The 57,503-nt window shown below is 68.5% G+C and carries 53 protein-coding genes (1 of these 53 running past the window's edge); 26 read left to right on the top strand and 27 right to left on the bottom strand.

The annotated features are described in order from the left end of the window. The 10 genes from IIE03_RS07170 to IIE03_RS07125 form a co-directional block, all read right to left on the bottom strand. Positions 1 to 378: the 5' portion of an ATP-binding protein gene (locus IIE03_RS07170; RefSeq protein WP_192862058.1), read on the bottom strand. 3,069 nt of this gene lie to the left of the window's left edge; the window shows 378 of its 3,447 coding nt (coding positions 1-378); the start codon lies at positions 376 to 378; its stop codon lies beyond the left edge, outside the window. Continuing rightward, positions 375 to 1,244, bottom strand: coding sequence for a DUF4194 domain-containing protein (locus IIE03_RS07165; protein ID WP_192862057.1), 870 nt, complete (start codon positions 1,242 to 1,244; stop codon positions 375 to 377). Before IIE03_RS07165 ends, IIE03_RS07170 begins: the two co-directional genes overlap by 4 nt. Continuing rightward, complete coding sequence (locus IIE03_RS07160; protein WP_318842849.1) at positions 1,237 to 2,727, bottom strand: DUF3375 domain-containing protein; 1,491 nt, start codon at positions 2,725 to 2,727, stop codon at positions 1,237 to 1,239. The genes IIE03_RS07165 and IIE03_RS07160 overlap by 8 nt, the downstream gene beginning before the upstream one ends. A gap of 166 nt (positions 2,728 to 2,893) precedes the next feature. Further along, a complete protein-coding gene (locus tag IIE03_RS07155) occupies positions 2,894 to 4,399 on the bottom strand; it encodes a family 43 glycosylhydrolase (protein ID WP_192862056.1) in 1,506 nt (501 codons plus the stop codon). A 223-nt stretch (positions 4,400 to 4,622) separates the two neighbouring features. Next, entirely contained in the window at positions 4,623 to 5,213 is a 591-nt protein-coding gene (locus IIE03_RS07150) for a hypothetical protein (RefSeq protein WP_192862055.1), read from the bottom strand. Between the two features lie 134 nt (positions 5,214 to 5,347). Further along, positions 5,348 to 5,599 carry a hypothetical protein gene (locus tag IIE03_RS07145; RefSeq protein WP_192862054.1) on the bottom strand — a complete coding sequence of 84 codons (252 nt, stop codon included), beginning with the start codon at positions 5,597 to 5,599 and terminating at the stop codon, positions 5,348 to 5,350. Between the two features lie 66 nt (positions 5,600 to 5,665). After that, on the bottom strand, positions 5,666 to 8,764 hold the full coding sequence (locus IIE03_RS07140; RefSeq protein ID WP_192862053.1) for an NACHT domain-containing protein: 3,099 nt from the start codon (positions 8,762 to 8,764) through the stop codon (positions 5,666 to 5,668). 603 nt (positions 8,765 to 9,367) lie between these two features. After that, positions 9,368 to 9,844 (bottom strand): lamin tail domain-containing protein, encoded by a 477-nt coding sequence (locus IIE03_RS07135; protein WP_192862052.1) that lies wholly within the window; start codon positions 9,842 to 9,844, stop codon positions 9,368 to 9,370. A 372-nt stretch (positions 9,845 to 10,216) separates the two neighbouring features. After that, on the bottom strand, positions 10,217 to 10,864 hold the full coding sequence (locus IIE03_RS26665; protein WP_192862051.1) for a response regulator: 648 nt from the start codon (positions 10,862 to 10,864) through the stop codon (positions 10,217 to 10,219). A gap of 56 nt (positions 10,865 to 10,920) precedes the next feature. Next, complete coding sequence (locus IIE03_RS07125; RefSeq protein ID WP_192862050.1) at positions 10,921 to 12,264, bottom strand: sensor histidine kinase; 1,344 nt, start codon at positions 12,262 to 12,264, stop codon at positions 10,921 to 10,923. Here IIE03_RS07125 and IIE03_RS07120 point away from each other — a divergent pair. Beyond that, positions 12,191 to 13,300 (top strand): Ltp family lipoprotein, encoded by a 1,110-nt coding sequence (locus IIE03_RS07120; protein WP_318842848.1) that lies wholly within the window; start codon positions 12,191 to 12,193, stop codon positions 13,298 to 13,300. The genes IIE03_RS07125 and IIE03_RS07120 overlap by 74 nt on opposite strands. Positions 13,301 to 13,369: 69 nt before the next feature. On the opposite strand, the gene IIE03_RS07115 is transcribed toward IIE03_RS07120, so the two are convergent. Next, positions 13,370 to 13,996 (bottom strand): DUF2306 domain-containing protein, encoded by a 627-nt coding sequence (locus tag IIE03_RS07115; RefSeq protein ID WP_225997409.1) that lies wholly within the window; start codon positions 13,994 to 13,996, stop codon positions 13,370 to 13,372. Between the two features lie 263 nt (positions 13,997 to 14,259). Here IIE03_RS07115 and IIE03_RS07110 point away from each other — a divergent pair, with 263 nt between their 5' ends. The 8 genes from IIE03_RS07110 to IIE03_RS07075 all read left to right on the top strand — a co-directional run bounded on the left by IIE03_RS07110 (position 14,260) and on the right by IIE03_RS07075 (position 22,033). Further along, positions 14,260 to 15,435, top strand: a complete 1,176-nt coding sequence (locus tag IIE03_RS07110) for a sensor histidine kinase (protein WP_192862047.1) — start codon at positions 14,260 to 14,262, stop codon at positions 15,433 to 15,435. Then, positions 15,432 to 16,112, top strand: coding sequence for a response regulator (locus tag IIE03_RS07105; protein ID WP_192862046.1), 681 nt, complete (start codon positions 15,432 to 15,434; stop codon positions 16,110 to 16,112). The genes IIE03_RS07110 and IIE03_RS07105 overlap by 4 nt, the downstream gene beginning before the upstream one ends. Before the next feature lie 56 nt (positions 16,113 to 16,168). After that, positions 16,169 to 16,813 (top strand): TetR family transcriptional regulator, encoded by a 645-nt coding sequence (locus IIE03_RS07100; protein ID WP_192862045.1) that lies wholly within the window; start codon positions 16,169 to 16,171, stop codon positions 16,811 to 16,813. Then, on the top strand, positions 16,806 to 17,807 hold the full coding sequence (locus IIE03_RS07095; protein ID WP_192862044.1) for a hypothetical protein: 1,002 nt from the start codon (positions 16,806 to 16,808) through the stop codon (positions 17,805 to 17,807). Before IIE03_RS07100 ends, IIE03_RS07095 begins: the two co-directional genes overlap by 8 nt. Then, entirely contained in the window at positions 17,804 to 18,640 is an 837-nt protein-coding gene (locus IIE03_RS07090) for a CPBP family intramembrane glutamic endopeptidase (protein WP_192862043.1), read from the top strand. The genes IIE03_RS07095 and IIE03_RS07090 overlap by 4 nt, the downstream gene beginning before the upstream one ends. A 108-nt stretch (positions 18,641 to 18,748) precedes the next feature. Continuing rightward, a complete protein-coding gene (locus IIE03_RS07085) occupies positions 18,749 to 19,924 on the top strand; it encodes a sensor histidine kinase (protein ID WP_192862042.1) in 1,176 nt (391 codons plus the stop codon). Then, on the top strand, positions 19,921 to 20,565 hold the full coding sequence (locus IIE03_RS07080; protein WP_192862041.1) for a response regulator: 645 nt from the start codon (positions 19,921 to 19,923) through the stop codon (positions 20,563 to 20,565). Before IIE03_RS07085 ends, IIE03_RS07080 begins: the two co-directional genes overlap by 4 nt. A 304-nt stretch (positions 20,566 to 20,869) precedes the next feature. Further along, entirely contained in the window at positions 20,870 to 22,033 is a 1,164-nt protein-coding gene (locus IIE03_RS07075) for an amidohydrolase family protein (RefSeq protein WP_192862040.1), read from the top strand. Positions 22,034 to 22,037: 4 nt separating this feature from the next. On the opposite strand, the gene IIE03_RS07070 is transcribed toward IIE03_RS07075, so the two are convergent. Both IIE03_RS07070 and IIE03_RS07065 read right to left on the bottom strand, forming a co-directional pair. Then, positions 22,038 to 23,168 carry an SMP-30/gluconolactonase/LRE family protein gene (locus IIE03_RS07070; RefSeq protein ID WP_192862039.1) on the bottom strand — a complete coding sequence of 377 codons (1,131 nt, stop codon included), beginning with the start codon at positions 23,166 to 23,168 and terminating at the stop codon, positions 22,038 to 22,040. Next, positions 23,165 to 23,590: a hypothetical protein gene (locus IIE03_RS07065; RefSeq protein ID WP_192862038.1), complete on the bottom strand. Its 426-nt coding sequence runs from the start codon at positions 23,588 to 23,590 to the stop codon at positions 23,165 to 23,167. Before IIE03_RS07065 ends, IIE03_RS07070 begins: the two co-directional genes overlap by 4 nt. 94 nt (positions 23,591 to 23,684) lie before the next feature. Here IIE03_RS07065 and IIE03_RS07060 point away from each other — a divergent pair, with 94 nt between their 5' ends. Next, positions 23,685 to 24,326, top strand: a complete 642-nt coding sequence (locus tag IIE03_RS07060) for a MerR family transcriptional regulator (protein ID WP_192862037.1) — start codon at positions 23,685 to 23,687, stop codon at positions 24,324 to 24,326. A gap of 28 nt (positions 24,327 to 24,354) precedes the next feature. On the opposite strand, the gene IIE03_RS07055 is transcribed toward IIE03_RS07060, so the two are convergent. The 5 genes from IIE03_RS07055 to IIE03_RS07035 all read right to left on the bottom strand — a co-directional run bounded on the left by IIE03_RS07055 (position 24,355) and on the right by IIE03_RS07035 (position 30,238). Beyond that, entirely contained in the window at positions 24,355 to 25,065 is a 711-nt protein-coding gene (locus IIE03_RS07055; protein ID WP_225997408.1) for a GNAT family N-acetyltransferase, read from the bottom strand. Positions 25,066 to 25,215: 150 nt separating this feature from the next. Next, complete coding sequence (locus tag IIE03_RS07050; protein ID WP_192862036.1) at positions 25,216 to 25,947, bottom strand: AAA family ATPase; 732 nt, start codon at positions 25,945 to 25,947, stop codon at positions 25,216 to 25,218. Between the two features lie 90 nt (positions 25,948 to 26,037). Beyond that, complete coding sequence (locus IIE03_RS26660; RefSeq protein WP_318842847.1) at positions 26,038 to 26,520, bottom strand: GNAT family N-acetyltransferase; 483 nt, start codon at positions 26,518 to 26,520, stop codon at positions 26,038 to 26,040. Between the two features lie 748 nt (positions 26,521 to 27,268). Next, the gene (locus IIE03_RS07040; RefSeq protein ID WP_192862034.1) at positions 27,269 to 28,975 is read right to left on the bottom strand and encodes a hypothetical protein; all 1,707 of its coding nucleotides are present in this window, start codon (positions 28,973 to 28,975) and stop codon (positions 27,269 to 27,271) included. Between the two features lie 729 nt (positions 28,976 to 29,704). Then, positions 29,705 to 30,238 (bottom strand): HAD family hydrolase, encoded by a 534-nt coding sequence (locus IIE03_RS07035; RefSeq protein WP_192862033.1) that lies wholly within the window; start codon positions 30,236 to 30,238, stop codon positions 29,705 to 29,707. A 433-nt stretch (positions 30,239 to 30,671) separates the two neighbouring features. Between IIE03_RS07035 and IIE03_RS07030 the strand changes: the two genes are divergently transcribed. The 7 genes from IIE03_RS07030 to IIE03_RS07000 all read left to right on the top strand — a co-directional run bounded on the left by IIE03_RS07030 (position 30,672) and on the right by IIE03_RS07000 (position 37,165). Then, positions 30,672 to 31,253, top strand: coding sequence for a PadR family transcriptional regulator (locus tag IIE03_RS07030; protein WP_192862032.1), 582 nt, complete (start codon positions 30,672 to 30,674; stop codon positions 31,251 to 31,253). Between the two features lie 105 nt (positions 31,254 to 31,358). Continuing rightward, positions 31,359 to 32,324, top strand: a complete 966-nt coding sequence (locus IIE03_RS07025) for an ATP-binding cassette domain-containing protein (protein WP_192862031.1) — start codon at positions 31,359 to 31,361, stop codon at positions 32,322 to 32,324. Further along, the gene (locus IIE03_RS07020; protein ID WP_192862030.1) at positions 32,321 to 33,166 is read left to right on the top strand and encodes an ABC transporter permease; all 846 of its coding nucleotides are present in this window, start codon (positions 32,321 to 32,323) and stop codon (positions 33,164 to 33,166) included. Before IIE03_RS07025 ends, IIE03_RS07020 begins: the two co-directional genes overlap by 4 nt. A 103-nt stretch (positions 33,167 to 33,269) precedes the next feature. Beyond that, on the top strand, positions 33,270 to 33,692 hold the full coding sequence (locus IIE03_RS07015) for a DoxX family protein (protein ID WP_106247755.1): 423 nt from the start codon (positions 33,270 to 33,272) through the stop codon (positions 33,690 to 33,692). Positions 33,693 to 33,719: 27 nt separating this feature from the next. Then, positions 33,720 to 34,553, top strand: coding sequence for an alpha/beta fold hydrolase (locus IIE03_RS07010; RefSeq protein WP_192862029.1), 834 nt, complete (start codon positions 33,720 to 33,722; stop codon positions 34,551 to 34,553). Positions 34,554 to 34,974: 421 nt separating this feature from the next. Then, positions 34,975 to 35,445 (top strand): hypothetical protein, encoded by a 471-nt coding sequence (locus IIE03_RS07005; RefSeq protein WP_225997406.1) that lies wholly within the window; start codon positions 34,975 to 34,977, stop codon positions 35,443 to 35,445. A gap of 511 nt (positions 35,446 to 35,956) precedes the next feature. Further along, a complete protein-coding gene (locus tag IIE03_RS07000) occupies positions 35,957 to 37,165 on the top strand; it encodes a tetratricopeptide repeat protein (RefSeq protein ID WP_193107580.1) in 1,209 nt (402 codons plus the stop codon). Between the two features lie 31 nt (positions 37,166 to 37,196). Here the strand turns inward: IIE03_RS07000 and IIE03_RS06995 are convergent, their stop codons facing one another. Further along, complete coding sequence (locus IIE03_RS06995; RefSeq protein WP_225997405.1) at positions 37,197 to 40,232, bottom strand: glycine--tRNA ligase; 3,036 nt, start codon at positions 40,230 to 40,232, stop codon at positions 37,197 to 37,199. 619 nt (positions 40,233 to 40,851) lie between these two features. Here IIE03_RS06995 and IIE03_RS25685 point away from each other — a divergent pair. Both IIE03_RS25685 and IIE03_RS06985 read left to right on the top strand, forming a co-directional pair. Further along, a complete protein-coding gene (locus IIE03_RS25685) occupies positions 40,852 to 41,157 on the top strand; it encodes an NUDIX hydrolase (RefSeq protein ID WP_318842846.1) in 306 nt (101 codons plus the stop codon). A gap of 78 nt (positions 41,158 to 41,235) precedes the next feature. Further along, complete coding sequence (locus IIE03_RS06985) at positions 41,236 to 41,922, top strand: GNAT family N-acetyltransferase (RefSeq protein ID WP_225997404.1); 687 nt, start codon at positions 41,236 to 41,238, stop codon at positions 41,920 to 41,922. A 32-nt stretch (positions 41,923 to 41,954) separates the two neighbouring features. Here IIE03_RS06985 and IIE03_RS06980 read toward each other — a convergent pair whose 3' ends face one another. Next, positions 41,955 to 43,262 carry an FAD/NAD(P)-binding protein gene (locus IIE03_RS06980; protein WP_225997403.1) on the bottom strand — a complete coding sequence of 436 codons (1,308 nt, stop codon included), beginning with the start codon at positions 43,260 to 43,262 and terminating at the stop codon, positions 41,955 to 41,957. A 531-nt stretch (positions 43,263 to 43,793) separates the two neighbouring features. On the opposite strand from IIE03_RS06980, the gene IIE03_RS06975 reads away from it, so the two are divergent. Beyond that, positions 43,794 to 44,696: a DUF1963 domain-containing protein gene (locus IIE03_RS06975; RefSeq protein ID WP_192862025.1), complete on the top strand. Its 903-nt coding sequence runs from the start codon at positions 43,794 to 43,796 to the stop codon at positions 44,694 to 44,696. Positions 44,697 to 45,224: 528 nt separating this feature from the next. Continuing rightward, entirely contained in the window at positions 45,225 to 46,430 is a 1,206-nt protein-coding gene (locus tag IIE03_RS06970; RefSeq protein WP_192862024.1) for a thermonuclease family protein, read from the top strand. A gap of 148 nt (positions 46,431 to 46,578) precedes the next feature. Here IIE03_RS06970 and IIE03_RS06965 read toward each other — a convergent pair whose 3' ends face one another. From IIE03_RS06965 to IIE03_RS06955, 3 genes are all read right to left on the bottom strand, one after another. Further along, positions 46,579 to 47,553 (bottom strand): phosphotransferase family protein, encoded by a 975-nt coding sequence (locus tag IIE03_RS06965; protein WP_192862023.1) that lies wholly within the window; start codon positions 47,551 to 47,553, stop codon positions 46,579 to 46,581. A gap of 127 nt (positions 47,554 to 47,680) precedes the next feature. Continuing rightward, positions 47,681 to 48,013: an antibiotic biosynthesis monooxygenase gene (locus tag IIE03_RS06960; RefSeq protein ID WP_192862022.1), complete on the bottom strand. Its 333-nt coding sequence runs from the start codon at positions 48,011 to 48,013 to the stop codon at positions 47,681 to 47,683. Between the two features lie 178 nt (positions 48,014 to 48,191). After that, entirely contained in the window at positions 48,192 to 48,755 is a 564-nt protein-coding gene (locus IIE03_RS06955) for a hypothetical protein (RefSeq protein WP_192862021.1), read from the bottom strand. A gap of 216 nt (positions 48,756 to 48,971) precedes the next feature. Here IIE03_RS06955 and IIE03_RS06950 point away from each other — a divergent pair, with 216 nt between their 5' ends. Both IIE03_RS06950 and IIE03_RS06945 read left to right on the top strand, forming a co-directional pair. Next, complete coding sequence (locus IIE03_RS06950) at positions 48,972 to 49,829, top strand: hypothetical protein (protein WP_192862020.1); 858 nt, start codon at positions 48,972 to 48,974, stop codon at positions 49,827 to 49,829. Positions 49,830 to 49,901: 72 nt separating this feature from the next. Beyond that, a complete protein-coding gene (locus IIE03_RS06945; protein WP_192862019.1) occupies positions 49,902 to 50,471 on the top strand; it encodes a Uma2 family endonuclease in 570 nt (189 codons plus the stop codon). A gap of 69 nt (positions 50,472 to 50,540) precedes the next feature. Here the strand turns inward: IIE03_RS06945 and aspS are convergent, their stop codons facing one another. Further along, positions 50,541 to 51,860 carry an aspartate--tRNA(Asn) ligase gene (gene aspS / locus IIE03_RS06940; RefSeq protein WP_192862018.1) on the bottom strand — a complete coding sequence of 440 codons (1,320 nt, stop codon included), beginning with the start codon at positions 51,858 to 51,860 and terminating at the stop codon, positions 50,541 to 50,543. 289 nt (positions 51,861 to 52,149) lie between these two features. Here aspS and IIE03_RS06935 point away from each other — a divergent pair, with 289 nt between their 5' ends. Both IIE03_RS06935 and IIE03_RS06930 read left to right on the top strand, forming a co-directional pair. Next, entirely contained in the window at positions 52,150 to 52,851 is a 702-nt protein-coding gene (locus IIE03_RS06935) for a Pr6Pr family membrane protein (RefSeq protein ID WP_318842845.1), read from the top strand. A 109-nt stretch (positions 52,852 to 52,960) separates the two neighbouring features. Beyond that, positions 52,961 to 53,350 (top strand): YchJ family protein, encoded by a 390-nt coding sequence (locus IIE03_RS06930; protein WP_192862016.1) that lies wholly within the window; start codon positions 52,961 to 52,963, stop codon positions 53,348 to 53,350. Between the two features lie 141 nt (positions 53,351 to 53,491). Here IIE03_RS06930 and IIE03_RS06925 read toward each other — a convergent pair whose 3' ends face one another. Then, positions 53,492 to 54,160, bottom strand: coding sequence for a DinB family protein (locus IIE03_RS06925; RefSeq protein ID WP_192862015.1), 669 nt, complete (start codon positions 54,158 to 54,160; stop codon positions 53,492 to 53,494). Between the two features lie 78 nt (positions 54,161 to 54,238). Continuing rightward, on the bottom strand, positions 54,239 to 54,748 hold the full coding sequence (locus IIE03_RS06920) for a hypothetical protein (protein WP_192862014.1): 510 nt from the start codon (positions 54,746 to 54,748) through the stop codon (positions 54,239 to 54,241). A 248-nt stretch (positions 54,749 to 54,996) separates the two neighbouring features. Between IIE03_RS06920 and IIE03_RS06915 the strand changes: the two genes are divergently transcribed. Beyond that, positions 54,997 to 56,202 carry an MFS transporter gene (locus IIE03_RS06915; RefSeq protein WP_192862013.1) on the top strand — a complete coding sequence of 402 codons (1,206 nt, stop codon included), beginning with the start codon at positions 54,997 to 54,999 and terminating at the stop codon, positions 56,200 to 56,202. A gap of 16 nt (positions 56,203 to 56,218) precedes the next feature. Here IIE03_RS06915 and IIE03_RS06910 read toward each other — a convergent pair whose 3' ends face one another. Beyond that, the gene (locus IIE03_RS06910) at positions 56,219 to 57,448 is read right to left on the bottom strand and encodes a sulfotransferase family protein (RefSeq protein ID WP_192862012.1); all 1,230 of its coding nucleotides are present in this window, start codon (positions 57,446 to 57,448) and stop codon (positions 56,219 to 56,221) included. Between the last annotated feature and the right edge of the window lie 55 nt (positions 57,449 to 57,503).

Genomic DNA, 57,503 nt, shown 5'->3' with positions numbered 1-57,503 from the left:
CGCCGACCAGGTGTCGCGCGTGTCGCCGCGGAGCACGCGCTGGCGGGTGCCGTCGTCGGTGCGGGACTCGTCGAGCTTGCCGCGCGCGTAGGACAGGACGTTGCGCTGGTCCTTGCCGCGCGGCCGGCCGACGACGCCGCCGTTGGACGCGCCGTTGAACGGCGTCGTGTGCGGCATGAGCAGGGCGATGTAGGCGTCCATCAGGGTGGACTTGCCGGAGCCCGAGCCGCCGGAGAGGAGCGTCGCCGTGGGGGCGAGGCGGATGCGGTGGTGGCCGTCGTAGCCTCCCCAGTTGACGAGCTGGAGGTCGCGGGCGACCCACTGCTGGCCGGTCGAGGCCTGCGGGATGAGGCCGAAGAGGGTGTCGATCATGGTCATCGGGCGGCCTCCTCGGGTTCGGGCTGAGCGTCGTGCTCGACGTCGGATCCGACGTTGGCGTCGGCGTCGGCGAGGGCGTGGCCGGCATCGTCGACGACGGCGGTGGCTGCGTCCACGGCGTGACCGGCGTCGGCCGGGGCGCGGTCGACGTCGGCCGCCGGGGCGGTGCCGTTCTGCTCTGCGAGCCACGTACGCAGCTCGACCAGGCGTTCGTTGCTGAGCACGATCTCGACCAGCGGCGTCACGCGGTAGCGGCCCTCCGACTCCAGCTGGATGACGCCCTCCTTGGCGAGCCGGCGCACCGCCCCGCGGATCTCGTTCTGCCGCGTGGCCAAGCTGGAGTCGTCGACGTCGTAGTACGTCAGCACCGTCTGCTCGATCTCCTCGATGTCCACGCGGGCCGACGTCTCCCCCGCGCCCCGCTCCCGCTGGAAAATCGTGCGCAGGTGGACCAGCACCAGGGTCTCGGCGCGGTTGTAGGCGTCGTCCTTGAGGAGGATCGGCACGTCCAGCTCGGCGGAGCGGACCTGGTTCTTGTAGGCGATGCCGCGGTCGTGGTCGACGACGAGCTGCACGAACAGGTCGTGCAGGCGGGACTCGAGGGTCTGCTGGTTCTCCAGGAGGACGCGCCACTGGGCCGGGTTCCGGTCGGCGACCAGGAACCGGCGCTGCAGGAGGCGGACCAGGACGCGGCGGACCTCCGGGTCGGGGATACCGCCGGAGTCGCCGGGGAAGAGCTCGTGCGGGTCCTCCTCCATGGGGACGGTGTCGATGAACCCGGAGTCGGGGACGACGTCGGCGTCCGCCTCGGCCGCGCCCGCGGGCGTTCCGTCGTCGTACCGCGACGCCTCGTCGGTCTCAGTCATCGGTGGCTTCCTTCATGCGTACCGTCACGCCGCCGAAGGCGAACCGGCGGCGGGAGCCGTCCGGGCGGATCGCCTCGACGTACGCGACCTCGTCGGTCTCGGTCATGTCGTGCTGGTCGGCGATCTCCAGCAGGCCGAGCAGGTCGACCGGGCGCCGGTACTCCTCGGGCGCGGAGGAGAAGGCGGCGGCGAGGTCCGCGCCGTCGCCGGCCGCGAGGGCGTGCAGGTGTTCCGTGAGCGGGCCGTAGTGCGGGCCGCCCCACTCGCGGGAGCCGTCGTCGGGGGCGGGTCCGGCGTCGTCGTCCCACTCGGTGAGCGGGGCGGGCGGCTGGGGCGGGCGCAGGTCGTGCGTGGAGCGGCGCAGGTTGCCGATGTCGGGGACGGGCAGGCGGCGCAGCGGCGTCACGTCCTGCCCGGGCCGCGTGTCGGGAACCCACATCTGGAGGGCGGTCATGACCTCGCGGAGGAGCTCGTCGACCTGGCGGTCGCGCAGCGGGTCGTGGTTGCGCACCTGCGTGGTGATCACGGTGGACGCCTGCCGCTGCGTCCGGTTCACCTCGTCGACGCCCTGCGCGATGCGGCGCCCGATGTCGCGCAGCTCGGCCCGCTGCGTGGCGGGCAGGCGCTCGGTGAACCGGTGCCGCAGCACGACGTCGAGATGCTCGGACAGTTCGTCCATCCGCTCCGGATCGCCCAGCAGCCGCAGCGCCCCCGCGAAGGCGCGGCCCTCCGGCGTCGACTCGCTCACGTGCTCGGCCCGCTCCAGGTACTCGCGCAGCACCTCCTGCGACGGGCGCTCGTCCTGCCGCAGGCCCGTGATGACGCTGCGCTGCATCGCCTTGATCGACTCGGCGACCCGCGCGAAGTCCGCCGGCAGCTCGCGCACCAGGTGCAGGACGTTCTCCGCCTCCTCCAGCAGGACCTCGTCGGGGACGTCCTCGATCAGGCCCGTGCGCTGGATCTGGTCGAGCTCCGCCTGCAGCCGCCGGATCTGGGAGTCGAGGCGCGCCATGCGGGCCAGCACGTCCGGGTCGGCGTCCTGGGCGAGGCGTTCGACGGCGTCCAGCAGCGTGCGGACGCGCGACTCCGAGACCCGGGCGCGCGTGCCGCCTGCCCGGCCGGCCACCTCCAGCGCGCCGACGGCGTGGGCCGAGAGCTGGTAGACCTCGACGTCGTCGTCCGCGATGCGGCGGATCAGCCAGCCGACGTCGGCCCACTGCCGGCACAGGTCGCGCGCGCTGCCCTCCGGGATGGCGCGGGCGCCGTCGTCCCGGAACTCGTAGCCCTGGGCGCGGAGCTGGTCGAGGGCGTCGCCGATCTCGGTGTGGGCGTCGGCGACCGGGACGGTGGGGCGCTCCGGGGTGAAGACGAGAGAGAGGAGGGAGACGACGAGGGGCGCGTACTTGCGGTGGAGCAGGTCCAGCATGGGCTCCTGGAAGGCGCGGAGGGCGCCCTCGTACGCACCTTGGGCGCGGGTGATCACGCGCGGGGCTCCTCGGTCGCGGCGGCGCGGTTCCGGGCACGGCGGTGGAGGTGGAGGGCGGGTGGGATCACCCGGAGAGTCTACGAGGCGGAGGGTGGGTGCGCCGGGGACCGGCGCCGCATCGCGCGGGCAGGCTGACCTGCCCGCGCGATCCGTGCGGTGGGGGTTAGTCGACGATCCGGAACGTGGCGTCCTGACGGCCCAGGTCGGTGCTGATGGGGTCGATGCGGAGGTTGTAGTCGTAGTGGCGGAGGTACCGGTCGGGGAAGTTGTACGACCGGAACGAGGACCACGAGGCGTCGGCGAGCCCTGCGACCCGCCGGAAGGTGGCGTCCTGAGCGAAGGTCGCCGACCCGTCGTTCGGTTCGAGCCGCAGCACGTAGTCGTAGTGCCGCAGGTAGTGGCCCGGATAGTTCTCCGACTCGAAGGAGACGTACTCCGAGCCGTCGTCGGCCAGGCCCTGCACGACGCGGAACTGGCCGTCGAGCGCCGGGCTCACGTTCGGGTCGATCCGCACTCCGAAATCAGCGTGCCGCACGTAGCGGTCCGGGAAGTTGTAGGACTGCAGCCGCCGCACCGGCACCGCGCCGGGGTTGCCGTTCTCCCCGGACGGGCCGGCCAGGACGGTCGACGTCGAGACCGGGACGCCCAGGTTCGGCGTGCCGTCCGGGTTCCAGGAGATCCGCTGCGCCCGGCTGGTGCGCGTCGTACCGCACCCCTGGGAGGACGAGGAGTTGGCGTGGTAGACGATCCAGTCCTCGGTCCTGTCCGGGGACGTGAAGAATGAGTGGTGGGCCGGCCCGTACACGCCGTTGGCATCGCTGCGCTGGAACAGCGGGGTGGACTTCTTCGTCCACGAGCTCCGGCTCAGCGGGTTGGGCCCGGTCAGCTCCAGCATGCCGATCTTGTAGTCCGGCGTGCCGCAGTAGCTGGCCGAGTAGGTCAGGAACGTGCGCCCGTCGCGCTGCAGCACGTAGGGGCCCTCATTGACGGGATTGCCCTGCGTCTCCCACGAGTACTCGGGCTCCGAGATCAGCGTCCCGGGCGACGCCGCGGTCCACGGGTTGGTCAGCCGCGTGATGTAGAGGCTCTGCTTCTCCCCGCTCTCGAAGCTGCCGTTGTTCGGGAAGGCGGAATACACGAAGTAGTTGACGCCGCCGACCGTCATGACGCTGCCGTCGATGGCCCAGCCGTCGTCGGGCATGAGTTCGAGCTTGCCCTTGTAGGTGTAGGGGCCCATCGGGTCGGACCCCGCGCTCTCCAGCACGTGCTGGCGCTGACCGCCGCAGCAGGAGCTCGGCCCGGCGGAGTAGTACAGGTACCAGCGCCCGTTCAGCTGGTGCAGGCTCGGGGCCCACATGTTCGACGTCGCGTTCGGCTGCGACATCTGGAACACCCGCGTCTCGGCCGCGCTGCTCAGGCCCGCGAGCGTGGGGGCGCGGCGGATGTAGATGTTCCCGGTCCACGTGGTGGCGGCGTAGTAGTAGTTGCCCTCGTGGTAGCCCAGCCACGGGTCGGCGCTGTTGGGCGGACCGACGATCGGGTTCCGGAAGTCCGAGCCCGGAGCAGCCGTGGCGGCCGGGCCGGGCATCGTGAGAGGAAGCAGGACCATCGCTGCGAGGGCGGCGATCAGCAGGGAGATCGTTCTCCGCTGCCGGTGTTGGTGGGTCATGTGTGCGCTCTCCTTGGTGGGTGGCCTGGATCGGAGGGCAGGCCGCGCGCACGACGGAGGGGTGGGCGCGACGCTGCACCCGCTCACACGAGGGGCCTCGACGGCGAGGGCCGATGTGAGCGCTAACATGCGAAGTATGTACCGGACTGTGAGCGGGGTCAAGGAATGGCGGTGCGGTGCACCGGGCACGCCGGTCCGCGTCCTCGTCTGGGAACAGCGGCTGTTATCTGAGCTCGGCGCAGACCTCGTCGAGCGCGGCCTCCAGGCGATCCCCGTCGAACCTGCTGCCGCTCATCCAGATCGGGTGGTAGAGCTCGATCTCCGTCTCCTGCGCCACGCCCAGCGACGACACCATCACCGGCGCGGTCGAGATGCCCACGAAGGAACCCGGCTCCATCGGCGCATCCGGGAACGGATCCGCGATCCACATCGTCACCTCACGACCCGGCGGGATCACCACCCGATCGGAGGTCTCCCCGTCGTCCGGAGCGCCGTCCCGCGGGTCCGGAAACATCAGGTCGTCCCGCTGGTGCTCTGCCAGTCTCCCGAAGCGGAACTTCTCGGGTTCCCTGCTGGCCACCTCGACCGGCCATCGACCGCGGTTGCGCACCATCTGCACGGCCAGGATGTCCTCGTCGCGGTCGTACACGACGCTGTCCTCGGCGCTCGGACCACAGCCGCTCAGATCCACCCCGTGACCGAAGTGCGCGCCAGAGCCCGACGTGACGGCCTGCCGGGTCTCCACCAGCCACGTGGCCACCAGGGCGACCACCACGGCCGTCGCGAGCACGACCAGGATGCTCCGGTAGCTCACGCGGAGTTCGACGTACCTGCCCCCCTAGTCCCATGAACGCGAGGGTATGCGGATGCCACCTGCGCGGGAAGGAAAGTCGACGAATGGGCCGGTGGTCACCCAGCCGGTACAAGCCACTCGTCAGCACCGAGCCCTCAGTCGGTCGTTGACGTCCACGGTTCCACCCGTGCCGTCGCGCCGTGGAGCAGGTCGATGCCGTCCACGATCCAGTCGACGTCGGTGACCGGTAGACGTTCGGGCTCGTCGTCGCCAGGGAGCCTGAGAAGCACGGCGGTGGTGAGGACGACGCCGCCCGCAGTGGCCCCCGCGTCCCACTGGATCACGGAATCGGCCGAATCCCCCGGCTCGAGGACCACGGGCTCGTCTGCCTCGCCGACCGGCTCCACCAGGATGTCCTAGCCAAACTCGACCGAACTGGCAGCACCCGCGCCATAGATCCAACCCTCCTGCACTCACATCGGCAGGCCAAGCATGGACAAGGTCCGAGATCTCACCCGCTCGTCCGAGATCCACTCTTCGGCCGCCAGTAGCGCCTCATTTACCTCGCCGGGATACTTCAAGACACCTACAATGTCGCGGAGGTATCGCAGCGGTGAAGCATCGGCCGATCTTATTGCCTCAAGAGGCTTTCCATCGTCGATCAACATCAGCAGCGAGACGAGCACCACCAGGCCACCCTTCGCTTTCTCACTGAGTACCTGAAGATCAGTACGAGAAAGGTTATATGGATCCCATTCATCCAGTGCCTCGACAATATCTCCGACCTCAATTAGCAACTTTCCTGACCGAATCACACCGCTCAGCTCATCGAATACCGTTTCAAGCACCGGCAAGCAACTTGCATCTCGCCGAGCTAGCCTGAGGCACACATCATCGTACAGGAAATGCAATGCCGTGCCTGAACGGCGGCCATTCGGAAGGACTGAATACGGCCATCTTCCAACGAGAAGCGCGCGCGCTCCCCGGCGCCCCACAAACTCCTCGACTGACACAATTCTGGACCGAATCAGGTATAGATCGAGCCAGAAATCCATACCGAACAGGTCACCGACTGCTGCATCTGGACTTGTCGCCGCCCGCCATACATCGTCCGACCAATCAAAGAACCGCTCACGCAAGTATTCAGGCAAATTCCACCACCCTTCTAGGCATGGAAATACCCGGAGCTCAGAGGCCATACGGAGCCACTGCAGCCTCCGCAATCTACTTGACTCGGTTGCGACTTTGTTCTCGATGCAAGATTGGATGGCGTCGGATATGGACGGCCACGACTCCCCCGCTGTACGAGTCAGTGACAGGAGCGGAGACATAGCGGACGAGAATGTGAGCTCAAGGTCCGGCCCATCGGCAGTAAACTCGGCCGAGGCGCGTAGCTCTTCGACAGAAGATCTGGTAATTTTCGGCGCAGGGTCAACGACGACGGCGGCACTACCCCGATCATCTGCATCACTCCGCAGTGCCAATACGTCGAAGTTGAGATCATACTCGTGGGGAAGACCGTCCTTGAGTACGACGAGCGAGCTCAACACCTCGATAACTGAATACGCTAGGCGCTTCTTAGTCTCGGGCTGGATCTTGAGCAGCGGCAGTGCATCCGAAATAAATGCCACCAAGTTCCATCGTTCCTGCGCATCGAGGTTCGAAAGCTCGCCAATCAAGAGTTCGCCCAGTCGATCGCCTGATCCCCTTCGGTGCCGCGAATGAAGTTGAACGGCGAGTAGGCAGTACACGGTACCGGCACGGGCAATGACGAGCCCACGGATATCACCCCACAGGCCGTCGGCGGTCACACTATTGAACGCCATCCGCTGCGCTGCAAAGTACTCCATGAACGTGCGATGAGAGAACTTATAGTACTCCCTCCCGTCGCGCACGCCAGCTAGCACCAGGAGCCACTTCCTACCCTTCCAAAGGTCAATTACACTCTCAGCGAACCGTATTGCGCGGCCAAAGTTGTCATCTTGCTCAGATCGATAGAAATCGACCAGCTCCCCTTCAAGCCAATCACGAGAAACCTCCTCCTGCCCGTCCAGAAAGACCCTTAGCGCAATCGCCGATATGGCATCCTCGGCCGTGCTCGCCTCCGCGAAGTCAATCCGTATTCCACGGCGTGAATCCCACTGCGTGAACAACAGGCGGGCACAGTCACTATATAGCTCTGCGAGGTTTTTAGGTATTGTGCGGCCTGCCTCGTATAGGAGGCAGAGAAGGCCCAGCATAAGCGGATTTGTGCGAAGGTCCCGCACTGCTGAGCTATCGTGGAGAAATTCCTGTGCTAGCTGTTCACTATCATCCCCAGCGCCTGAGCCTTGAAGGAAGAATCTGTGTACAAACTTCTGGATTCGCGAATCGTCCATTTCTCGTATGCGAATTCTCTGGTACACAGAGGGCAGCGGTGCTTCGTCATACCCAATGGTTCTGGATGTGACCACCGTCGTGGACGCTTCATAGGTGTGGGCAAAGATCTCGATCGCGTCCCGGATATCCGACCGGTCAGCGAGCTCTAGAACCTCATCCAGGCCGTCGAAGAAGACCACGACCTGCCCGGTAGCGCAGAGATATCTTAATACGTCCTTGGTAAAATCCGCGAGACCTAGTGTAGTCAGGTGATTGGCGAGGAATCCAAGTATGCTTGAGTCCGCCAACTCGCCACGCCGGCGGGAGAAAGCGGCGAGGGGAATCAGGAACGGAACTCGGCCACTGTCCCCTGAGGCCCTCTTGGTGGCCATTCTATTGATCGTTGCACGGAGTAGCGTCGATTTTCCGCCGCCTGGATTGCCGAGGATTACGGAGCGACTTCTCGATAGGATCAGAGACTGAGGATCAGCTGACCGCGCCGACGCCGCGCTTCGCTGATCCTCAACAGAAAGGGCTGGTTCCACATATATTGACGAAATAGGCACGCGGCGCTCCGAGTCCAAGCTCGGGATCGAGATGATTGATGTGTACTCAGCGAGCCTAGTCGAATAGCTTGCGATGTCTGCAGCTAGAACGACCGGGGACCGATTGGCCAGATCCCATAGTTCATTTGTCGAAATCTGCATTTCGCGGAAGATGCCCGACTGGTATTCAGAAGGAGCCGTATCAAACATTCGGCTAGCAAGGGCGGGGTTGGCCTGCTTGACCTTTCGATAGAACTTAACTGCCTGCCCCCGGAGTATCGCGGTCAGTTCTGCTGCATACTGTCTCGGGAGTTCGCTAGTGTCTGGATTTAAGGCCATGAGAGCTCTTGCCTGTTCAATTATGGCATCGGTCGCCTTGGAACGGCCGTCGTAAACTTCATCGATTGCCACATAGCGAGCCAGCAGCTTACCCTCGGCCGATGCCAAGAACTTCAACAGCGCGTCAGCAACTCTTGCGTCCGGCTCCCTCGCAAGCACCTGGATTGCTGTGCCTTGACTTGCTACCTGACCGGTGATTTCTTTCCATGATGGAGCGCGCTCCGACCTGTGCTCCTGTCTCTTGCTTTGCGCCCTTCGCGTGAAGCTCCCTGCGAGCTGAAGCACTGCGCGCGCTGCTGCCGACGTCACGGCAGCGGTCACGGATGTCATGCACGTTCTCCAGCCATGCGATCCGATAGGTACGGTGGCGCCGGTCTACGGCCGTCGATCGCAGGCACCGAGGAGGTCGCCTGGCCGCCACCCGCCGCGTCGGTAGAGAAGCGTCGTTTCTTCATACCAGTGAACTGTACGACAGAGCTCGCATCGATCGTGGGGCCGGCCCCAAGCAGGTCACGGCCATAGTCGAGCTGAGGTAGCACCTTGCGCACGTGACGGTTGAGTGCCTGTGGCAGATTCGGGGGCGGCCAACACCCCGATCGCGAGAATGGTCACGTACACGGGTCTCAGTGTGTGTCGGTGCCCATTCCCTTGCGTAGTCCGCCGAAGCGACGTCGGCTCGCGGCATATGTCCCCGGCATCCACCCCGAACCCCATAAGCTCGTAGCGTGGGTCCGTCCGGCAGACGGCAGGCCCGCGATGATAGCCACTAGATCGACCAGGCCTGGCCGCGTGCCTGCTCGACACAGTCGACATCCCGCTGGTGACCTTCGCCCGCAACCCGAACTCACAGGAGACGCCGACCCCGTCGTCGCCCGCACGACGACGGCCGGAGCCCGGGTGGCGGCCTCCGCCCGAGGCGGCCGCCTGTACTGCCTAGCAGGTCACGCTCACCCCGCCACCGCTCCACCTGCACCGGTCGATCAAGATCCCACCAGACGACTTGAGCCGCGCCGTGTCGCCGGTGTTGTTCCAGACGGCGGTGTTCCAGCGGGCGTACAGGTGCCCGCTGCCGTTGGTCCCGGAACCGGAGTGCACGATCACCGTCCTGCCGGAGCCCAGCGTGTAGGACGGCAGCCTGTACCTGTGCCCGGCAGGGTCGGACAGCACCACTCCCCGCAGATTCTTGCTCCTGGCCGACACGTTCTTGATGTAGACCTTCTCCCGGTTCGGGGTGTACCGCTCGTCCCCGCTGGGGTTGTAGACCACCTTCGTGATCTTGATGCCGCCCGTGATGGACGACGGCGCGATCTGCGAGTCGGCGGCCGACGCCGTCGGCGCGACGAACAGCACGGCCAGCAGGCCGCCCACCAGCGCCAGCGCGGACAGGCGCCGGGAGTTCGTGAGAGTCATGGTGCGATTCCTTCGAGACTGGAAGCGAATGAGGAAGATCGACGCACGCCACGCGCGCCGTGCGGTAGTGACGTGCGGTGGTTCCACGGCCTCACCGAGGTCTTCGGGCACGGCCGTACGACCGAGCGTTCCTCGCACACGGGTGGCCGCACCAGGGACGAAAGACCCGAGACCTCGGGCCGGAATCCCCCGGACGCTCGAGACCGAGGCAGGCTCAGGAGACCGCGCGACACCCCTCTTACCAGGCACGACGCGGACCTCGCCGGAAGCGTACTGCGCGCCACCGCGGCCGACGACGCCCCCGGCGAAAGATCACCCACTCCGACCGCGAAGTGCGCCGCCCACGCCCTCGTGGCAATACGGGCCCAGGTCTCAACCGCCAGATGTACTCCGGCCGATCCCGGCCCTGTCCGCCACCACCGCGAGCTGTGTCCGGTCACTCAGCCCGAGCTTCCGCAGCGCGCTCGTGATGTGCCGCTTCACGGTGTTCTCCGAGATGTACAGGCGGCGCCCGATCTCCTGGTTCGTGCCAGACCTGATCAGCTCCGCCGCCACTTCGCGCTCCTTCTCCGTCAGCAGTGCGAGCTGTTCCCGGGCCCGGGCCGTGTACTGGTCGCTCTGACTCGCCGTCGCGCGACGGAGCAGCACCGCGGCCGCTGCCCCGCCGAACGCGCCGCCATGCTCGACGACATCGCGGATCGGGCCGACGATCCCGTCTGGTCCGGCATCCTTGTAGAGAAACCCGGCTGCGCCGGCGTCGATGGCGGCGTTGACCTCTTCGTCAGAACCGAACGATGTCAGCGCGACGAAGTGCGGGGCATTTGGAGCGGTCGTGTTCTGTCGGATGGCCTCGATGCCAGACACGCGACGCATACGTAGATCGATGAGAACGACATCGGGCCGGTGCCGGGCTATGGCATCCGACACCTGATCGCCGTCGTCGGCCTCACCGACCACGTCGAGGCCCTTGCTGGTCAGGACGCTGCTGATCGCCGAACGCGCGAGGGCGTCGTCGTCCACGATGAGCACTCTGGTCACAGGTCACACCGTAGACGAGGCATGGAGCGTTCCCACGGTCAGGAGTCCGCGGTTCTCCAGGGCAAGCGCGCGGTCACAATCCACGTGCCGTCCCCTTCCCCGGCGGTGAGGGTTCCGCCGAGCACGGTGGCACGCTCACCCATTCCCGCGACGCCGTGACCAGGTCCGTCGGTGACCGTCAGGGCTCCGACCGCGTGAGCATCGGCAGCCTGGATCCGGGACACCGCACTGTCTTGCCCAGCGGTCGGCTGCTGCACCGGATTCCGCACCGTGATGACAATGCCGGTGGCCGGGCTGGCGCTCAGGCTGATCGTCACCGGTAGCCCTGGTGCGTGCTTCAGCGCATTCGTCAACGACTCCTGGACTATGCGGTAGCAGGCGCGTGTCAGCCCTGCCGCGGCGGTGTGCCCTTCGGACACGAAAACGGTGCTGGTGATCATCGCACCATGCTGTTGCGCTTCCGCCAGGAGGGCGCCGAGATCGTCGAAGGAGACAGCGGTGATTCCCTCGGCTCCCGTGCGCAACACGTTGAGCACACCACGCAGCTCGGTTCCCGCTTGCCGGGCCGCGGCCCGGATACGGATGGCGGCTTCGCGGGCCTCCGGTGTGGCGTTCGGATCGACCTCCAGCGCCGATGCCTGGAGAGCGATCTGGCTGAGGGAGTGTCCGATCGTGTCGTGGACTTCGCGAGCGATGTCCTCGCGCTCGTACTGGCGGGTGATGCGGTCCTCGAGGACTGCGGTGCGCGTCGCATGTTGTTCGGTCAAGGTCGTGACCTGACGCCGAGCGATGGCCGCACGGCGCCAGAAGCCCACACCGACCGCCACGGCGAGGTACGTGAGGCCGAGAATCACGTAGCCCGCCACGGGCAGGACGGCGAGTTCACCAGTGTCCGGGTTAGGGGATATGAAGATCCGGTACTCGGGAAGCATCGACACTTCCCTGATCGTGGCCGCTGCGATCGCGACGGCGGTAGCGGCTGTGCACATCACGATCCAGCGGGCGGAACGGAACGCGTAGACCGCCGGGAGCACGACCAGTGGAGTCAGCGCATCGTATGGGAGCAGCACGGGCAAAGCGCTGGTGGTGAGACAGAGCGTCACCGGTGCGATGTCGCGTAGGAACACGAGCCAGGGCACGATGAACGCCAGGAGGAACGCGGGGAGCGTGATCAGCTGAGGGGTGACGGCCCCGATCTGGAGCCCCGCCGGGCGTCCCGCCATGTCGAAGAAGCTCACTGCGACGCCAGAGCTGAAGAAGCACACGAACACCAGCAGCAGGCTCCTCACCAGATGCCACTTGGTCGGCATGACGGGCGCCAGCGCGTCCGGGAGCCACGAGAAGGCCCGCGACCGCGGCGCTCGTGCCGGTGGTTCGTGCATGTGTCGAAGCGTATTTCGCATGGCGACCCTCGCGGGAGATCCAGCTGGGCGAACTTCACCCACCGCGAGGTACCGGATCGGGCCATACTGGCAGGCCAGTTCGGGTGATGTGGGCGGCACCCCGGGACAGCAACGATCGAAGCACACGAGTCGCAGCTTCTGTGAGGAGAGAGTCATGTCCAGTCAGCACCCCGGACCGCAGTTCCAGCCGCCGGGATCGCCCGCCCAAGGCACGCCGCCGGCGTCGGGCATGCCCCCTGCAGGTATGCCGCCTGCAGGTATGCCTCCGTATGGCCCTGGCTCCGCAGCGCCAGCCACAAACGGCTTCGCTACGGCATCCCTCGTGCTGGGCATCGTGTCGCTGGTGACAAGCCTGCTGTTCCTGCCTGCGATCGTGGGCGTGGTCCTCGGGTTCGTGGGCCTCAATCGTGCCGGACGGACGAATCCGCCGGTCGGGAAGGGCAAGGCGATCACCGGGATCGCACTGTCCGCGGCCGGGCTCCTGCTCGGGATCGGACTGGTCAACCTGTTCGGCGCAATGTCCGATGATGTCGGCGAGCCCGCACAGGACGCCGTCGTACAGGAGGAACCGGCGCCGGAAGGCGACGAGCCGGCAGAAGACGGCGCGGAGGCGAACACAGGCGGCGACAGCCAGAACGAGAAGGAAGCCGAGCCTGCCGACGATGGTCCGGAGTCGGCACCGGACGAAGAAAAGGATGAGAAGCCGGCTGAGGAAGCGTCAAACGAGACCGTTTCCCAGGCGAACGCCCGCGAAACCGCTGAGAACTATCTCAACTACACGGCTTTCTCCAAGCCGGGTCTCATCGAGCAGCTGGAGTTCGAGGGCTTCTCGAAGGCCGACGCCAAGTACGCCGTCGAGAACATCGAGGTCGACTGGATGGAGCAGGCCGCGAAGGCCGCCGAGAACTACATGGACTACTCCTCGTTCTCGCGCTCCGGGCTCATCGACCAGCTCGAGTTCGAGGGCTTCACGCCCGAGCAGGCGGCGCACGGCGCCGACTCGGTCGGGCTCTGACGCACGCACAGGACATGGCGCGGCAGGCCCGGATCCACTCCGGGCCTGCTCATGTCCGGCGACCAGAGCCTACGCGACACCCCCATTCCCCCGCCGCCGCAGATACCACTCCGCCACCACCAGATTCGGCACCCAGCACAAAAACGGCACGATCGCATAGGCCCGCTCGAACGCGACCCCGTCAGGAACCCCGGCCAAACCCTGAGCCCCCATCAGCACCCCCAACCACAGCCGCAACATCACCGCCGCATAGGTGAGCGCGAACCCCCGCACCATCCACCGCCGGTGCGTCGCCACATCCCCACGCCGGATCGCCAGGAACCCCAGCACGGGAAACACCACCCACAGCGCCCCCAGCAGCCCGAACCCGGCCGTCCCCACGGCCCCGGCCGCATTGACGGTGGCCAGCACCATCCCCGACAACCCGCCCACGACCATGGCCAGGATCACGACCCGCCCCACGACCCGGTGCAGCCGTGGCACCCGCGCCCGCACCCGCGCGATGAGTTGGAGCGGCGACAGTCCGAGCGCGATCCCGCCCGCCACCATGTGGACGTAGAGCGCCGCCTGGATCCCCGCCGGCCGCGAGACATAGTTCCCGGCCAGCCCGCCACCCTCCCCCGCAAGCGAGGACAGCGAGTTCGTGAGATACGGCAACGGCGCGAACACCGCGATCGCGACGGACGTCAGGGCCAACCAGACCCACCACCCGCGAGCCCGGCGGGCAGACCGTCGGGCAGATCGGGAACGTACGAGGTCAACGGACATGAGACAGCTCCAGGAGGACGACGGGAACGACGCCTCACACGCTAGGAGCGCCATGCCGTCGGGCGCGCCCTCCGGCCGGGTCGACCGTGCGCCCTCGTGCGAGGGAGCGCCCCTACCCCACGCGGGGGATATCCGGCCGCCGAACCGCCCCGACCCTGGCGGCCACAGCCCGGCGTGTCGCAGGATGCACCATGCGCCCCGGCCGCGACGACCCGCCCCTCGCAGAGAACCAGCCGACCCTCCCACGACGTCCCACCTGGATCGTCGCGGCCTTCGCCCTCGCCGTGGTCATCATCCTCACCGGACTCAGCCCCCTCGCCCCCGACGACGCGCCCTTCCGGGAGCCCGACGCGCTCGGCGTGACCTTCGTCGTCGCCTCCGTGCTGGCGCTCGCCGGCCTGCGCCGGGCGCCGCTCGCGGTCCTCACGTTCGCGGCCACGATCGTCGTACTCAACGCGGTCGCCGGCTACACCGTGGCCGCCGTGCAGTGGCCGGTCTGGATCGCGCTCTACGCCTGCTTCGCCGCCCCGAGGCGCGGGCTGCGCGTCCCCGCGGTCGTCGTCACCGGGCTCGGCGTCGCCGGCTACGCGGCGTTCTCCCGCGGCCAGGTGGGGGTGCACGACGCGGCGAGCATCGCCATCTGCGTGCTGTTCGCCACGGTCGCCGGTGAGGTGGTGCACGCACGCCGCGTCTGGGCGGAGGCCGTCGAGGCGCGGCTGGACAGCGAGCGCCGCGAGCGTGCCGCGCAGGCGGAGCGTGCGGTGGAGGCGGAGCGTGCCCGGTGGGCGCGGGACCTGCACGACGCGCTGGGGCACGCGGTCAACGTGATGGTGCTGCAGGCGGGGGTCGCGCGCCGGGTGTTCGACGACAACCCGGCCTTCGCGCAGGAGGCGCTGGGTCACGTGGAGACGGTGGGACGGGAGGCCCTGCAGCGTCTCGACCTGCTGCTGCGCGCTGACCCGGACGCCACCGGCGACGACGCCGACGACGATCTGCCGTCCCTCGTGGAGCGGGTCCGCGCCACCGGCCGGGAGGTCGGGCTCGACCTGCCTCTGCTCGACCTCGATCCCGGCACCTCGCGCACCCTCTACCTGATCGTGCAGGAGGCGCTGACGAACGCGCTCAAGCACGCCACGGGCCCGATCGAGGTCACCGTCGCCGAGGACGACGGCCGGGTGGTCGCCGAGGTGCGCAGCGCGAGCGCCCGTCCCGCACCGCCGGGCCATGTGCCCGGGCACGGCCTGGCGAACATGCGCGAGCGTGCCCGCCTCGAGGGCGGCACGTTCGAGGCGGGCCCCGACGACGACGGGTTCCGGGTCCGCGCCGCGCTCCCCCTGCGCAGGCCTGTCGAGGGGGTGGCCTCGTGACCACGGTGCTGCTCGTGGACGACGACGCCCTGGTGCTCGGCGGCCTCCGTGCCCTGCTGGACGCGGAGCCCGATCTCACCGTCGCGGGCGAGGCGGCCGACGGCGCGGCCGGCGTCGAGCTCGCCCGGCGCCTGCGGCCCGACGTCGTCGTCATGGACATCCGGATGCCCGGCCGGGACGGGACGTCCGCGACGCGGGAGATCGTCTCCTGGGCGGCGCCTCGGCCCGCGGTCCTCGTGCTCACCACGTTCGATCTCGACGACGTGGTCGACGACGCGATCGCCGCCGGCGCCGACGGGTTCCTCCTCAAGCGCGCCACCCCCGACGAGCTCGTCGCGGGGATCCGCACGGTCGCCGCGGGCGACGCGCTCCTGTCACCGGCCGTCACGCGGCGCCTCTTCCGACTCCATGCCCGACGACGGCCCGCCGACGACGACGTCGCCCTCACCGGGCGGGAGGCCGACGTGCTGCGGGAGCTCGCGGCGGGCCGGACGACCAGCGAGATCGCGGCCGCCATGTTCATCTCGGCCGAGACGGTCCGCACACACGTCAAGCACCTTCTCGCGAAGCTCGGCGCGCGGGACCGCACGCAGGCGGTGGTCTGGGCCTACCGGAGCGGCTTCATGGACCGCTCCCCGGACGAGTCGGGTGCCCCAGGCCCGACCGCATCCTCCTGACGGCGAAGCGGCCGAACCCCTTGCCCATGCCAGAACGATCGTTCTAAAATCAGACCGTGCGTTCTGAAACCCCGGCCTCACCAGGCGACCCGCCCGCGGAGACGCCGTCCCGGTCGTTCATCGAGACTGCCCGCCGCAGGCAGCTGATCGACGCGGCCGTGGCGACGGTGAACGAGGTCGGGTACCACCGAGCGTCCCTGGCGGAGATCGGGAAGCGGGCCGGCATCGTCAAGAGCGCGATCGGGTACTACTTCTCCTCGAAGGAGGCGCTGCTGCTCGAACTCGTCCAGGAGGCGTTCACCGCCCTGGGCGAGAGCGTCCTCGGTGCGGTCTCGGGGCACGAGCAGGCCACCGCCCGGCTGCGCGCCTACGCGGAGGCGTACCTCGCGCACGTCGACGCCCACCGGCACGCGATCGCCGCGGCCGTCGAGATCGTGGTGTCGCACCGCACCGCGGACGGCACTCCCCTGTACCTCGTCGAGAACGAGGAGGACACCGCACTGTTGCGGAGCATCCTGACCGCCGGGATGGAGCAGGGCAGCTTCCTCCGGATGCCGATCAAGGTCGCGACCGGCTTCGTGGAGAGCGTGCTGGACCACGCGATCACCGTCGTCCAGCGCGACCCCCGCGCCGACCTCGGCGACCTGCGCGCGCACGCGGTCCCGTTCGTGCTCCGCTCCCTGGGGGCGGGCGATGAGTGACCGGGTGCGCGGCATCGGCTACGACGCCGGGGTCCGGTACGAAAGGCATTTCGACAGCAACCCCAACTTCAGCGAGGAGCACGCGCGGCGGGACTTCCGCGCCATCCGCGAGGAGCTCGGCTGCGACGCGGTGCTGATCATGGCCACGGACCCGGACCGCCTCGCCGTCGCGGCCCGCTACGCGGCGGACGAAGGGCTCGCCGTCTGGCTGCAGCCCCGCCCCTTCGACCGGCCGGCCGCGGACCTGGTGGACGCCGTCCGCGCGGCCGCGACCAACGCCGAGGACCTCCGCACGGCAGGAGCCGACGTCGGGCTCGTCGTCGGCTGCGAACTCACGTTGTCGACGCCGGGCATGCTCCCGGGACCGACGTTCTGGACCCGCGGCATGCTGCTCGGCGTCACGTTCCCGCTGCTGCCCCTGGCGAACCGCCGCCTGCGACGCCTGCTCGGCCGGCTCGTGAGCGACGCGCGGGACCGCTTCGCGGGCCCGATCTCCTACGGCGCCGGCGACTGGGAACGCCCCGACTGGTCGATCTTCGACGTCGTCGGCGCGGACCGGTACCGCGACGCCCGCAACGCCTGGCGGTTCGAGGACGACATCCGAGCCCTCACCGGCGCCGCCCACGCGCACGGCAAGCCGGTGTACATCTTCGAGTTCGGCACCTGCACCTATCGCGGCGCCGCGGAGAAGTCCGCGACGGCGGCCGGTGTGCTGAGCGGCAGCAAGGCACCGACCGTGCCCCGCCGGCTCGTCCGCGACGAGGAGGAGCAGGCCGACTACCTCCTCGACCTGCTCGACCTCTTCGACCGCGCCGACGTCGACGGCACCTTCGTCTGGGGATTCAGCGAGCCCGCGCTGACCACCTCCGACGAACCCGGCCGCGACCTCGACCTCGCCAGCTACGGCGTCGTCAGGGCCCACGACGACGGCACCTGGACCCCCAAGCGCGCCTACCACGCCGTCGCGCGCCGACACCGAGAGGCCACACCATGACGACCTCGCACGTCTCGCCCACCCACCGGATCGTGTCCGCCGCGTGGCGGATCGGCGTCGCCATGCTCGCGCTCGCCGCGGGCCTCGTCGTCCTCATGCTGATCCTGCCCGCCGGACCCGATCCCTCCGCCCCCAGAGCCCTGGCGATGCGGATCAGCGGGGGCCTCACGCTCACCGCCCTCGCGCTCGGTGTGACCACGTTCCTGGTCTACCAGGCCGACCACAAGAACCCCGCCGACATCGGGCTGGGGAGCGCCCGCGACGGCTGGCGGCTCGCCCTGTGGGGCGCGCTCGTCTGGCTCGTCCCGTCGGCCGCCACGTTCGCCGTCCTCGCGCTCGTCGGCGCGTCGATCTCCGTGACCGTGCCCGCCCCCGAGCTCGCGCAGACCGTGCTTCTGCTCCTCCTGGCGGTGCTGCTCGCCGAGGCGATCCCCGAGGAGGTGGTGTTCCGTGGCTACGTCACGACCGTGCTGGGCACGGTCACCCGCGGGTGGTGGGTCATCACGATCCAAGCCGTGCTGTTCACCCTCTTCGCGGGCCTCCTGCGGCAGCACTGGGACCCCATGGACCTCTCCCTCTTCCTCGCGATGGGGATCGGGTTCGGCTACCTCCGCATGATCACGGGGTCGGTGTGGATGCCCATCGGCTTCCACACGGCGTTCCAGACGGGCTCGCAGCTCGTCCTCACCCACGACGCCGTGGAGTTCGCCGGCGGCCAGACCGCGAGCATGCTCGCCCTCGGCGCCGTCCCCTTCGCCGTCGCCGCCATCACGATCTCCACCACGGGCCTCCCCCGCTTCGCCCGGCCTCGTCGCGCACCGCACGACGGATAGTGCGGGCTGCGCACGATGCCGCTGGGTTCGCGGATATGGTGGCCCAGCAAGCTTTGGCGCATACGAGAGGGCCAGGAGGAGGGCCGGGTCGATGTCCCTGTGTGAGCGATGACGGCGCTCCGTCCGCCGGTAGCCGATCGCCTGCTGGCGGCGGGGTCGTTCGTGCTCGGCGTCGTCGCCGCACTCACTCTCCAGGTGGTCGATTTCGACGGCGAGCGCCGCGTGGATCTGTGGGCAGTCTTGCTCCTGGGCGCGATATCGGTGCCGTTGCTGGCCCGTCGGCGCCGGCCGATCCTCGTCGTCCTCGTCGTTCTCGCCGTGTCGATGCCGTACCACCTCCTCGACTATCCCCATGAGGCCACGATGCCGGCCTCACTCGTGGCGGCGTTTGCGGCCGCACGCTACAGCGAGCCACATCGGCGGCCGCTCGCCGTCCTGGTGGCGGTAGGTGTGGTGACAGTGCCTGTCCTCGCCGACGAGACGTCGGGGGCCCTTGGCGATGCTCTCCTCGGCGTCGGCTGGCTCTTCATGGCCTTCTTCGCCGGGCTGGCGGTCCGCTTCCGTGAGAACTGGAAAGCCGTCGTCGCCGCGCGGCAGGAGCAGGAGCGTGCCGACGAGGTCGAGCGGCGAGTCACCGAGGAGCGGGTCCTGATCGCTGCTGAGCTGCACGACGTGCTGGCGCACGGCCTCGCCGTCGCGAACGTCCAGGCGTCCGTCGCCGCGCACCTGATCGACCAGCTGCCGGACCGCGGGGATGAGACCCTGCGGGAGCTGTCCAGCACGCTGCACGACCTGTCGGACACGAGCGGGGCCACGCTCCGTGAGCTGCGCGCCGTTCTCGACGTACTACATGGTGGCGAGACCGAGCCAACCGAGCCGGCGCCCCACCTGGGCGAGCTGCAGCACCTGGTGGAGATGGCGGAGGCCGCCGATGTCCGGATCGACCTGGAGACCGCCGGGCTGCCGGACGAGCTGCCTTCGACGGTGTCGGTCGTGGCCTATCGGATCATCCAGGAGTCACTCACCAATGTCATTCGTCACTCCATGGCGAAGCAGGCGACCGTCCGACTCGACCAGGACGGCAACCGACTGCGGATCACAATCGTCGATCACGGGCCGGCACAACCGAGCTCAGTCGTGACACCCGCCGGCTTCGGGATCGCCGGGATGACACGGCGAGCACAAGCCGTCGGCGGCGAGCTGTCCGCCGGCCCGCACGAGTCCGGAGGATTCGAGGTACGGGCCAGCCTGCCGCTGCCGGAGACCTGGCGGGTTCCCACGTGATCCGGGTCCTGCTTGCCGACGACCAGGCCCTGGTGCGCGGCGCATTCGCACTGCTGGTCAACTCGACTGACGACATGGAGGTCGTCGGGGAGGCCGGCAGCGGCGAGGAGGCGGTGACGCTGACCATGGACCTGCGACCCGACGTCGTGTTGATGGACATCAGGATGCCGAGCACCGACGGCATCGAAGCGACCCGGCAGATCTTCGCCGACGATGCATCGAACGGCAGCAGGGTCCTCATCCTGACCACGTTCGAGACAGACACCAACGTACTGCGCGGCCTTCGCGCGGGCGCCTGCGGATTCCTGCCCAAGGACACCCGCCCCGACGCCCTGCTGAACGCCATCCGCACCGTCGCCGCGGGAGAGTCGCTGCTGTCACCCGGCGCGACCAAGGCGGTCATCACCCGGGCGTTGAGTCGCCCCGAGGCGCCGGCACCCGAGCGGCTGGCCAGCCTGACCGCGCGCGAACGGGAGGTGCTCCGGCTCGTCGCCGCGGGCCGGAGCAACCGGGAGATCGCGGACGAGCTGGTCGTCAGCCCGCTGACCGCCAAGACGCACGTGGCCCGCATCCTCGCGAAGCTGGGCGCCCGCGACCGCGTCCATCTTGTCATCGCCGCCTACGAAGCCGGACTCCGCTGACGCAACACAAAGCGTTGACCCGGTTCCGACGAAGCAGCTGGTGGTTTGCCGTTCAGGCGTCCTCGGGCTCGCCTCCGAGCAGCACCATTCACCCTCCGTACTCCGCGCGGAGTACGGGGAGGTGTCTTCCGTAGCCCGCGCGGAGTACGAAGAGGTGTCTGCCGTGGGCCGACGATTCGGGCGGGCGGACCTGGAACCGTAATCCGCACGGAGTTGTCAGGCCCTTGAGGACGGGACTCCCCCAGCCTGTTCCACGAACTCGCCGACGCTCGCTACACAACGCCACGAAGGAGCACACACAGATATGAAACCGACCGAAGACCCAGCGCGACCGTTGCTTGGGCGCCGCGGTTTTGTCGCCGGCGCGGCCGGGCTTGTCGCCGGCGCTGGATTGTCCGCGGCCGCACTCGCGGCACGCGACGACGGCAAAGAGGACCGGGAACGCTCGCTCACGGAGAAGGACATCTGGCTTCGTGACCAAGATCTGAAGTTCATCGGCACGGAGGAGACCTTTTCGACCCCCGAGCTGTTGACGCTGAACTCCATCAACAAGGATCACATCGCGTTCCTCGAGGGGATCGGTCTTGCGGACCTCGGCGAACGCCGCATTCGCGACATGGACGAGGGGGGACTCGACGTTCAAATCCTCTCTGCGCACACGCCGTCCGCACAAAATGTCCCTGGGCAAAAGGGGATCGACCTTGCCTATCGTCTCAACCGGCAGCTCGTAGAAGGCCCGATCGCCAGTTATCCGGGCCGCTTCCAGGCCTTCGCCACCCTACCCCTGCAGAGCCCGGAGGCAGCGGCGGACGAGCTGGAACGCTCGGTCCGGGAAGACGGCTTCCTGGGCGCACTGACCAACGGACACATCGCGAAGAAGTATCTCGACCATCCCGACTTCGAGCCCGTGCTGGCGCGTGCGGAAGCTCTCGATGTGCCGATCTACCTGCATCCCGGGTATCCAGCTGACGAGATCTTCAAGATCTACTACAGCACGACACGGTCGGAATACACGAACGAGTATCAGGACTACATCTTCAGTGGGTCCGGACTTGGCTGGCACCAGGAGGTGCTGATCCAATGCGTCCGGATGATCGCGTACGGGGTGTTCGACAGATTCCCCAGACTGAAGATCATCATCGGCCACATGGGCGAAGGCCTTCCGTTCTACTACGAGCGGATTGCCAACGACATGGGCGAGCCGACCGAAAGCTCGCTCGAGAAGCCCGTCGCACAGTACTTCCAGGACAACTTCTGGTTCACAACCAGCGCGTTCTTCCAGGATGAACTGCTCCACCTCCTGCTGAAATACATCAGCGTGGATCGCGTGATGTTCGCAACCGACTATCCCTTCATCGACAGCATCAAGGAAGGGACCGACTGGTTCCGAGCGGTCAATCTTCCACGTGAGGACAAGGAAAAGATCGCGTTCCGCAATGCCGAGACCCTGTTCGGCATCAAGGTCTGACGCATCACCCGGCAGGCGAGGCCGGCTCCCGCATCCACCGCACCGGCTGCCCCAGCAGCGCCCCGAGGTACCAGCGGCCCCCGGCCGGGAGCACGCTCGTGGCCGCCGGTGCGAGCCCGGTGTGGTGGGCGGTGATCGAACCGTCGTCGTCCGCCACGACGATGCCGCCCGTGAGGGGGTCCTCCTCGTTGACGAACAGCCCGCCGGGGAGGCGGATCATGATCCGGCGGGCCAGGTCGCTGGGAAGTACGAGGGTGTCGAGGGCGGCGGTGCGGTCGTAGAGGGCGATCAGCATGTCGCCGTCGTCGGTTCGGTCGATGTTGTCGGGGGTGCCGGGCAGGTCGTCGAGCAGGGTCCGGGTCCCGCCGCCGAGTGTGTGCTCGAGGATGCGGTAGCGGTTGGACTCGGCGACCCAGACCCGGTCGCCGTCGGCGGTGACGGCCACGCCGTTCGGGAAGTAGAGGCCGTCGAGCAGCACCGTGGTGACGCCTGTGCGGAGGTCGTGGCTCAGGAGGCGGCCGGCCGCGCGCCCGTCGAGCAGGTCGGGCAGCAGGTAGGAGGGCACGTCGCCGAGGGTCGTGGTGTTGTAGCGGTGGCTGGAGTCGCTGAGGTAGACGACGCCGTCGGGCCCGACGTCGAGGTCGTTCGCGAACAGGATGGGTGCGCCGCCGGCCGTGTCGGCGAGCACCTCGACCCGTCCGGCGGGGTCGACGGCCTGCAGGCCGAGCCCGTGGTTGGCGACCACGAGCCTGCCGTCGGGCGCGAACGCCAGGCCGAGGGGCCGTCCGCCCACCCGGGCGAAGATCTCCGCGGAGCCGTCGGCCGGGTCCACCCGCCAGATGGTGCCGCTCCGGTCGCCGGTGTAGAGCATGCCGTCGTCGTCCATCGCGATGTCCTCGGGGCCGTGGATCGGGTCGCCGAGCTGTTCGACGACGGCGGGCGCGGTGAGCTCGTCGGCGATCGTGAGCCCGGGGCCGGGCTGCCAGGACTCGGGGTCGAAGCCGTCGACCGGCGTCGGCACGGCCAGGAGGAAGGTCGTCACCGCGAGGATCGGGGTGACGACGAGCGCCCCGACGACGACCAGGACGCGCCGGAACCGCCGTGCCCGCCGGCCGTCCGGTTCGACCCGGCTCACGCCGCGACGCTCTCGCGGGTCCGACGACGACGCCGGACGGCGGTGTCGACGAGCAGCGCGGTCAGGAGCACGATGCAGATGGGGTCGAAGACCATCGCCACCGCGCTGGACTCGGCGAGGACCTCCGGGCGCGAAACCGTGAGGGCGAGCGCGACGCCCTTGGAGGTGATCGCGCCGATCGCGACCGGAACGCGCACGTCGGGGCGGAACGCCGACCACACGAGCGCGGCGCCCAGCAGGAGCTGGAACACGCCGCGGTGCTGCAGGAGCGTCAGGACGATCGGGTCGGGGTCCACCACGCCGTAGGACTCGAGCTGCGTCGGGTCCACGAGGGAGAGCACGGGGAAGGCGGTCAGGGCGCCCATCACGGTCAGCGCCGTACGGATGGTGACTTCGCGGGCGGGGGTCTGTCGGTCAGCCATGAGTTCATTATGAGGAGTGCACTACGCATATTCAAGTACGCATATTGCGGAACGCGCTGTCGGTAGCATCGGACGGCGAAGGAGGTGACGCGCCATGAAGATGGCGGAGCTCAGCGCGCGGACCGGTGTCGCCGCGCCGACGATCCGGTACTACATCCGCGAGGGCCTGGTCCCGCAGGGCAAGCTGACCAGCCCCAACCAGGCCGTCTACGACGAGTCGCACGTGCGCGCGCTGCGCCTCACGCGGGCGCTCGTCGGCGTGGGCGGTCTCGCGGTCGAGCAGGCCCGGAAGGTGCTGGCGCACCTGGCGGAGAAGGAGGGCAACACCTACGCCATCCTGGGCAGCACGCAGTACGCCCTCACGCCACCGTCCGTGCCGCGCGACGACGACGCCTCCTTCCGGGCGGCCGAGCGGGTGGACGCCCTCATCGCGGCGCACGGCTGGTCGGTCCGGCCTGACAACCCCGCCCGGACCACCCTGGCCGAGGCGCTCGTCTCGCTCGAGGCGCTCGGCGTCACGGCGGTCACCGACATGCTCGACACCTACGCAGCGGCCGCGGAAGGACTCGCGCGCGACGAGATCGAACGACTCTTCGAGACGACGGCGGACGAGTCACGCGTCGTCGGCGTCATCGCCTTCGACATCCTCGGCGACCGACTCCTGTCGGCACTGCGACGCCTCGCGCAGGAGGACGCGACGGTCAAGCGCCTGAACGCCGACGCCGGGGACGCCTGACGGCGCCGGGCTCCTGGGCCAGGCTCGATCACGCGGCCGACGGCGGCTCCGCGGTGGTGATGCCCAGGAGGTCCCGGACGGGGTCTGCGCCCTCGATCTCGATCGCGGGCCGCAGTTCCCCCGGGCGCCGGTCCCACGCTTCGCGCGTCATGCGGTAGCGGTACTCGTGCGCGGGCTTGCCGTCGCGGACCGCGGGGTAGACGCCGTTCAGCTCGTAGCCCAGCCGGCGTGACACGGCGTTCGACGCCGGGTTGTCGACGAACGCCTCGCTCGCCACCTCGGCCGCGCCCAGCCCGTCGAACGCGAGATGGAGCACGGCCAGCCGCATCCGCGTCCCGATCCCCCGGCCCTGGTGGGCCATACCGAGCCACGACCCGGTGTGTGCGGCTCGCGTCACCGGGAAGCCCTTCGCGCCGATGCCCTGGGCACCGACGATCCGCCCGCCGACGTAGACGCCAAGCTCCAGGCCCCAGTCGTCCGGGTCGAGGCGCTGCCTCACGCGCCAGTGATGGGTGAGAACCTGGCGCCGCACCTCGTCTGCCGTACCACGAGTCCACTGGACCGAGAACGGCGCCGCCTCCGGAGCGTGCACGCCGTCGGCGGCGACGTCGGCCAGGTCGAGCAGTTCGGCGTCGTCGGGCAGCCGCAGTTCCAGGTCGTCCCAGCGCACCGACAAGCCGAACGTCGCCATGGCGCGGGCGAGGCGTGCTCGCGTGCTGTTCTCATCCGTCCGCTGCATGCGACGCAAGGGTTCCACGAACGCCAGGACTCATCGACGTTATTTCGACCAGACCGGGTGGGCTCACGACAGGCCTGCCTCGGTCAGGAGGTCTCCGCGAGGGTCCAGCACGAACGTTCTCAGTACCGGGTCCAGTGCCAGCCGCACGACTCACACGAGATGGCGGAGGTAGGAGCCGGGGTTGTTGAGGTAGGTGCGCCAGTGCGTGACGACGTCGAGGTCTTCCCACGCAGACGGGCGAATGCCGTCCTCGGTGAGTTCGAGGATGTCGGCTCCGGGCGTGGCGGCGATGACCGGTGAGTGGGTGGCGCAGATGACCTGCGCGCCCGACTGGACCGAGTCGTGCAGGGCCGCGACGAGCTGGAGGCTGGAGCTGAAGGAGAGTGCCGCTTCGGGCTCGTCCATCAGGTAGAAGCCGGGCCGGGAGAAGATCTCACGGAACACCGCGAGGTACCCCTCGCCGTGCGACAAGGTGCGCAGGTCCTCCTGGGGGTAGCCCGGCACGATGAGGTTGAACGAGCTGACGAACTCCAGCAGATCGAGTGCTGCTTCGGCCCGTAGGAAGAACGACTTGGACCGGCCCTTGCCGGTCCTGTAGCGCCGGCCTTCGGAGGTGGCGTCGAACCCGATGCGCTCGGCCAGGGTTCCGGGCTCGGGGTTCCGCTGCGCCTTGCCGCGCCCGCCTCGGGGGCTGATACCCCAGGCCTCGGCGATCGCTTCGACGAGCGTGGACTTGCCGGACCCGTTCTCACCGACGAGGAAGGTCAGCGGGCTGGTCAGCTTCAGCCCTTCCTCGGCGATCTGCCGCACGGCGGGGATCGTGAAGGGCCACTCGCTGGTGTCGGCCGAGTTCGTGTTGATGGTGATGCGTTCGATCAGCACGGGCTCAGCGTCCCATGACCTGGTGCCGCGTCCATGAGGCCTTCGCCTATGAGCCCTCCGGCCGTGCCAAGAACTGGAAGTAGCCGCACCTCATGGGCGGACCATGCGGATCTCGGTGATGGCGTCCCGATCGACGAAGCGTGCACCGTCCGGCCTGAAGCCGTGCTTGCGGTAGAACGCCTGAGCGCGCGGATTCGGATCCGCGACCCACAGCTGGGCAGCTCCGAACGACAGGACTGCATCGAGCAGCGCTGCGCCGGCGCCCGAACCATGATGCGCGGGCAGGACGTACAACGACCACAGTTCCTGATCGTGTACGGGCGCGAAGTCCTGCCTGGCCCGGGCCTGCCCGGCCTGGGCGAAACCGGCCACACCTCCGCCCACCTCGGCGACGACGGGCCAGCCCTCGCGTTCACCGTTCTCGAGACGCGCGGTCCAGCGTTGTGCGCGACGCTCGACGGTGTCGGTGAGCCAGTGCTCCTCGGGCAGCAGATCTGCATAGGCATGGCGCCACGTGGAGTGGTGGACGACGGCCACCTGCGCGGCGTCGCCGACAATGGCGTCACGAATCACGAGCCCGCTGATGAAGCGTCTCGGACTGCTGTCTCGACGAATCGGGGACCGGGAAGTCCGTGGGAATCGCGTCCGTGAGGGCCTCCTCGACGGGCTGCGCTGTCGTTCATGCGGGCTCCTGATGTCGAACGGGGTGGTGTGGAGGATCGTGTATCGGATCCAACGATTCTCGTCGTCCCTCGCAGGCGAGTGCCACAGATTTGTGTCACCGTCTCGGCGGCGCTCGCGGTGACCAGAGGTCTGGCCCTGCTGTCCCGTGTCGTCGAACTGGCCGAGCAGGGGTCGCAGTTCCTCATCGCGACCCATTCCCCGATCCTCCTCGCCATCCCCAGAGCTGCGATCCACCAACTCGACGGCGTCGGCTTCTCCCGCGTCGCCTACCACGACGCGCTGCCCGTGGTCACGACACGCGCCTTTCTCGCGGACTCTGGACGGTTCGTGCGCCAGGCTCATGGCCGAGTGACCGAACTTCCTACACGCCGGCGCCCCCGCCGCCGACGTTGTGACGTCGGGGCTGGAACCAGCGGGTCCAGAGGCATCGCCGGGGGCGTCCCCGCGCGCAGGCGGTGGTCGCCAGCACGTCAGGCACTCCCGACCCAGCCGGAGAAGCTCGCGAGCATCCCTGAGGGCAGTGGTATCCCGCAACGGGCCGGGACCCAGGGGCAGGTCCCGGCCCGCGTCCCGCCAGGGATCTGGGTGGTGGCGGGACGCGGCCGACGCAGGGGGCGCACCGGCCGCAAGAGCTACGTCAGGGGGCGCAGTGGTGCACGGCGGCCGCGCTGTGCCCCAGGAGGATCTCGGTATCTGTGCCCGGGACGGTCAGACGCACGCCGGTGACGGTGATCCCGCCGTCCTCACGGACCTGCTCGCCTACGGTCAGGCGTGCGCCGCCGGCGAGGTCGATGATGGCGCCCGGCTCCACAGGCGTGGCGACACCGCCGACGGTCAGGGTCAGGGATGTCGAGGCATCCAAGGCCTCACAGGTGGCGGTTGCCGTTGTGGTCAGCCCTGCGATCTCGATGACAGGTACGCCCGGGAGGCCAATGGAGGCGCGCTCCACGCTCGAGGAGGAGGTGATCGTCCCCGGTGTGAGCGTCGTGGTCACCTCGGCGCAGACCGACTCAGTGGTCGCCACGACGGCGGTCACCGTGGCCGTGCAGGGCGCATCGGTGGACATGCTCTCGGCGGTGCGGACCTGGCCGGTGTCGGGCTGGGGAGGCAGGTCGACCGGCACGAGCACCAAGTCGATACTGGCCTCCAGGCCGTAGGACCGGCCGGTGTAGTACTCCAGCTTGACCGTCACCGCATCCTCGGAGCTGAGATAGGAACTGTCGCCGGAGAAGGCAGCGGTGGCCGGGACGGTCGCTGCCTCGCGCAGCGGTTGATCCACGACCTCGATCGTGCATGCGGCCTCCCCTGCCGTGTCGGTGGTCCCGATGCAGGACTGGGCGCTGTCACCGTTTCCGAGAGTGAGTTCGACCGCGCGACCGACGACCGGGCTGTCACGGTAATCAGTCAAAGCCGCCGCCAGCGTCACGGGCTCGCCGTTGGCGATGAACTCCGGACCGGTGTAGGCGGTCGTCGTCGGTGTCTGCAATGCGAGATCAACGGTCGTCGTGGAAGGCTGCAGGCCGGAGTTGCCTGCATAGTCGATCGTCAACGGCACATTCGCGCCGACTGGCTGATCCACCTGGTCGATCGTGCAGGAAGCGACGCCCGCTTCCGAGGTCATGCCGTCGCAAGTCTGGCGGTTCGCCCCGGAACCGAGACCGAAGGTCAGCGGCTGCCCGGTCATCGGGATGCCGAGGTTGTCGCCCAGACGCGCCGAGACTTCCACGGGCTCGCCATTGACGGCGTGATCGGGTCCGCGGTAGTCGATGCTGGTTGCCAGCGGATCATCATCGCATTGCTGCACACGGATGTCACTCGCTGCCGCGCCGCAATTACCAGGAGGAAGTTTGTAGAAGGCGGTGATGACGCCGAAAGGCTGGTTGTCGCCGGATCGATCGTCGATCTTCGTGCTGTACACGACGAACAGGGAGCTCTCGTCGTTGTAACAATTCCAACGGTCCTTCCACGTCAAGTACCAGCAATCAGTCCCGTCCTCGACGGCTTCCTGTATGTCCCAGGCAGGCGGGACCTGAACGTGCCCGTCCCTGATGTGGCGTTCGCCGAACCCATCTTGGTCGCCGTCGTCGTGTTGGCCGATCCGCAGCGGGAAACCATGACCTTGATGGTTGACGAACCACTCGATTGCGGTCCAGTCGATCGGGTTCGAGTTATCGAGCGTGCCGACATCGTGCTGAGTGGTGATCGGCTCACCCGAGGGCGACGCGGCGGTGGTCGGTGCGCCGAGGACCAGTGACAGCACCGCGAAGATCACCACCAAGGCGACGCTGCCGGCGGGTTTCTCGGATCGCGCGTTGGTGCTGGTACGCATGCCGGTTGTGATCATGGTGACGTGCTCTCCTCTGGTCGTTGAGGTGCCCGTACGTTGCACTCGTCGGCTGCCGTGCAGCCGCGTAGCTGGTCTCGCCGTATAGCGTGGATAACGCTTTCGGGAAGTGGCGAGCAACGCAGGCCCGCTGCGCCGGACGCTATGCCTCTACTGTCCCGGTCGGCAACACCTTTCAGCCCTGGCCAAACCCCACTCGATCAAACCCGTTGGCACCACCGGGCAGCTGGGAATCAAATGACCGCGTCGCGCCTTTCGGCACGGACTGACAGTAATACCGGCTGAGCGGCGACAGCACCCCGGCCCGCTACTCTCACTTCCCGAGCCGGAATGCCGCCTCGTCCCCCTGGACGGCAACGACCCTCGACGCGAGACCGTTGGCAATACCTCCTTGCCCGGCCGTGGCGCCGAGGTGGATGTGGATCCCGGGCCCGCGTCGAAGTCCACGCCGGCGCCCTCGCCGTCGACGTCGTGGCGTCGGGGCTGGAACCAGCGGGTCCAGAGACATCGCCGGGAGCGTCCCCCGCGCAGGCTGTGGTCGCCAGCACGTCAGGCACTCCCGACCCAGCTGGAGAAGCTCGCGAGCTCTCCTACCCCTGAGGGCAGTGGTATCCCGCAACGGCCCGGGACCCAGGGGCAGGTCCCGGCCCGTGTCCCGCCAGTGGTCTGGGTGGCGGGGCTTGCGGCCGATGCAGGGGCGCAGCGGCCACAAGATCATGGGTTCGCAGGTCAGGCGCTGCGCCTGACGGGCCCGGCAACGGCAGGCCGGCCCGCGGCAACGGCCTCAAGGATGGAGGCCGCCCCGTGCTGTTCGAGCGTGCCCGTCGTGGCGTCGGCGGCGGCCCGGACGGCGGGCGGCGAGCCGCCCATCGCGATCGCGGTGGCCGCCCACTTGAAGGCCGGTACATCGTTCTCGGCATCCCCGACGGCCAGCGTGTTCGCCGGGTCGACCCCGAGACGCCGCCGGACCCGGAACAAGGCCGTCGCCTTGGACAGGAGCGGCGGCGTCACGTCGATCCACGACGGCGACGACGGTGTGGCGGTCAGGTTGAGCCCCCGCACAGGCCGCAACAGGGTCTCGACCACTCCGGGAGCGCGCAGCACGAGCCGGGTCGTGGCGGTCGGAAGAGTGTCGTCCGGGACAACGATCTGACGCCCGGACAGCGCACCACGCTCGAACTCACGGGTCACGAAGTACCCGTAGCCCACCTCCTCCACGGCGATCTCGACCTCGGCCATGAGCTCCCGCGCCAGCTTGACCACCGGCCCGACGTCGAAGGTGAACGCGTCTGGATCTGGCGAAGGCCCAGTTCTGGCAGGGACGCCATGACCAGGCGCTCGCGAGCCTGAAGACGGTAAGAAGATCGCGCCGCAGCAGACGCGGCACCACCTGCTCGCCCGCGAGATCACCCGGCAGCTCGTATGCAGCCACAAGCGCGCCAACAGCGACCTCGGAGACTTCGCGAACTGGATCGGGCCCGGCATGGGCTGGTGAGCCTCCACGTGGCCCTGCAACGCCCGGCTCGCCGTCGTACGGTCAGGGCTCTGGCTTTGGAGGTCTCCACCAGCACCGTTTGTAGGTCAGTGCTGACACCACCCGGACCGGGAGGACACCCTAGTGTTGGTGGGAGTTGACACCAACCCTGGCGGGCGCGCAAGCGGAGCGAGTCCGAGCAGATTGAGCGGAGGTGGGCGCATGTCGGCGACGAAGCTCCTGGTACTCGGTATCGTGCACCTCTCCGGCGGCGCGCATGGCTACCAGGTGCGGTCCGAACTGCAGAGCTGGGGTGTGGAGATTTGGGCCAAGATCAAGCCCGGCTCGATTTATCACGCGCTGAAGAAGGCGGCGGCTGATGGCCTCCTCACCGAACACGCCGAGCCGGGCAACTCCGGGCCGGAGCGGATCCTGTACCGGGCGACGGCACGGGGCCGCGAGGAGATCGTCGAACTGGTCCGCGACGGTCTGCGGCGCACCCATGACCCCACCATGCTCGACGCGGCCATCGCCATGTTGCCCATGCTGACCAGGGCGGATGCCATCGCGCACGTCAACGAGCGGGTCGCGCGCCTGGAAGCGGAGCTCGTAGGGCAGGCCAAGGGGTGGGAGAAACCGAACCCCGACATTCCCGAACACGTCCGCGATCAGGCCGAGCTGTGGGCAGGACACGCACGCACCGAGCTCGAGTGGGCGAAGAGCCTGAGCAAACGACTGTCTGAGGGCGCCTACATCATGGCCGATGACCCTGGCTCGTGGCGCTCCACGCCGCCCGGACTTTGACGCGCGGCTACTCAAACTTGACTAGCTGGCAGTCTCCATGCATCCTTGGTGACGTAGTCAAACTTGACTAATCCCTTCGGAGCACCGAGAGAAGGAATCGAACCCATGGGGACGTTCGCGATCGAGACGAGAGGGTTGAAGAAGAGCTTCGGCAAGACCCACGCGGTCGCCGGTGTGGACCTGGCCGTGAGCGCCGGGGGCGTGTACGGCGTGCTCGGTCCGAACGGGGCGGGCAAGACCACCACGATCCGCATGCTGGCCACGCTCCTGCACCCCGACGCCGGAGAGGCGCGAGTGCTCGGCTACGACGTCGTGCGTGACGCCCAGGCGGTGCGAAGCAGGGTGGGCCTCACCGGGCAGTTCGCGTCGGTCGACGAGGACCTCACCGGGGTGGAGAACCTGTTGCTGCTCGCCAGGCTGCTCGGCTACTCACGCCGCCGAGGCAGGGAGCGGGCGACCGACCTGCTCGACGCGTTCGGCCTTGCCGAGGCGGCCGACCGGCAGGTGAAGAAGTATTCCGGCGGCATGCGCCGGCGCATCGACATCGCGGCGAGCCTGGTCGTCACCCCCGAACTGATCTTCCTCGACGAGCCCACGACCGGGCTCGACCCGCGCAGCAGGAACCAGGTCTGGGAGATCGTCAGGGGCATGGTCGCCGAGGGGACCACCGTGTTGCTGACCACACAGTACCTCGACGAGGCCGACCAGCTGGCCGACCGGATAGCGGTGATCGACCACGGGAAGGTGATCGCCGAGGGCTCGAGCGGCGAGCTCAAGGCATCGGTCGGCGCCGGCTCACTGCACGTACGGCTACGTGCGCCCGAGCAGCGGGCCGAGGCCGAACAGGTCCTCGCCGGCGTCCTCGAGGTGCGGGCCGAGCCGTCCGCCGACCCGGCCGCCCTGTCCGCGCGGATCTCCGACCCCGAGCGGGTCGCCCGCTCCCTGGCCGAATTGTCCCGCGACGGCATCGACGTCACCGAGTTCGCGCTCGGTCAGCCGAGCCTGGACGAGGTGTTCCTCACCCTGACCGGACACGCCGCCAAGGAGACACCCGAGGAGGATGCCGCATGAATGCCACGTCCGCGGAGCAGGCGTCGGCACCGGTCACCGAGGACGCGCTGCGCAGTGTGCTGTTGGCCGGCGAGCGGCCGTCTCGCCCCGGCCCCGTGCTCACCTCGTTGACATTCGGCTGGCGCGCTCTGCTGAAGATCAAACACCTCCCGGAGCAACTCGTCGACGTGACCATGTTCCCGATCATGTTCACGCTGATGTTCACCTACCTGTTCGGTGGCGCGCTCGCCGGGTCGACTCAGGAGTACCTGCAGTTCCTGCTGCCCGGCATCCTGGTGCAGGCGAACGTCATGATCACCATGAACACCGGCATCACGTTGAACACCGACATCGAGAAGGGGGTGTTCGACAGGTTCAGGTCACTTCCGGTGTGGCGACCGTCGCCGCTGGTCGGCGCCCTGCTCGGCGATCTGGTGCGCTACTCGATCGGGTCGGCGATCGTGATCTCGCTCGGACTGGTCCTAGGGTTCCGACCGGAGGGTGGCGCCGTCGGCGTGGTGCTCTCGGTGGTGCTACTACTGCTGTTCTCGTTCTGCCTGTCGTGGCTGTGGACGATGCTCAGCCTGATCCTGCGCACGCCGAACTCGGTGGCGGGGGTCAGCATGATGGTGATGTTCCCGCTGACGTTCGTGAGCAACATCTTCGTCGACCCGAAGACGATGCCCGGGTGGATGCAGGCGGTCATCGAGGTCAACCCGATCACCCACCTGGCGACCGTGGTACGCGGCCTGATGCACGGCTCGGTGCCCGCCGGGGAAATCGGCTGGGTGCTCGTCTCGTCCGTACTTCTCGTCGCGGTCTTCGGTCCCATCACGATGATCCTCTACCGCAACAAGAAATAGGTCCCGCTACCGCGAGCACTTGGTCGAAATCAACTCCGACAACCCGGCCCACTCGGCCAACGCCATCACCGGTACCAGGCCCGGACACGACAAGGAGAGACGCATGAGCACCATCCCCAAGAACAACTCGGAAACCGTTGCGCACACGCCCGGGCGGGCGAGCAGCATCGGCGTCTGGATTCTGCAAGTCGTCCTGGCGGCGATAATCGCCGGCGGCGGAATCTCGAAGCTCGCCGGCGACCCGGTCATGGTGGACATGTTCGCCGACATCGGGGCTGGCCAGTGGCTCCGGTACCTGGTCGGAGCGCTGGAGGTCGCGGGAGGGGTTGGACTTCTGATCCCGGCTCTGGCGGGCCTGGCCAGTCTCGGGTTGGCGGCATTGCTGACCGGTGCTGTCATCACCGATCAGTTCGTGCTCGAGCAGAGCCCTTGGCTGCCGCTCGCCTGTCTCGTCGTGGCGGCCGTGATCGCAAGGGCGCGGTGGTCGCGCACCGAGGCCGTCGTCGGCACGCTGCTCAGGCGCTGAGACAAACCTCTCGAACGGAGATGTGAGATGAACGAGATGGCCTTTCGCGTGACATCAAACGATGGCACCACCATCGCCTACGACCGGAAGGGAAGCGGCCCGGCTGTCGTCCTGGTAGGCGGCGGACTGGACGACGGAGCCGAGAACGCTCCCTTGGTACCTGCTCTCGCCGAGCACTTCACGGTTTACAACTATGCCCGTCGGGGACGCGGCGCGAGCGGCTTCACCGAGCCCTACGCCGTGGAGCGGGAGATCGAGGACCTGGATGCGTTGATCGCGGAGGCGGGCGGCTCGGCACACCTGTTCGGGGCGTCCTCTGGCGGTGCGTTGGCGCTGGAAGCCGCTGCGGCCGGGTCTGCCATCGACACGATCGCCGTGTGGGAGGTGCCATATGCGGTCGGAGACGACCTGCGCTCGAGATTCGAGGAGTACATCGCGGACACCCGACGCGCCTTCGACGCCGGGCGAGACGAGGAGGTTCTCGAACTGTTCATGCACATGACCGGCGCCTCCGACGACAACATCGCGGCCAGGAAAGCGGCAGGCAAGCAGACGGCGCATTGGGCGGATTCGGTCGCCCTCGCGCCCACGCTGGTCCACGACAGCGTCTTCCTCAACCGCTACCAATTGCCGGCCGGTCGACTGGCAACGGTCACCCAACCGGTCCTGGTCACCACCGGAGGACCGATCACGGTCCCCTACATGGCAGGCCTGCCCTCGGACTTCTTCGACCGCGCGGCCGACGAGCTCGCAGATCTACTACCCCACGCTCAACGGGAGACCCTCGAGGGGCCGGATCACGTCGTCGACCCACAGACCGTCGGCCCGCTGTTGCTACGGTTCTTCAGCAGCGAACGCTGAGGGGCCCGCGAGGTGCTGCGGGAAGACCGATTAGGCACCGAGCAAGCAGATCTTCGTCGCGCCAGGGACACGGGGCGGACAGGTGGTGTCGAGGTTGATGTCGTCGGCGGCATCACAGGCCTGATCCTGGGCGTGCTCGTCACCAACGTCTTCGTCACCACGCAAGGCCGGGCCGTCGTACTGACCTGGGCTTCAGTGGGACTCGACCTGGCCTACTCGCTGCTCATCGGCTCCGTCGTCGGTGGTACCCCGCACTCCGGGCCGACTCAGTACCGCCCACCGAAGCCCTGCGCAGCACATGACCAAGCACCTCGGTAGGGCCAGTGATTCCGGGCTGTGGTCGCATGCGGTCACCGTTCCCGGGCGGTGGCCCGGTGCCGAAAGTCGTGCCCACGGCGTGCTCACGTCAGGAGTGCCACCGATGACGCAGCCGCGTTCCCGGGTCGACCTGTACGCGGCGATCCGACGGGATGCCCGATCTGGGATGTCCAATCGCGCGCTGCAGCGCAAGCACGGCGTCGGCTTCCGAACCGTGACAGCGGCGCTGGAATCTGCATGGCCGAAGGAGAGAAAGCAACCGCCCAAACGCGGCTCACGGCTTGACGCGTACCGAGTGGTGATCGACGACTGGCTGCGCTCGGAGCTCGACGCGCCGCGGAAGCAGCGACACACGGCGAAGCGGATCTTCGATCAACTGCTTGACGAACATGACGGGGCCGGGGTGGCGTCGTACTGGATGGTCCGCGAGTACGTCGCCACCGACGCCGTGAGATTCGCGTCGAGGTCGGACGGGAACCTGCCAACGCGTTCATCCCGCAAGAGCACCTCCCGGGTCGCGCGGCCGAGGTTGACTTCGGCGACGTCGCCATCCGCCTGCGCGGCGAGCTCGTAACCTGCGCGCTGTGCCAAGAGGCTTCCTGCCGGGCAGGACGCGCGGTGGGCGGCCGCCTTCACGCTCACCCTGACCGAAACCACATCGACCTACGACAGCGCAACTCTCAGCGCTCGGACGGGTCCGCTCTGGCACCGCTTGCGTCGCGAGCAGCTCACCGGTCCACGCGCCGCCGATACAGACGGGGCGATCCGCGTTCATGTCAGCGGGCACGAACGTGGCGACGAGGTGACCGTCCCCCTGTTCGGAGCCCCAGTAATTGCACCACCCACCACGGCGCTCCTCGACTACGCGGCGGTTGCCGCCGACCGGACAGCAGCACTCGACGTCTTCGCGGGTCCCGCATTCGACGCTGCGTGCGGACAAGTCCTCCTCCTCGACGGAGGCCTCAGCATCCAGCTGCGCCCCGCTGCCATCGAACGTCCACCCGGCTGACCGGCTCGAGCCGTGTGAGCAGGGGACGACGACATGAACGGCCGCAGTCACTTGGGCACTGCGCTGCATGAATCCGATGGCCCGCACGACGCGGCGGCGCCGTCGCCTCGATGTCCGCTTTGGGGTAGCGTCCCAGCGCATGCGGATAGCTGGAGTAAGCGGGTCGGGGATCTGGTGGTGCGGGAGTGCGGTGTTGGCGCTTGTGATCGCCGTGATCGCTGTCGTGTTCCCCGAGAGCGTTCCTGACTGGGTCAAGCATCCTCTGACGGCCGCTGGTGTCGTCGTGATCGCTGGGGGCCTCGTGATCGACCACTTTCGGGCTCTGAGACGCAATGCCCGTGCGGCGCAAGAATTGGCCGAGTGGGGCGTTTCGGCCCTGGAATCAGGCCGGAATGCCGATGCTCTTTATGGCCTCGAAGAGTCGACAAAGATATATCGCCGACTTGCGAGAATAAATGCAGCAAGATTCGAACCCGGATTGGCGATGTCCCTGATGAATCTGGGCGCCGCGTATAGGAGAGCGGGTCGAGACGCCGACGCCTTGAGCGTCAGCGAAGAGTCGGTGGAGATCAGGCGTCGACTCGCAGCGGACAACCCTGGATTCTTCGAACATCTCGCGATGTCCGCAGCCAATCTGGGAGTCTCATATTTAGATGTAGGTCGCGACGCCGACGCCTTGAGCATCAGCGAAGAGTCGGTGACGATCTATCGCAAGTTGGCAGCAGGCAACCCCTACTTTCAAACCGATCTGGCATGGTCCTTGACGAATCTGGGCGCCTTGTACGGCACATCGGCAAGAGGCTCCGATGCCCTGCACACCCTTGAGGAGGCGGTCGATATCTGGCGTCGACTGGCAGCCGAGGACCCCGCGCCCTTCGAGCCCGACCTCGCCACATCCCTGACAAACCTTGGGGTCGTGTACAGATCCGTCGATCGGGACGCCGATGCCATGAACGTCAGCGAGGAGTGCGTGAAGATCCAGCGGCGGTTGTCAGCGACGAACGGGGAACTTTTCGAGCCTGACCTTGCGAGTTCGCTGGCGAACCTCGCGCTTTGTTACACCAAGGTCGATCGGGATACCGACGCGCTGCGAACCCTTGAAGAATCGACGGAGATCTATCAGCGCCAGTACGACTCAGGCCACAGATCCTCAAGTTTTCTACGAGACATGGAGAAGGCTCAGCGATACCTCGCGACCGTCGAACGGAATATCAAGGCAACGAAGTTGTGGGAAGAATTCGACACCGCGCCTCGTGGACGTGAGAAGGGTCGGGACCTCACGTGAGGTCCCGACCCTTTCATGTGTCCTTGACTGTTCAGCCGGTGACGGTGGCGGGCTTGTAGCCGGTGGCGAGGAGGCGGCTTGCGGCGTCCCAGTCGATGCCGGTCCGGTTTGCGATGCGGGTCACGGACGCCAGGAGGGCGATGCGGGCGTCTCGGACCTCACGGTTTTCGTCCATCACGAGAACCTCGTCGAGGAACGTGTTGAGCACGTTGAGCGTCTCGCTGGAGGCTGAGATGAGCTGAGGCAGCGTGATGCTCCCGCTGTCGAGCGCCCGTTGAAGTTTCTCGACGGACGTGGCGAGCTGCTGTTCGACCGTGGCTGTCAGTAGGGCGGGGTTGCCGTCGGGATCGGCGTCCTTGATCAGTCGGCGGACGCGCTGGACTGCTTCGACGATCGAGGCAAACTGATCCTCCCCGGCAAGGCGCTCGACGTCGGTCAGGGTCGCCTCAGCGCGCCGCGGCTCGCCGGCGAGGGGCAGGACCGCTGCCACCGCGTCAGGAGCGTTGCCCGCGTCGAGAAGGGACTGCTCGAACCGTGCTTGCACGAACGCCTCGGTCGCGGACAGGGCGGACTCCGAGACCGCTACGCCCTGGGCGTCGATGGCCGTGGCCGCGACTCGAAGGATGTCGCCGGTCGTGATGGCGTCGAACAGCGAGTGTTCGCGGATGGTTGCCAGCAAGCCGAGCGCGGCTCGCCGCAGGGCGAACGGGTCCGAGCTTCCGGTGGGGTTGGCACCGACGGCGAACAGTCCGACGAGTAGGTCCGCACGGTCGGCGACCGCGAGGATCGCACCTGCGGTGCTGGTTGCGACCGCGTCGTCGGACGTGCGGGGGCGCTCCATGTCGGCCAGCGCGTCGGCCACGGCCGGTCTCTCGCCCGCGTTCGTGGCGTAGTAGCGGGCCATGGTGCCCGCCAGGGAGGTCATCTCGATCACCATTTGCGAGCCGAGGTCGAACTTGGCCAGGTCCGCGGCACGGTGCAGGGTGGCCCGCTCGGCGCCGTCGAGCCCGAGGCGTTCCCCGAGGGCCTTGGCGATGACCGCGATCCTTCCGGCGCGGTCGGCCATCGAGCCGAGGGTCTCCTCGAACGCCAGCTTGGCCAAGCCGTCCTTCATCGTCTCCAGGGGGACCTTCTGGTCGGCTTCCCAGAAGAACAACGCGTCCTCGAAACGAGCCCGGACCACGGCCTCGTTGCCTCGGGTGACCGTGGCCACGTCGCAGCCGCCGTTGGCGAACGTCAGGAAGTGAGGCAGGAGCCCATCGGTGGTCCGCAGCGGCAGGTACCGCTGGTGCTTGCGCATGACCGAGGTGAGGATCTCGGGCGGAAGGTCCAGGTAGCGCTTGTCGAACGTGCCCAGGATGGGCATAGGTGACTCGACAAGATTGACGATCTCCGCCACGACGGAAGCATCTGCTTCCAGGTCCACCCGCCCGGACACCTTCGCCGCATTCTCCCCTGCCGCGTCGAGGATGATCGACCTGCGCGCCTGCGCGTCAGCGACGATGTCGTGCTCACGAAGGAAGTCCAGGTACCCATCGGCCGAGGGAACCTGTACCACCGGTGCGGCCGCCACCCGCTGCACCCGCGTCGTGGTACCGCTGGTCAGCTGCGACGCGGTGACTGGAATCGCGGCATCGCCCAGCAGGGCAAGCAGCCAACGCACTGGACGGGCATACGACAGAGCCGGGTCGCTCCACCGCATGTTGCGCTCGGATCGCAGATCCACGACGACCTGCGCGAGCAGGGACGAGAGCACCTCGGGCGCCCTGCGGCCCTCGACGTTGCGCACGACGGCGACGTACTCGATCCCGTCCTGCTCGACCCGGTCCAGGCTCGCGGGCTCGATACCGTGTTTTGCCGCGAACCCCGTCGCCGCGCGTGTCGGGGCACCAGTTGCATCGAACGCCGCCGACGCGCGCGGGCCGCGGACCGTCTCCACAGAGTCCGCTTCACGAGGCGCGACATCCTCGACCAACACCACCAGGCGGCGCGGAGTCGCATATGCCTGCACCTGTCCATGGGACAACTTCGTCGAGGCAAGTCGTTCCGAGACCGTCGCTTCCAGCCAGTCCCTGGCCCGCGTGACCTCGGCTGCGGGAAGCTCCTCGACCCCAATCTCGAACAGCAACCGGGCCTGCTGGTCAACTGCTGGCATGGCCAGCGGCGCCGGCGGCTCCTGTGACGCAACTGTCCCGAGAGGGAACCCGAGTTCGCTACGGCGGGCGACGAACAGTTCGGCCACGCCCTTGGACAGATTGCGCATCAGCGCGAACGCGCGTGCGCGTTCCGCCGTCGAGACGGCGCCCCGCGCGTCGAGCACGTTGAAGGCGTGCGAGCACTTGAGCACGTTGTAGTACGCGGGCATGGCCAAGCCCGCATCAAGCATCTTCTGCGCCTCGCCGGCGTGCAGGTCATACAGCCGCTGGGTAGCCGCGATGTCGGCCTCGTCCAGGTAGTAGCGGCTCATCTCGTACTCGCTCTGGCCGAACGCCTCGCCGTACGTGATCCCCGGTGCGTAGTCGATATCCGCGAAGTGGGACACCCCCTGCAGGGCCATCACGATCCGCTCGATGCCGTAGGTGATCTCCACCGAGACCGGATCCAGCTTGAGCGTGCCCGCCTGCTGGAAGTACGTGAACTGGGTGATCTCCAGCCCATCCAGCCACACCTCCCACCCCAGGCCCCACGCACCCAGCGCCGGCGAGGCCCAGTTGTCCTCCACGAACCGGATGTCATGCGCCGCGAGATCGACCCCGATCGCCTCCAACGATGCGAGGTACTGCTCCTGCGGGTCACCCGGATCCGGCTTCAGGATCACTTGGAACTGCGTATGCGTCTGCAAACGGTTCGGGTTCTGCCCGTACCGGCTATCATCCGGCCGGACGCTCGGCTCCACGTACGCCACCCGCCACGGCTCCGGACCCAGAACCCGCAACGTGGTCGCCGGGTTCGCCGTACCCGCACCGACCTCCGTGTTGAAAGGCTGCACGATCATCGCGCCGCGCTCGGTCCAGTAGGCAGTCAAACGCAGCAGTACATCTTGGAGACTCAGCATCGGTTCCGTCATCAATCAGTCGAGAGCGGGTGCACAATCCCCCCGCCATGCGGGATGCGCAATGGACACAGTTTGAGGTCCTCGTCTGCGCAAACGGTATGGGAGGCGACGATGACTGTCAATTCACTTTGAAGCGCTTTCTAATTCACTATACGGGTTTGAAATCCAAATTGATCGTGTCTATGGCGGCCCAATTCATTCCACTGCGACCGGACACCGAAGGCCATATCGGAGCGGCCCGCTCACGACGGCGGCCCAACAGATCGGCGTCATCCCCTCCTGCGTCAAGGGCCTTGAGCGACACACTCTTGTGGCACTCCGTTCCCGATGCAGTGGGCAAGACTCACAGGACGACAGGCCCCGACGAGAGTGGTGAAGGCCATGGAGGATGAGGAATCGATCGGCGAGCGGATCGAGCGCTGCCGGAAGTCGCGCGGGTTCTCGCAGATTCGACCGGCCGGCGATGGGAGTTCCGCATGACCGCTCCGCGCACTGCCCTGATCGCCCGTGCCATCGTTCGTGATGGCGGCGCGGTCCTGACTGTCCGGATGATGGGTCAGGGGTGGTTCTTCCTGCCTGGCGGGCACGTCGAGCCGGGCGAGCCGGTTGAGTTGGCTCTTGCCGTGAGTTCGTGGAGGAGCTTGGCGCCGAGGTGGTCATCATGGGCTTCGTCGGCGTCGTCGAACATGGCTACGTCCCGGGTGACGGCGTGGAGCGGCACGAGATCAACCTCGTCTTCGACGCACACCTGGCGGACACGAGCGTGGCGAGCCAGGAAGAGGAGCTGGAGTTCGCGTGGCTCTCGCTGTCCGAGCTGCCCGACCATGACCTGCGGCCCGCCGCGTTGAAGGACGTGCTCTTGCACCGCACTGAGGCCACGCCGTTCTGGCGGCCCTGGAAGCCCGCGTCGCTCACCCAGACGGGCACGCCGTCGTGACCACCGGCCTCGCGCTCAGCAACCGCACGCTCCATTGCCGTGCGCCCTGCGCCACTTCTGATGGAAGGTGACATCCCGTTGATCTCACGAGAAGACCTCGCCACCGTCTGGCCCGCCTTCGCGCTCACGGTCCGCTGCGACGATCTGGAACTGCGGGTGCCGGACGATGCCGACCTGCTGGCGCTGGCCGACGTCGCCGCGCAAGGTGTCTACGACCGCCCGGATGTGCCCTACCGCTGGGCATGGACCCGCGGAACTCCTGAGGAAGTACGGCGCAACGTGCTCGCGTATCAGTGGGCCGCGCGGGGCCACTTCACGCCGGACCGGTGGAGGCTGGAGCTCGGCGTCTTCCACGACGGCGACCCGGTGGGCATCCAGGCGATCTCGGCGAGGAACTTCCCCGTCACCCGTGAGGCGACCACGGGCTCGTGGCTCGCCAGCCGGTTCCAGGGCCGCAGCATCGGCAAGCGGATGCGGCTGATGGCGTTGAGCCTGATGTTCGACGGCCTGGCCGCGGCCGCGATGCACACCGAAGCAGACCGGGAGAACGTCGCGTCCAATGCGGTCTCCGAGCGGCTGGGCTACGCGCCCAACGGCGTCGGAACCCGAAACAGAGACGGCGCCCCGGCCGAGGAGATCCGCTACCGCATGACCGCCCACGCCTGGGCAACCCGGCCCGATGCCCTGCGCCCGCAGATCACCATCGACGGACTGGACGCCGTACGCGACCAACTCGGGATCCACACCACGGCCTCAGGCGCCTGACGGCGGCAGGCACCTGACGCACTCCGTCCTGGTCAGGTGGCGTTGCCGATCCGGTGGGCGATGCGGGCTGACTGGGCGACAGCGGATCCGAGGAAGTTCGCAGTGCTGTAGCGGACGGCGGTCGTCGGGCCTACGGCCCACACCCGTTCGGGCTGTGTTCTGCCAGGAAGCTGCACCTGGAGAGACTCGGTCAGCGTGGTCCATGGTGTTGCCCCGGCCGGAGCGCTGCCCAGGTGTATCGCGTCGGGCGTGCACGCGATGGGATAGCGCTCGTTCCCTGCCGCTACCACGATCACGTCGTGCCGCTGGGGGGCGACGTGAGCCCACGGAACCAGGCGGACTGCTCGATCGTCGATCGCGTGCCGCAAGCGGTGCGCGGTGGTGAGCATCATGGACGTCAGGTAGCGCCAGGTGAACCGGGAATCGCCGGTGGACCGCGGTGAGTGCCGCGACAGGTGCAGCGCTACCGCGACGAGCGCATCCTGCCAGTGGATGTCCCCGGACTCGGCCAGGGCGATCTCCTCTCCCAGGCGATCGATCGGGTCGCGCGCAGCCGAGAGCATCGTCGCCAGGGGCCCGTGACCATGAGCCTGCACGAACCGGTCGAGCGTGGCCTCGAGGTCGAACGTGGGCGCCCGGAGGTCCAACGTGAGACCTTGCTCGTTGAGCAAGGTGCGCGTTCGGACCGCGGGCAGGAGGCCGGTGCGCGAGCTCATCGTGACCCGGGCGCCGCTGTCGGCCAGTACCAGTGCCGCGTCGATCGCGGACTGTCCGGTACCCACGACGAGCGCTTCATGGGCGCGAGCACTGCGCAGCCGGTCCGTCGGATACGGTCCGATACCCCTGATGCCTGCCACGTCCCGGCGTGGGCCCGCGCCCATCGCCAGGACCACATCGGTCGCGCCGATCAGACGACCGCTACCCAGTCGCAGTAGATACCGGCGCCCGCGGCGTGCGATGGACCGTACCGTGTCGATGATTCGTGCGACGGCAACGCCACGCGTTCCTGCGCGGCGCACATGGTGCGCCAGCCTTTGATCGGCGTACCGTCCCACGACATGCCTGGGCACCGCGTGCGGGTCCTGGTGATGGTCCAGATAGGACAGGAAGTCCGTCGGGTCGGCCGCGACGATGGAACCGACGTGCGCTGACGTGTTGACGATCACCAGGTCTTCCGGGTCGTAGAACACCGAGGGGTACCGCGAGTCCTCGGGATCGATGACCACGATCCGGGCTCCCTCGTCGAGGGTCGCGAGCAACTGCACGACCATCGCGATCCCGGTCACTCGACCACCTACGACCGCAACATGCCGACGGTCTCCTTGCACAGCCTCTGCCATGGATGTCGACCTCGATCCCCGGCGGCTTTCCCGGAATAGTGAACACGGCTATATGTCATCGTTAACTTCGGATGTAGCAGTGTGACTGTTCTTGCGGGTGGTAGGTCTCGCGATCGCAGAGTCCTACCCGGGAGATCGGGTCGCGTGCCGACTGGCCGGCGCCCGCAACAATGGTCCGCGTCGTCCCAGGTCAGAGTCAAGACTTGGTTGGAGATCGCATGGTCCCCGCGTCCTCAACCTTGTCTTCGACGCGCACCTCGGCGACTTCTGGCTCGCCGACTGCGAGGAAGTCTCCCTGGAGATGCTGCAGACCTTCGTAGGTCTCGCAGGGTCACGACCGTGGCGGTCGACTACCCGCTCCCGCCCGAGCCGGGACCACTCCGGGACGCACACACGGCGAGCTGGCGATGCACCGGCGTCCGGTGACATGGCCCGAGGTGTCTCCCGCCTGATCCTGGCGCGGCAGGGTGGCCCTGTTCGTACTCCTCTGCGCCCTGTCGTGCGACGTCGACCGCCAGTAGGGTCTCGCGGGTGCAGATCGAGGCATTCCAGCAGGACATGACCGACCACCTCGCGGCGTTCCGCGAGCGCGCCCTCGCGACGGGCGCACCCGCCGAGCAGATCGGCCGGTGGGCGGGCCTCGCGCGTCCGGCGGTGATCCTCGCGCCGACCGCCGACGGGCCTGAGGCCGGGTGGTTCGGCGACGAGCGCCGGCCCGCCCCCGGCGCCGACGGCACCTACTCGGCGATACGGGAGCGCCGGCCGGAGGAGATGCATCTGATCGCGACAGTCGACCTGGCGAAGGTCGCCGCGAGTGCGACCGACCTGCCGTTGCCGGCCGACGGCCACCTGCTCTTCTTCGCGTCCACCGAGATCGGCGACGAGAACACCGCCGGGTCCGTGGACTACCTCCCCGCGGGAACGGGGCTCGGCGACCGCGCCCGGGACTACGACGACTACGACAACTACGAGTTGCTGTACGACCGTGGCATCGGCACCCACGAGGACCTGGAGGCCGGGCTGCGCAAGATCGACCCGCTGCGCCCTGTGCCGGTCGTGACCCTCCCCGACCACGAGCCGACCTACTCCAGGCCCCTGTTCACGGATCCTCTCGCCGAGCGGTTCGAGGACGCCGGGCGGCTCCGCCGGGCCTGGCACGACACACGGTGGACCCACGGCTGGCCCGGGGCTCACCTCCAGCTCGGGGGCTGGGCCAGCGCCTACGGTGAGGAGTTCGGCGATCCGGTGCGGTACGCCGCGGCCACCGCGAAGTTCGACGGCGCGGAAGGCGCGCCGGACGGCGACAGCTGGGTCCTGCTGGCGCAGTGGATCGGCTTCCTCGACCACGCCTCCATGTTCTGGACCATCCCCGCGGCCGACCTCGAGGAGCTCCGCTTCGACCGTGCTCGGGTCATCCTCCACTGGAGGCCATGAACCGCGTGAGCTCCCGCAACCACGCGATGCTCGCCCCCGGGTTTGGCGTGCCGCGCTGAGCCGCATCAACGCGGCTCTCCGGTCCCGTCACTCGTGACGCACCCGAGTCTCGCGAACACCTCCGCCATCCAGCCTCTGAGCGCCCTGAGAACGGCTCGCATCGCAGGGTGAAATCGCTGATGTATTGGCCTCATCAACAGAAATGGCCGACCGATCTGAGTACGATTGCGGCCACCGAACGCCAGTCCGGACGCAGGAAACGGAGCCCTTCCCGCCATGGCACAGCTCCCGAACGCTCCTGACCCGGATGGCACGGTCCCCATCACGCGGGTTCCGACGCAGGAAGAACTGGCGTCGGTACACCTGGCGCAGAGTAGGCCGACCTTGATCCGCGCGGTATCGGGGCCGCCACAGCCGGGAAGTCCACAACCTGCCGGGCCACCGCCTCACGGGCAACGGCAGCCAGAACAGCGAAACGGGATAGCCACGGCGAGCTTCCTGGTCGCGATCTTCTCACTGCTCACGTGCGTGCTGTTCCTGCCCGGGATCGTGGCCGTCGGGCTTGGTGTCGTGGGCTTGCGGCGCTCCGGAAGACTGCCTCTGCCAATCGGGCGAGGCTTGTCGATCGCCGCCATCACGATAGGCGGAGCAAGCATCGGCATCGGTACCGCCGCGGCTTCGGCTTTGATGCTGACCCCAGACACGCAGATCGTCGTCGACCGGGTGATCGACGGCGACACGGTCGACGTTGTGCGAGGCGGCGACACCGTCCGGATCCGGCTGCTAAACGTCGACACGCCGGAGACCAAGGACCCGGACGAACCGGTCGAGTGCCTCGGGCCGGAGGCGACAGAGTTCCTGCAAGCCATGCTGCCCGCCGGAACTCCCGTGACGCTGGAGTACGACGTCGACCGCACGGACAGGTACGGCCGAGATCTGGCGGGCGTGTTCCTGGCCGACAACACGTTCGTCAACGCCGAGATCGCCCGCGCCGGATTCGGTAGAGCAGTCGTGTTCGAGCCCAACGAAAAGTTCTACCCGCGGGTCTCGGAAGCCGAGGATGAGGCGCGGGCTGCCGGGCGCGGCTTGTTCGGCACGGACATCGCCTGCATGAAGGCCGCGGCCCAGGCGAAGACATATCAGCAGAGCGTGTCGGCGCTACTGGGCAAGGCTCCCGGAAGCGGCGCCAAGCTCGCCAAGATCGACGCGTACGCGGACCTGCTTGCGAAGAAGATCGCGCGAGGTGAAGAGATCGCACGCGCCCTGGCGCGTGACGAGTCCGCCGACAGGGCACAGAAGAGCAGTGACAAGGCACCTGGAGACCTGATAGCGCGCCAGCTCGATCGCCTGAGCGCGGAGCAGCAGGACAACGCGCAGACACGCAAACGTGCGGTCCAACGGATAGAGCAAGCGCGTGAGGCCGAACGCGCGGCTGAGGAAGCGCGCCGTAAGGCCGAGGAGGAGGCCACGGCGCGCGAAGCGGCATCGCGTGATACCGCCGGCACCAACAGCTCAAGCAATAGCAGCAGCTCGGATGACCAAACCACGAGCAGTTCGGGCACCTCGTCAGACTCCGGCGGCTCGGACGACTCCTCGTCCGGATCCAGCGGGGGCGGCGCATACGACCCGTCGTACACGGGATGCCGCGCCTACCGCGACACCGGCCGCTGGCTCGACGATCAGGGCCGCCGCTACGACAAGATCGACTGCACCACCAAGCAAATCATCGGCTGAGCGAACGAGAATACGGGTATGCGAACGATGACCGCCACCTCGGCATCACCAGGATTCTCCGACCTGCTCGACGCCATCGAGCGCAGCAAGGACAAGGACCCGGCGTCGGGTCAGCCTGATCACACGTAGGGAGTGACAGTTTCGCGCGCTACTCCCGCATCAGTTCCCGCAGCCACGCGATGCATGCCTCCGCCTGGATGCGCTGGAAGTGGCGCAGGTGGGGGATACCCGGTGGTGGGGGCTGGAGCGAGCCGTGCGCGAAGTACGCGGTCACGACAGCTAACCAGGTCAGCACGGCCTCCGGGTCGGTGCCCCGCGGGAGCGGGGTGCGGTCCAGCACCTCCGACGGCTCCGGTCCGCCCAGGGCGTGCACGGCGGGCAGCATCGCGACGAGGTCGAGGAATGCCGCGCCGCGCATGGCGTGCGGCCAGTCGACGACGACGCCGTGGCCGCGGTCTTGCGACCCGACGATCAGCACGTTGTCGGCCCGGAAGTCGCCGTGCACCAGCGAGTCGCCCTTGAACGCCTCGGCCTGGCGGTCGGCGGGTGTCGCGAGCCGCGCGATCAGGTCGAGGTGGTCGGCGAGCCACGGGTCGTAGGTCGACAGGCCGGCCGGCCGCTCGTCGGTCAGTTGCTCGGCCTGGGGCCACGGCTTCGCGGCGAAGTCGGGGAACTCATCGCCGTCCGGCGCCGGGTGCTCTCCGATCCTCAGCGCGAGGCGGGCCAGGAGATCGACGTCGTCCAGGTCCCACGGATCGGTACGCACCGCGCGGCCGTCCACCGGTTCGAAGGCGAGGACGGCCCAGTTCCGCTCCCCCGCGGGCGCGTCAGGGCCGACGTCGGGCACCTCGAGCGACCACAGCAGCGCGGGCGACGGCACCGTCTCCGGCAACAGCGCGGCCTTGACCGCCTCACGCCGGTGCAGGCGCAGCGCCTCCGTCTGGTCGGGCGAGGCCGTCTTGACGAACGCCCGCCCGCGGTCGGTGGTCAGCACGCTGGCCAGGCCCGGGGAGTACCCGCCGTCGTGCGAGACCCACGAGGTCACCTTCGCCCCGAGGCGCTCCTCGATCGCCGCCCGCACGACGGCGGGCAGGTCGGGCCAGGTGGGACGCACGCGAGTCATGGGAGAACACCCTGCCGGAGTGCGAGGGAAGGCACCACCGAAATCCCCGCACGAAGCTGCAGCCGCCCCGACTCCCTGGAGCAGAGCGTCGGATGCCGGCGGCCTGCTCAGCTGCACCGCAAGGGGCCTACACGGGGCGCGTGTCCTCCGGCGTCAGGAGGGTGTCGTAGTGGGCGGACCGCTCGTCGAACCGTGCCAGGACGGCCCGCGCCTCGGCGGGGACATGCGCGACCTCGTAGTCGTCGCCGACGAACTCGCGCACGGCGTCGAGCGAGTCGAACAGCATGATCGTGGAGAACTCGACCTCGCCGTCGTCGAGCGGGCGACGGAGCAGGTAGGCGCCGTGGTAGCCGGCGAGGTTCCGCTCGGCGATGGCGGGGAGCACGCGGGTGCTCACGATCGACTCGTAGGCGTCGGCATTCTCGGGGGTCGTCCATCCCCGCCAGATTCGAACGATCATGTCGGCAGTCCAGCACGCCCGGCACCAGATGCTCAAGCAGTTCCGCCGCGAACTTCTTCGTCAACTGGTCCAGCACCGAAACCCAGTTGCGTGTAACCTAGATCGCGCGAGGGGCACTAGCCCTGAGAAGTGAGCCCGGGAGCCCGCCCTTTCGACGGGTAACCCGGGCTTCGCGCTGTCACGGCTCGACCTGGACAACTTGCGAGACCGCGGGCATCACCATCTCGCGCCACACCCCGCCTCGCTGCCAGCACCAAGCGACGGCGTCGGCGATCCACAAGAGCGGCTCGCTGTGCCGGTCAAGGTGGTCGTAGCGGACGTCGGTCTTTCGCAGTTCCGCATAAAGCCAACGACGGTCCTGAGTTTCGAGCGACTCGTCGCGATCCAGGATGATCATCCGGGCGTCAGACGCGATCGCGATCGCAGCCGTGGTGCGGATGCAACCCTGCCTCGGATTCGACCGCTTCGCCGCACGGCTTTCGAGGATCACCGACGTGACGCCGCTCGCCACGATCAGGTTTACCACCGCTTTCCGCTGCTGGTCCGTCGTGGTTTGGAAGTGGATGCTCCGCGCACCGGATGCACGGAGCTTTCGGAGGTCCCGGCGAACCTGGTGCACCAGGCGTGACGCCACGAATGCGATGGCGATGATGTATCCGCGGTTCTTCGACTCGTCGACGAACATGTGTGCACGCCGGGGAACGTCGTCGGAGAGTCCGACACTGTCGGGCAGGTGGGACACAGCGCTCCTCTGGGACGGCTCGAGAACACACAAAAGCGAGCCCCGAGGGCGAGGCTCGCCTATCGGCGGCTACTCTATGCGTCACGGACCGGCGCTGCACGCCGAAGCGACACGCCCGCGGACTGGCTGCCGCCGGCGAAGTGTCTGCGCACGTCAAGCGCAGTTCCCGGCAGGTTCAGCCGCAGTTGTCCGACGTCGTCCCTGGAGCCTTTCGAAGTGAGTGAGTACCAGTACTACGAGTTCCTGGCGGTCGACCGGCCGCTGACCAGCGAGCAACAGGCCGCGGTGCGGGAGCTGTCGACGCGGGCGCAGATCACGGCGACGTCGTTCACGAACGAGTACCACTGGGGCGATTTCAAGGGCTCCCCGGAAGAGCTCGTGCGCGACTTCTACGACCTGCACCTCTACCACGCGAACTGGGGCAGCCGCCGGTTGCTGCTCAAGCTTCCCGCGAGCGCCCTGAAGGGCGTGCGGCTGGAGGAGTACGTCGTGGGCGACCACATGGACGCCCGTCGGTCGGGCAAGAACGTGATCCTGGACCTCGGGTCGGAGGAGGAGGATCAGTGGGAAGAGGACTTCCAGGAATGGACGCTCGGCTCGTTCGCGGCGGTGCGGGCCGAGCTGCTCGGCGGTGACCTCCGGCCGCTGTACCTGGTGTTCCTCGCGGCGATCGGTGTGTGGGCGTACGACGAGGACGCCTTCGACTACGACGACGGCGACATCCTGGAACCGCCGGTCCCAACGGGCCTCGGCGATCTCACCGGGGCGCAGCGCACCCTCGCCGACTTCCTCCGCCTGGACGACGACCTGCTGGCCGAAGCCGCGAGCGCGAGCCCGCCACGGGGCGCCGTCGTCGGGCAACGAGACGCCCGCGAATGGGTCGCGGGCCTGCCGACAACGGCGAAGGACGAAGCGATCATCGCGCTCCTGGCGGGCGATCACGCCGCCGCGAGGGCCGAGTTGCAGCGCCGGTTCCAGGGCACCGCGGCCGGAGACAGCGTGGAGGGCTCCCGCACGATCGGCGAACTCCTCGACAACGCGGCAAAGCGGAAGCAGACGCGCACGTCACAGTGAGGAGCGTGCCCGGCGGCACGCCCAGCGCAGATCTCTCGTGGCACGCAGGCCTCGTTGGGTAACCTCGGCACCATGACCGCGTTGCCGGACTGGATGCGGCCTCCGCGCCCCGAGGGCTGGCTCGCCGTTGATCTGGACAGGCTTCCCGAAGCACCGCGGCACACCGAACTCATCGACGGTGCCCTCGTCTTCAGGCTGCTCCCGCAGCGTGCCTGGCACAGCCGCGTGATCTTCACCGTCCAGAGGAGTCTGACAGCCCAGGCGCCGTCGAACATCGTGATCTACAGCGGGATGACCGTCCGCCTGGACGAGCACAACCGGCCCGAGCCGGACGTGCTCGCCACCACGGCCGAGTACGACCCGGACCGCACCTGGTACGCGCCCGAGGACGTCGTTCTGGTCGTCGAGGTCGTCTCGCCCGAGTCGGCTCACCGGGACCGCACGGTCAAGCTGACCAAGTACGCGCAGGCAGGGATCCGCCACTACTGGCGTGTCGAGGACGAGGGCGACGCCACGGCGATCCACGTCTACGAGCTCGACGACGCCACGACCGCCTACGCTCCTGCCGGGATCTTCCGCGAGCGCCTTCGGGTCGCCGCGCCGTTCCCGATCGAACTCGACGTCCCCGGCCTTGTCGGCTGACCGCCGCCGGCCGTCGCACCGCGGGGTGGCGCAAGCGTCCGCCCGCACCACCCCGCAGCCCCTACCACCTCACGGCGTCAGGCGGTGCAGGTCGCGCGGGAACAGCGCGACCTCGCGGACGTTGGCCGCGCCCGTGATCCGCGCCGTCCAGCGTTCCAGGCCGATCGCGAACCCGCCGTGGGGCGGCATGCCGTGCTCGAACGCCTGCAGGTAGGAGGCGTACGCGGCCGGGTCCTCCCCCTGCGCCGCGATGGCCGCGACGTAGTCCGACGGGCGGTGCAGCCGCTGCCCGCCCGTGACCAGCTCCAGCCCGCGGAACAGCAGGTCGAAGCTGTTGGACCAGCGCGGGTCGTCCGGCTGCGGGTGCGTGTAGAACGGGCGCTTGGCCATCGGGTAGCCCTCGACGGCGAGGAAGTCGCTGCCGTGCTCCCGCAGCGCCCACTCCCCCAGCGCCCGCTCGTGCTCGGGCGCCAGGTCCGGTTCCTCGGGCGGCGCTCCGACCAGCGCCAGGGCGTCGGCGAAATGGATCACCGGGATCCGGTCGGGCACCCGCGGCACCTCGATCCCGAGCCGTTCGACGGCGCCCGCGGCGTGCTCCGTGATCCCGCCGGCCATGCCCGCGACGACGTCGCGCAGCAGGCCCAGCACGTCGCGATGGTCACGGACGAACCCGAGCTCCACGTCCAGCGACACGTACTCGGCCAGGTGCCGGACCGTGTCGTGCGGCTCGGCGCGGAACACCGGGCCCACCTCGTACACCCGCTCGAACACCCCGACCAGCTGCTGCTTGTAGAACTGCGGGGACTGCGCCAGGTAGGCGGGACGGCCGAAGTAGTCGACCTCGAACACGTTCGCGCCCGACTCCGTCGCCGAGGCGACGAACTTCGGGGTCTGCACCTCGGTGAACCCGGCGGCGTCGAGCGTCGAGCGGAACCCGCGCACGGAAGCCGCGGCGATCTCCCACGCGGCGCGCCGGGCCGGGTGGCGCCAGGTGACGGGCGCGTGGTCGAGCATCGTGGGCAGCGCGGCGTTCAGGCTCGGCCGCCACAGCTCGACCGGCGGGGTCGCGGCCGGCTCGGTCAGCGCCGTGATCGTCGGCGCGGTGAGCTCGACTCCGCCGGGAGCCTGCGGGTTCGCCGTCGCCGTCCCGACCACCTCGACGGTGGTCTCCTCGGGCGGGACATCCTGACCGTCGTCGGGCCGCACCACGACCTGCGCCAGGCCGGACCGGTCGCGCACGACGACGAACGTCACCGCCGACAGCGCGCGACGCCGGTGCACCCAGCCCTGCACGCGCACGACGCTTCCCGGCTCGGCCGCGGAGACGTCGTCGCACAGCGTCCGCTCGACGCGTGTCGGCTGAGATTTCTCGAGAGACAACGAGTTCATGTTCCACCTCCAGTTCGCAATGACTGCCCTGGAGGTGTGGGCGAGGGGCAAATTCGCGGTGCCACCACACCTTCGCCGGCGGAACTCGAGCTGCCGGCCTCTCGTCGGTACGCCGCACGCGCGGGCCGCACGCTCTCACGGGGTTCGTCACGCCCCACGCCGGCCGGGTCCCACGCTATGCGGTGCCGCCGCGACGGGTCCAGCGAGTTATCCGGCACCGAGCGCACACCGGCGGACGCGCCGGGCTACGCTTCCTGCCGATTCCGGGGAACTCCAGATAATGAAACTCGTGGAAACGACGACGGCGCCCCCGGGGGCGATTCTGCTCGCACGGATCTCCTACGCGGTGATCGCCGCCGCCATCGCGGTCGCGCTCGTCATCCAGTTCGTCAACTTCTTCACCGGGGCCTCCGACCCGAACACCGTCAACGGGGGTGAGAACGTCGGCCTCGGCACGCGGATCTGGCGGGGATACAGCTATTTCACGGTGGACAGCAACATCGTTGTGCTCATCGTGTCGCTGCTCCTGGTCGCCAATCCTCTGCGGGCCGGACGATGGTGGGACGTCGCCAGACTGAATGCCCTGCTGGCGATCACGATCACCGGCCTGGTGTACGCGATCGTCCTCGCCCCGCTGGTCGATCCCAGCGGGTGGTCGATGGTCGCGAACATTCTGTTCCACTACGTCTCGCCGTGGGCCACCGTCCTGGCCTGGCTTGTCTTCGGGCCTCGCCCGCGGTTCACCTGGTCGACGATTCCGGGAGCGTTCGTTCTCCCTGTCATCTGGCTGGTCTACATCTTCGTCCAGGGCGCGTTCACGCGGTGGTACCCGTACCCGTTCCTCGACGTCACGGAGATCGGCCTCGGCCGCGCGCTCGTCAACGCAGCGCTGGTCATCGCCGCGGCCGCGGTCCTCGGCGTGCTCGTGAAGCTGGTCGACTCCCGCCTCCCGAGCGCCCTCCCCGACACCACCTCCCGCCCGGCGAGGTAGCGCCGTTCGGCACGTTCCCACCAGAGCGCGACGAGGAGAACCCCCGAGCTCCGACGCGGCCGACGTCTCGGTCAAACGGCACGCGCGTGCTGGAGCGAGGATGGTCCTCATGGACAATTCCGCGCGGTGCCCCTGCCTGTCCGGCGAGACCTATGGTGACTGCTGCGGCAGGTATCACCGCGGCACGGCCGGGCCGGCTCCGACCGCGGAGGCCCTGATGCGGTCGCGTTACTCCGCCTTTGCGGTCGGGGATGCCGACTACCTGCTCGCCACGTGGTCCCCGTCGTCCCGGCCGGACCGGCTCGACCTGGACGACGACGTCCGCTGGCAGCGTCTCGACATCTTGCGCACCGAGGCCGGTGGCCCGTTCGACGACACGGGCGTGGTCGAGTTCGTCGCCCATTACCGCGCGTCCGGCGACCGCGGCCGCCTCCACGAGGTGAGCCGCTTCGAGAAGCTCGACAAGCGCTGGTACTACGTCGACGGGACGACGACCTGACACCCGCGGTCGGAGCCGGCGGCGAATATCGCGGACGGAGCGCGTGGCGGACACCGGGGACGGGCGCCACGGCGGATCCGGGGACGGAACCCCTGGAGTGGGTCAACAGTCGTGACACCGTCCGCCCGCGCGATGCCGCTGTCAGAGCGTCTCTTCCGCGGCAGCCCGCTCGATCAGGCCGGCGAGGACGTCGAGTTCCCCGCGCTCGTGCCACGCCAGGCGGCGCAGCACCTTGACGCTGGTCCAGGCGCCGTGGGCGTCCCATTCCGCCGTCAGGTCGGGATCCATCCCGGACACCACGCGCCGCACGTACGCGCCCGACTCCTCGAGTTCCGTGACGAGGTCCTCGGCGCGCGGCCGCGGCGGCAGGCCCAGGAGCGGAAGGTAGTAGCGGGACTCCGTGTCCGCGATGTGCCACGCCAGCTGTCCCACCGTGTGCCACGAGGCGTAGGCGGGCAGTGTCCGGTCGGGGTCGCGGTACTCCATCACGTGCGGCCCCGCGGCGCGGATCAGCTCCAACGTGCGGGCGCGGGACCGCTCCAGGATCGAGAGGGTCGCGGCCCGCTCCGCCTCCGACGCCGGGACGCGGTCCCGGTCGAACACCGTCTCGTCACCGGTCGTCGCCCGGTCCACGCGCTCGGCGACCTCGAACACGTCGGCGTCGAGGCCGCACCGGGTCGCAAGGTCGGCCAGCGCGGCGTCGTCGTCGGGCCCTTGACCGCACGTGCCCCAGTACGGCAGGTCGAACGTCCAGGCGGCCGACCACCCGTCCTCGGCCATCCCGGCACGCTGATCGAGATAGACGCGCACGCCTCCCATCGTGGCAGGGCGGCCGGATCAGTCAACGGGAAGGCAGTGCGGCGCCGCGATCCTCCGAGAGCGGTGAGCTCAGCGGGATGCTGCCTTTGTCAGGCGGTCGATCAGGTTCTGTGCGTTGTCGGAGAGCGCGGCGCGCCTGCTGAAGAGGTTGCCCTCCTTGGCGGCCATGACCTCGGCGACCTGCGTGGCGATCCGGATCAGCCAGGTGCCGTACGCGTCGACGTCGGCGTCGTCGACCCGGCCGCGCAGCAGATCGATCGACGACTCGGCGAGCTCGACCGCACGGGCGGCCTCGCCCGCGGAGTCGGGGTCGAGGAAGTCGTTCGCCCCTTCGGGCTCGTCGCCCTTCTCCTCCTGCTCGGCCTTCTTGTGGTCGCGCAGCGCGAGCGCCACCGTCCGCACGAACTCGTTCTCGTCCCGCTGGGCCTCGCGGAACACCTTGGCGGCGCGAGCGCTCGCCTTGAGGAGGCCGACCGGGCTCGGCCTGCCGTCGACGAGGCTGGCCGCCCGCAGCACCGCTCCGGGGGTGTCCAGGAGCTGGGTGATCTCGTCGTCGCCGAAGTCGGAGAGGGTCGTCATGTGGGTGCTTTCTGTTCGTGCCGGTGAGAGGCAGGCTCACGATACGGCCTGGTCGGTGCGCCGCGCCTGGGCCCACGGGCCCGGAGCGCCGGCCGGGGGCACGGAGCGCGCCCGGCCGCGCGAACCTGCGCCGCCCGCGAAGTGGGCGCCGTCCGAGGGCGCGAGGACCCTGGGCCACGGGCAGGCCGGCCCGAGACCACACTCCGCCAAGACCATTGCCGCGGCCAACCATCTGCGAGGATGGGACGGTGACAGGACCGAGCGGCGCAGTGACGGAGACACAGTTCCGCTTCCGGGACATCGCCGTCGTCGCCTACGTGCCGTCGGTCGTCAGCTCGATCGGCCACGGCGCCGTGCTGCCCGTGCTGGCGATCCACGCGAACGACCTGGGCGCGAGCACGGCCCTGGCGGCGTTCGTGGTGGCGCTCATGGGGATCGGGCAGCTGGTCAACTCGCTGCCGTCGGGGGCGCTCGTGGCGCGGCTCGGCGAGCGCCGCACGCTGATGATCGCCGGGCTGGTGGACGCGGTCGCGATGGGAGTGGCGTTCTTCGGCTCGTCGGTGTGGCTGCTGTGCGTGTGCGTGGTGGTCAGCGGGATGAGCTGGACGGCGTTCCTGCTGGCGCGGCAGGGGTTCCTGATCGACGCGGTGCCGGTGAGTCACCGGGCGCGCGGGATGGCGCTGCTGGGCGGGTCGATGCGGGTGGGAATCCTGGTGGGTCCGCTGCTGGGGGCGCTGCTGATCCACCTGTTCGGGGTCCGCTCGGTGTTCGTGCTGGCGGCGTGCGCGTCGCTGCTATCAGCGCTGATCGTGACGCGGATGCCGGACTTCGGCCGGGTGGCGCGCGATGTCGTCCCCCGAGCGGTGCACTCGGTGCTCTGGGAGCACCGGCGCACGCTGCTGACGCTCGGCGTCGCGGTGATCATCATCGGCGCGTCGCGGTCGGTGCGCACGGGCCTGCTGCCGCTGTGGGCGGATCACGTCGGCATCGGCGCTGCGACGGTCTCACTGCTGTTCGCGGTCGCAGCGACGATCGACATCCTCCTGACGCTGCCGGGCGGCTGGCTGCTGGACACGCGCGGGCGGCGGGTGGTGGCGGTGCCGGTGGTGCTCGCCGTCGGCGTCGGCTGCCTGCTGCTGCCGCTGACGGACTCGGCGCTCGGCGTGGGCGCCGTGATGGCGCTGATCGCGCTGGGGAACGGGCTCGGCTCGGGGATCGTGATGACGCTCGGCGCCGACGCGGCTCCGGAGGAGGGCCGCGCGCAGTTCCTGGGCGGCTGGCGGCTGTGCGGGGACATCGGCAACACCGGCGGACCACTGGTGGTGTCGGCGGTGGCGGCGATCGCCCCGCTGGCGGCCGCCCCGGTGGTGATCGGCGCCCTGGCCCTGGCGGGCACGGCCTGGGTCGCCTACTGGACGGGCCGAGCGGACCGCGCCCGCCGGAGAGCCGGCTGACCGGCGTCGTCCGCCGTCACATCTCCGCCGTCGGCTCCGCGTCCAGCCTGTCGAAGTTGCGCAGCAGGCCCAGGTACGCCGCGAACGACTCCTCGACCTGGTTGGCCCCCAGGCCGTAGTCCGCGATGTCGTACCGGTGCGGACGCGTGCCCGCCGGGCGTGCGAGCACCTGGTCGAGCTGCGCGGCGTCGCTCGTGGTCCAGGTCGCGCCGATCGCCGCGTACACGCGTGGCACCTCGGTGTGCGGGTCGGCGGCGAGCTGGTGGTACGGCACGTCCACGATGGACGACGGCGGCATGCTGAGCCGCGACTCGAGCGCGTTGTCCACCCAGGTGACCAGGGTGTCCAGCACGAGCTCGCCGACCTCCCGCGGGTCCGGGTCCTTCTGGTACATCGACCACATCGTCCCCACGAGGCTGCAGGTGGAGGCTAGGACGGTGGTCGGGTTCCGGTGCGTCCACACGAACGTGGCGTCCGGGAACACCTTCTTGATCGTGGGCATGTCGTTCAGGTGCCCCGGGTACTTGACGATCCACCGCTTGCGCTCGCGCCCGTGCTGCAGCACCTGGAGGCCCTGCTTCAGGTAGGCGTAGTCGCCGGCCAGCTCCTCGGGGCCGCGCTGCGCGTACCACTCGCGGTAGGACGGCAGGGCGCCGTGCAGCAGCGGCCAGAACGTCCCGTGCGGCAGGAGCATCATCGACTCCTCCGGCTGCTCGGCACGGCTCGGGTGCATGTGCTTCAGGCCGGGGGCGAACAGGCCCGTGACGAACTTGCTGCCCTGGTCGAGCTTCCTGATCTCGCGCGCCGCGACGGCCGGGTCCTCGAGGTCCGTGTGCGACATCTCCCACATCAGCGGGCCGCGGTGGGCGGGCGACGCCGCGAGCACCCGGTGGGCGAGGGTCGTGGCCGTGCGCGGGAGCCCGAGCACGAACACCGGGTCGGCGATGGGCTCGTCGGCGATCTCCGGGTGCTCCGCGAGCAGGCGGTTGATCCGCAGCCGGTTGGCGTACCGGTCCTTGATCTGGCTGAGCGCGAAGGTCCAGCCCAGCGGCATCAGCCGCGGCTCCTCGCCGATGCTGCGGGCCGCGCGACCGAGGTCGTCGGCGAACTTGCGGTCCTCCGCGCCGGCCTCCTCCTCGACCTGGGCGACGGCCTTCTCCCAGTCCTTCGCGGGATCCTCGTATCCCCGGACCACGGGGGCGAAGACGGTGTTGAGAACCTTCGACGTGCGAGGGGTGTGATTCACGATGTCCTTCCGATCCGATCGGGATGGCGGGGCCGCGCGGCCGCCCGCCGTGCGG

This window comes from Myceligenerans pegani (assembly GCF_014892515.1).
In the GTDB taxonomy this organism is placed as follows: domain Bacteria; phylum Actinomycetota; class Actinomycetes; order Actinomycetales; family Cellulomonadaceae; genus Myceligenerans; species Myceligenerans pegani.
This window is presented reverse-complemented; position numbering and strand designations above follow the sequence as displayed.

What these genes read in the sequence shown, in the direction of transcription:
- aspS (WP_192862018.1), bottom strand. Translation starts at nt 51,860, where the DNA reads ATGAACTCGTTGTCTCTCGAGAAATCTCAGCCGACACGCGTCGAGCGG.
- IIE03_RS07015 (WP_106247755.1), top strand. Translation starts at nt 33,270, where the DNA reads ATGAGCACCATCCCCAAGAACAACTCGGAAACCGTTGCGCACACGCCC.
- IIE03_RS07025 (WP_192862031.1), top strand. Translation starts at nt 31,359, where the DNA reads ATGGGGACGTTCGCGATCGAGACGAGAGGGTTGAAGAAGAGCTTCGGC.
- IIE03_RS06945 (WP_192862019.1), top strand. Translation starts at nt 49,902, where the DNA reads ATGACCGCGTTGCCGGACTGGATGCGGCCTCCGCGCCCCGAGGGCTGG.
- IIE03_RS07000 (WP_193107580.1), top strand. Translation starts at nt 35,957, where the DNA reads ATGGCCCGCACGACGCGGCGGCGCCGTCGCCTCGATGTCCGCTTTGGG.
- IIE03_RS07040 (WP_192862034.1), bottom strand. Translation starts at nt 28,975, where the DNA reads ATGATCACAACCGGCATGCGTACCAGCACCAACGCGCGATCCGAGAAA.
- IIE03_RS07140 (WP_192862053.1), bottom strand. Translation starts at nt 8,764, where the DNA reads ATGACATCCGTGACCGCTGCCGTGACGTCGGCAGCAGCGCGCGCAGTG.
- IIE03_RS07020 (WP_192862030.1), top strand. Translation starts at nt 32,321, where the DNA reads ATGAATGCCACGTCCGCGGAGCAGGCGTCGGCACCGGTCACCGAGGAC.
- IIE03_RS07125 (WP_192862050.1), bottom strand. Translation starts at nt 12,264, where the DNA reads ATGCACGAACCACCGGCACGAGCGCCGCGGTCGCGGGCCTTCTCGTGG.
- IIE03_RS06980 (WP_225997403.1), bottom strand. Translation starts at nt 43,262, where the DNA reads ATGGCAGAGGCTGTGCAAGGAGACCGTCGGCATGTTGCGGTCGTAGGT.
- IIE03_RS06995 (WP_225997405.1), bottom strand. Translation starts at nt 40,232, where the DNA reads ATGACGGAACCGATGCTGAGTCTCCAAGATGTACTGCTGCGTTTGACT.
- IIE03_RS06965 (WP_192862023.1), bottom strand. Translation starts at nt 47,553, where the DNA reads ATGACTCGCGTGCGTCCCACCTGGCCCGACCTGCCCGCCGTCGTGCGG.
- IIE03_RS07085 (WP_192862042.1), top strand. Translation starts at nt 18,749, where the DNA reads ATGACGGCGCTCCGTCCGCCGGTAGCCGATCGCCTGCTGGCGGCGGGG.
- IIE03_RS07055 (WP_225997408.1), bottom strand. Translation starts at nt 25,065, where the DNA reads ATGCAGCGGACGGATGAGAACAGCACGCGAGCACGCCTCGCCCGCGCC.
- IIE03_RS07135 (WP_192862052.1), bottom strand. Translation starts at nt 9,844, where the DNA reads ATGACTCTCACGAACTCCCGGCGCCTGTCCGCGCTGGCGCTGGTGGGC.
- IIE03_RS07120 (WP_318842848.1), top strand. Translation starts at nt 12,191, where the DNA reads ATGACGGGCGCCAGCGCGTCCGGGAGCCACGAGAAGGCCCGCGACCGC.
- IIE03_RS07010 (WP_192862029.1), top strand. Translation starts at nt 33,720, where the DNA reads ATGAACGAGATGGCCTTTCGCGTGACATCAAACGATGGCACCACCATC.
- IIE03_RS07060 (WP_192862037.1), top strand. Translation starts at nt 23,685, where the DNA reads ATGAAGATGGCGGAGCTCAGCGCGCGGACCGGTGTCGCCGCGCCGACG.
- IIE03_RS07075 (WP_192862040.1), top strand. Translation starts at nt 20,870, where the DNA reads ATGAAACCGACCGAAGACCCAGCGCGACCGTTGCTTGGGCGCCGCGGT.
- IIE03_RS07165 (WP_192862057.1), bottom strand. Translation starts at nt 1,244, where the DNA reads ATGACTGAGACCGACGAGGCGTCGCGGTACGACGACGGAACGCCCGCG.
- IIE03_RS07065 (WP_192862038.1), bottom strand. Translation starts at nt 23,590, where the DNA reads ATGGCTGACCGACAGACCCCCGCCCGCGAAGTCACCATCCGTACGGCG.
- IIE03_RS07110 (WP_192862047.1), top strand. Translation starts at nt 14,260, where the DNA reads ATGCGCCCCGGCCGCGACGACCCGCCCCTCGCAGAGAACCAGCCGACC.
- IIE03_RS06930 (WP_192862016.1), top strand. Translation starts at nt 52,961, where the DNA reads ATGGACAATTCCGCGCGGTGCCCCTGCCTGTCCGGCGAGACCTATGGT.
- IIE03_RS07030 (WP_192862032.1), top strand. Translation starts at nt 30,672, where the DNA reads ATGTCGGCGACGAAGCTCCTGGTACTCGGTATCGTGCACCTCTCCGGC.
- IIE03_RS07095 (WP_192862044.1), top strand. Translation starts at nt 16,806, where the DNA reads ATGAGTGACCGGGTGCGCGGCATCGGCTACGACGCCGGGGTCCGGTAC.
- IIE03_RS06960 (WP_192862022.1), bottom strand. Translation starts at nt 48,013, where the DNA reads ATGATCGTTCGAATCTGGCGGGGATGGACGACCCCCGAGAATGCCGAC.
- IIE03_RS07155 (WP_192862056.1), bottom strand. Translation starts at nt 4,399, where the DNA reads ATGACCCACCAACACCGGCAGCGGAGAACGATCTCCCTGCTGATCGCC.
- IIE03_RS07005 (WP_225997406.1), top strand. Translation starts at nt 34,975, where the DNA reads ATGACGCAGCCGCGTTCCCGGGTCGACCTGTACGCGGCGATCCGACGG.
- IIE03_RS06920 (WP_192862014.1), bottom strand. Translation starts at nt 54,748, where the DNA reads ATGACGACCCTCTCCGACTTCGGCGACGACGAGATCACCCAGCTCCTG.
- IIE03_RS07090 (WP_192862043.1), top strand. Translation starts at nt 17,804, where the DNA reads ATGACGACCTCGCACGTCTCGCCCACCCACCGGATCGTGTCCGCCGCG.